This window comes from Natrinema sp. CGMCC1.2065 (genome assembly GCF_051225675.1).
In the GTDB taxonomy this organism is placed as follows: Archaea; Halobacteriota; Halobacteria; order Halobacteriales; family Natrialbaceae; genus Natrinema; species Natrinema thermotolerans.
In genome coordinates, this window is sequence record NZ_JBPJSJ010000009.1 from 113,063 (window position 1) to 161,280 (window position 48,218).

The window sequence follows — 48,218 nt, forward strand, 5'->3', positions numbered from 1 at the left end:
ATGGGTGGCACGGTCACGCTCGAACTCGCGGACTGGCACCCCGAGCGGTTCCGGGCGCTGATCGGCCTCGAGGCGGGGCTGGTCACACCTGGGTTCTACATCCAGTGGCTCGATCACCCACACGTCAACGCGAACGACGTCAACTCCCACGCGACGTGGGGGCTGATGGCGCCACACGCCCCCGAGTGGGCGCGCCGTGAGACGCTCTATCTGTACGAACAGGGTGCCAACGGCGTCCTCAAAGGCGACCTCCACTACTACTCGATGGACCACGACTACAGCGAGTCCGTCGACGAGATCGACGCCACGCAGGTCCGAATGTACCTCATGAACGGAGAGTACGATTACCTGACCAACCCCGACGACGCCCGCGAGGCCGCCGACGCCATCGGCGAGGGAGCGACCGCCCACGAGATGAAAGCGACCGGTCACTTCCCGATGAGCGAGCGCCCGGTGCTGTTCCGGGCCTATCTCAAGCCCGTTCTCGACGACATCCGCGGCGTCAGAGACGAACCGGTTCCCGAGGTCTTCGCACCCGACGACGTCGGCGTCGACGCCAACAGGTGATCATTCATGACTGACCACGACTTCCCCGCCGATCCCCTCGAGGGAACGACCGTGTCGCCGCCACAGCTCATCAAGAACGCGCGGATGCTCATCGTCGGCTACGAGGCCGACCCCGAGGTGCTCGAAGCGGCGCTGCCGCCCGGCCTCGAGCCGCACCCGAACGGCCTCGTCCAGATGAACATGTATCGAGTGCCGTCGGCCGAGCAGACGGCCCATCTCGATCCGTACACCCTGACCTATCTGACGGTGGAAGTCGCCGATCACGACAGTCGCGCGGTCAGTGACGCGCAGGGCGAACTGCCGGTTCCCGGCCGGTTCTGGGTGGGCTACTGGACCGATTCGCCCCAGATGCAGGCGTACACCCGCGAGAACGACGGAATACCGAGTCTTCCCGGCTCGTGTGCGTGGGCGGAAGACGACGGCAAACTCGTCTCGACGCTCTCGGTCGACGGCGAGCAAGTTATTGAAGCCGAAGCGAGCGTCGGTGACGATCAAATCGACACGCTCACCGGCCATCTCCACTACTACGCCCATCGGAAGCTTCCGGACCCGACGGGGAGCCGCGCACAGATCAGCGAGCTCCTCGAGTTCCCGATCCCATTTGTCAGCGAACTGTACGAGGCCGACGTCGACCGCATCGACTTCGATTTCCCCGCGGAGTCGGGGTTCCAGCGGTTCGCTCCCGTCGACCCCCTCTCGACGCCGTCGGTCCTCCACGGGACGGTCACGTTCACCTACCCGCAGGGCCGCCGGCTCCGCGACTACCTCGCCGAAGAGCCGTAGGCCCACCGTTCGACCGCTTCGAGCGGAGAACAGCGGTTCGACCACGGCCGCAATGGCGGCTCGCGGCCGGGATTCGAACCACGGTCGGAACGATGCTTCCGCTGTCGAGCGCTCTCCGTGCGATACCCGTCACTCGCGGCTTCGGTCACTACAGAATACCAGGGGAGAGATTTGAACCGGCACTCGCACTTCGCTCGAGCGCTGTCCGGTTCAAATCTCCCACTGTGCCATACTCGACGCTCACGAACTTGCTCGCGTCAGAAGTATAGCGGGAGGTAGATTTGAACTACCGATCTGCGGGTTATGAGCCCGCCGGAATCTCCTGGCTATCCCATCCCGCTACCAGTTCATACCCGAGTGTGCTAGTTAAGGGTTGTGATTCGGTCGCCGTATGCGGGTTTCTACCGTTAGTCCTGATGGACCTGCCACGTGTAGAGACTCTCACAGGTGTAGTTGACGAAGAAGCCGATGCCGATGCCGACCATGTTGGCCAGGACGAGCCAGACACCGAACTGCTCGACGAGTACCCGTAACACTGCCAGCGTCACCGCTAGCCCGCCCAGCCGAACGATGTTCGAGCGAAGGAACCGCCAGACCACCGCTCGCGTCCCGACAGCACCGTGGCTCGCGAACGTCCACCGCTCGTTGATCGCAAAGATGACGATGATACCGAGTTCCCAGGATATGAGTTTTGCAATGATCCAGACAAGGGACGTAACGCTGCTTAGCGCGGCGAAAACGAGAATATCGACGGTCGCACCGACGAAGCCAACCCCGGCGAATTGGCCGAACCGGGTCGGTGAGAACAACGCTCGAACCCGCGTCCGGACGGCCTCTGTGAGGGAATCACTCATCGTGGATGCTCGAGCGTATTCCCCAGTGTCGGCGGCAACGATTTCCCTTTTGCGATCGATCCGTGAAGTTGACAGTCACCGAAAATAACTGATCGCCGCTCGGTTCCGTTGGCCGGACCGGCAGGACTGCGACGATGTTCCAGAGACGACTCGCGGCCGCTCGCTCGGTCCGATCAGATCGCTAGGTCGCTTTTCGCCCGGACGACCTCGACATCGTCGGCGTCGACCCGATCGACGTCGAGGAAATGTGGCGTGAAGTTTCGCTTCTCGTAGTCCTCGTACTCGTCCTCGTCGCCGACGGTACACCAGAGCTGGACCCGATCGGGACCGTGGTACTCGCCGTTGCGGTTGATCCCGAAACAGACCACCTCGGCCTCCCCCTCGTCCCCCTCGTACCGAACGATGGCCCCGTTGCGGATGCCGGGATCGCCGTGGATGATGAGCTGTTTCATACGCGAGCGTTCACAGGAGAGACGATTAAACGCTTCGGAGCGGTAGTGTCGATCCGTTCGGGGCCGGCTCGACGACCAATTGTGGAACCGACGGCCGGCGGCGACGGGGACGAACCAAACGGGTTTTAAACAGCGGTGTCTTAGCCCACGCCAAGTGAGATAACCATGCAGATGCCACGCCGCTTCAATACGTACTGCCCGCACTGCAACGAACACCACGAACACGAAGTCGAGAAGTCCCGAACCGGCCGTTCCTCGGGACTGAAATGGGACGCTCGCCGCACCCGGCGAAACTCCTCGTCGATCGGGAACTCCGGTCGCTTCTCGAAGGTGCCCGCCGGCGAAAAGCCCACGAAAAAGACCGACCTCAAATACCGCTGCAGCGAGTGCGGCAAGGCCCACCTCCGCGAGGGATGGCGCGCCGGCCGACTCGAGTTCCAGGAGTGATACCAATGGCAGGAAATTTCTACAGCGTCCGATGCAGTGACTGCGAGAACGAACAGACCGTCTTCGGCAAGGCCTCCACGGAGGTCGCCTGTGCCGTCTGTGGCACGACGCTCGCCCGACCGACCGGCGGAAACGCCGAGATCGACCACGAGATCGTCGAGACAGTCGAGTCACGATGAAATACAGCGGCTGGCCCGACCCCGGCGAACTCGTCGTCGGCAAGATCGACGAGATCGAGGACTTCGGCGTCTTCGTCGATCTCGAGGAGTACGAGGAGAAACGCGGACTGATCCATATCTCCGAGGTCGCCAGCGGCTGGATCAAGAACGTCCGCGACCACGTCCGCGAGGGACAGATCGTCGTCTGTAAGGTCCTCGATGTCGACGAGGGCTCCCAGCAGATCGACCTCTCGCTGAAAGACGTCAACGATCACCAACGCTCCGATAAGATCCAGGAGTGGAAAAACGAGCAGAAGGCCGACAACTGGATGGAACTGGCCTTCGGCGAGGAGATCGACGACGAGGTCTACACCGCGATCGCGAACGAACTGATCGCGGCCCACGGCGGCCTCTACGACGGCTTCAAACAGGCCGCCATCCACGGCGAAGAGGCCCTCGCGGACACCGACCTCGACGACGACGAGATCGAGTCGATCGTCGACACCGCACGCGAGAACGTCTCGGTGCCGTACGTCAACGTCACCGGCTACGTCGACCTCGAGAACCCATCGCCAAGCGGCGTCGACGGGATCCGCGAGGCGCTGGAAGCCGCCGAGGGCAACGGCGAAGTGCCCGAGGAGGTCGACCTCGAAGTAAGCTACGTCGGCGCGCCCGAGTACCGCATCGAGGTGCAGGCACCGAACTACAAGACCGCCGAATCCGAACTCGAGGAAAGCGCCGATCGAGCGATCGCCGCGATCGAGGGCCACGGCGGTGCGGGCGAGTACCACCGCGAGCGACGCACCGACGACGAATGAAATCGGACATCCGGGTGTGTTCGGCGTGGCAGGACGTCCACGACCGCCCGGTGTATACGCTTTCTGCGACCTGTCCGGAGTGTGGTGCCGACGCCGAAAACAGCGCGCCGGCACCGCTCGACCCCGCGGACCCCCATGGCGAGTACCGACGCTCTCTTAAACGTCGCAACCGCTGATAGGGGTATGGACGAACTCGAGATCGACGCGGTTGCCGAGGTCGAACTGGACGACCCCGTTCTCGTCGAGGGGTTGCCCGGGGTCGGACACGTCGGCACGCTGGCCGTCGAACATCTGCTCGAGGAACTCGAGGGCGAGAGTACGCTCGTCCGGCGGCTCTACTCCCGCGAGTTCCCGCCGCAGGTCAGCGTTGAGGACGGCGTCTCTGAGCTGACCTGCGCCGAGATCCACGCCGTCGAGGTCCCCGACGGTCGTGACCTCCTGTTGCTGACCGGCGATCACCAGGCCCAGAGCAACGCGGGCCACTACACGCTGACCGATGCCTTCCTCGACGTCGCCGAGGAGTTCGGTGCGACCGAGGTGTACGCGTTAGGCGGCGTCCCGACGGGCGAACTCATCGAGGAGTACGCCGTCGTCGGGGCCGTCAGCGACGAGTCGCTGCTCGAGGCACTCGAGGACGCGGGCGTCGAGTTCCGCGAAGACGAGCCGGCGGGCGGCATCGTCGGCGTCTCGGGACTCCTGCTCGGACTGGGCGAACGTCGCGGCTTCGAGGCGACCTGCCTGATGGGCGAGACCAGCGGCTACCTCGTCGATCCCAAAAGCGCCCGGGCGGTACTGGAGGTCCTCGAAGCCGTACTCGGCTTCGAACTCGACTACGAGTCCCTGGACGAACGGGCCGACGAAATGGAGGAGGTCATCGGCAAGATCCAGGAAATGGAACAGCAACAGGGGATGGACGTGCCGACCGACGACGACCTGCGTTACATCGGCTAGGCGGGGCTGGGACGCGTACCGGTCGATTTCTACGGCTGTTGTGCGAGACGAGGTTCTACCGGGCAGTCGTCTAATTCCGTGTCCGCCGCGAGGACCCGCTCGAGCGCCCGTTCTCGGGGTGTACGACCGTCGCGTTGCTCGACGAACCGCTCGCGTAACCAATCGATTCTATAGTAGCCGCTGAAACGATTCACACACTGATCGCAACGCCGTCGTTCGATCAGGTGTGCAATGACTTTCAGTGGCTACTATAGTCGGACGAAGCGGCTTCGTGGAACCAGCCGGTGCCAACAGTCGGTGGTGAGAACGGCGTTCGCGATCGGGAACGCCTGTAAGACGGCGACTAGCCCTCGAGGACTTCGTAGGAGACGTCGGCGTCGCGAAGCGCGTCGGTGACTCGGCCGACCTCGTTGGTCGTGGCGACGGCCGCCACATCGAGCCCGCGCTTGGCCCCGTCGGCGGCGACGGAGCCCGCGGCGAACGTGACCGTCGGATCGGTCCCGGCCTCTCGACAGGCGACGATCGCTTCGACGCCGGCAGCGACGACGAGGTCGGCGTCGGTACAGCGGTCGGCGACGGTGTCGGACTCGATCGCGCGGCTCCCGCCGGCCCGGACGCCGGGGACTTGCAGGACGGTCACCGAGCCGGGCTCTAAGTCCATGACGCCCTCGAAGCTGGTGACGCCGACATCGGTGCCGGCCGCGGCGTCCGTGGTCGCGACGCCGGTCGCCGGCCCCTCCTCGCCGGGCGTCGCGTGGAGGAGCCCGTTTTTCACCGACAGCGAGACGGTATCACCCTCCTCGATGTCGTCGGTCGCGATGTAGGCGGCCTCGCTCATCGCCCCGAGGATGTCGCCGGTTACGTGGTCCGCGAACCGGCGGATGTCGTCGGCGGTCCGGAACAGCCAGTCGACGCCTTCGTTGGTGACGTGATACCGCGACCGGCCCTCCTTCTCGACGAGACCGTCATCGACGAGTTCCCGGATGTACTCGCTGACCGCCTGACTCGTCACGCCGACTTCCCCGGCGATCTCCCCCTGGCTGACCGCGGGCTGGCGTTCCGCGATCTGGACGAGGATCCGAAACCGCGTCGCGGTGCGCTTGTTGTCGAGGACGTCGACCATGTGTCGATGGTTAGCGGGAGCGATGCAAAAAGGTACGCGGTCGCGCCGTCGGTCGGCCGCCGCGTCTCGCCGGACTGGAGCGCGGTCACGACCGCGAGGCGTCAAGTTGATAGCGCGAGAGTCCCTCGGGATTACGTGACTATGTCGCCCCTCCCAGTGACGACCGCGGCCCCCGGTACGGTTGTCGACCCCGTGGCGGGACCCGCGACGGTACTCTCGATGAGTATCGGCTCCGTTCCCCTGTCGGACGCCCTCGCCTGGACCGCGATCGGCGCGTTCGTCGTCGCGGCCGTCATCCAATGGTACGGGGCTACCGATCCCGCGCGATACCTCGCAGCGGGCGCGTGGGTCGTCTTCGGCGTCTTTTGGCTGACGCTTGCTCCCCACTACTACCTCGAGGTCAAGAGCCCGATCGAGACGCTGCTGACGGTGGCAGCGCTGCCGCTGTGTGCCTACACCGGCTATCTGCTTGCCACCGGCCGGGAGTCGCTGCTCCTGCTTTCGAAGGCCGTCGCGTTCATGGGGCTGATCTACCTGCCCGTCGAGACGATTCCGGTCGTCCGCACGTGGTTGATCGAGACGACCGCCGCCCAGACCCACTTCGGGATGGAGCTGCTCGGCCACAGCCCCGGCCTCGAGGAGGGGGCAAACGGCTATCAGAGCCGCTTTGCCTTCGATCCCGACGAGACGGTGACCGGCCGGACGACCTACATCATCACGGCCTGTACGGGTATCGGGAGCATGGCCATCTTCGGCGGCCTCATCGCCGCCGTCAAAGCGCCGCTCAAGCGGAAAGCGGTTGCCTTCCCGCTCGCGGTCGGCGTCATCTGGTTCCTGAATCTCGTCCGGAACGTCTTCATCGGGCTGGCTTCGCCGTGGGGCTGGTTCCAGCAGGATATCTTCGTCACCATCGCGACGGAGTTCATGGGCGCGCCGGCCGACCGGACCTCCTACATCGTCGCCCACAACTTCATCGCCCAGTCGCTGTCGATCGTCGCCCTGCTGGGTATCACCTACCTCGTCCTCCGCATCCTCCCCGAGATCCTCGAGCCCCTGGAGGACGTCCTCTACATCCTGACCGGCACGGAGTACGACCTCGCGGACGCCTTGGGCCAGGAGATGCGGACCGACGGCGGTGCGCGAACCGACGCGGGCGCGTCCGCCGACCACGATAGCGGACCGTCCGTGGACGGCGACGACGACGCGGATCGATGACCGACGGCGTCGGGGTCGACGTTCCGTTCGCCGTCCACGACCGGTCGATCTTCCTCCCGACGACCGAGACGCTCGTTCTCGCGGACGTCCATCTCGGCAAGGCCGCCGACTCGAGCGTCGACGCGCCGATCGACGACGGTGCCGACGTTCGCGACCGGCTCGCGGCGGTACTCGAGGCGACCGCGCCGGCGACGGTCGTCGTCGCGGGCGACCTCCTCCACTCGTTTTCGCGGCTGCCACGGGGCCTCGAGCGCGACCTCGAGGCGGTCGTCGCGACCGTCGCGGACGCCGGTGCGGAGTTGGTCGTTACGCCGGGCAACCACGACGCGATGCTCGGGGAGGTCTTCTCGGGGCAGACCGTTCCCGAGTACCGGCCGGACGGTGGCGAGACGGTGATCTGTCACGGTCACGAGCGCCCCGTGGAAAGCGCCGAGCGGTACGTCGTCGGCCACGACCACCCCGCGCTGTCGGTCGAGGGCCGCAAGCTCCCCTGTCTCCTCTACGGGCCGGACTGCTACGAGGGCGCGGACGTGATCGTCCTGCCGGCGTTTACCCGCCTCGCGGCCGGCGCGACCGTCAACGGAATGCGCGGTCGGGACTTCCAGTCGCCGCTGGTCCGTGACCCCGACGCCTTCCATCCCGCCGTCAGGGACGCCGCGACGGACGAGGTGCTGTGGTTCCCGCCGCTCGGACGGTGCCGACGGCTCCTGTAGTCACTCCACTCGTTCCGAGACAGCCGCTCGAGTCCGTCGGGCCGCGGGGGCGACGACGGCCACCTGAACGGTGACCACGAGGTTCCGGAAGAAGTCGCTGAACGTGATCAACAGCACGGCGGCCAGCACGATCAAGAGGAGAAAGCTAAAGAAGATGATCGCCGCCTGTCGCCCGGTGAGGTCCGCCCCCTCGAGGAGTTCGTCGATGGCCATGGATGCCTGTCGACGGAACGACGCCGAGCGCCGTAGTCGTTTGGCCGTCGAGTGACTGTCCAGTACGACACACGCCGGATGTCGGGCCGGATGTCTGCGGTCGCTCGACTGCGGTAGCGTCGCCGGCGCTCGGGTCGACCGTCGGCTGGCCGCTACCGCTCGAGTCGACCGACGGATCAGCCCGACAGATCGTCGATGACCGCTTCGGCCGCCCGCCGCCCGCTCTCCATCGCGCCCTGTATCGAGGACCACTGTGTGTAGTCGCCGGCCAGATAGACCGAGCCCGCGGGGTCGCGAGCGTCGGGGAGCCGGTCGTGGATCCCCGGCGGCTGGTCGAACTGCGCGAACGGGATCCGCTCGGTATGCAGCGTCTCGAGGTCGTCGAACTCCCGGTTGGGAGACCACGACTCGAGTGAGCGGCGGGTCCGCTCGGCCAGGTCTTCGTCGCTCGCCGGCTGCTCTCCGAGATAGGTCGCGCTGATCAACGTCGCGTCGGCCGGCGCGTACTCGGGAGCGACCGCGCTGTGGGGCACCACGTGGTTCGGCCCCCATCCGGTCGCGTTCAACAGGAGCCGACGGCCGGTCCCCAGATCGGTTCCCGCCGGCAGTGCGTAGTACTGAGTGACACAGCTTCGCGCCTCGGTCGGAATCGACTCGACCCCCGTCAGGTCCCGCGCCGTCGGCGGGTCGGTCGCGACGACGACCGCGTCGGCCTCGAGGGGTTCCGCGTCGGTTTCGACCGTAACCGAGCCCGTGGAATCGCTAGCGTCCCCGCCGTCGGCCGCGACCGACTCGACCGTAGTGCCCGTTCGGATCGTTCCGCCGACCTCGCGGACGCGATCGGCGAGTTGCGCCGGGATCGCTTCCATGCCGGCGGCCGGGACCACCGTCTCGCCCGCCGCGAGGGTCCGGAAGGTGTACTCGAAGACCCGTCGCGAGGTCGCCAGCGACCGATCGAGCGTGATCCCGCCGTAGAACGGCGCGACGAAACCCTCGATGAACCGATCGGAGAACCCCCGAGTACGGAGGAAGTCGTCGATCCGTTCGTCGTCCCCGGCGAAGATGTCGCCGGGATCGGTTCGCCGGAGCCGGTACCAGAGCCGGGCCACCCGGAGTGCGTCGCCCGCCGAAACGTACGGGTTCGACAGCGTCGCCGGAATCGTCCCCGGTTCCCTGAGCGGGTCCGCGAGCGTCGACAGCCCGTCGGGGCCGGCGACGGTCGCTCCCGGCGCGAACCGGCGGAGGTGCAGCGCCGTGAGGTCGAGTTCGCGCCGAACGGCGGGATAGGCGGTAAAGCAGACCTGAAAGCCCCGGTCGAATCGGAAGCCGTCCCGCTCGAGGGTGCGGACCCGACCCCCGGTCGTCTCGCGGCGTTCGAACAACGTCACGTCTGTACCGGCGGCGGCGAGGTGCCGGGCAGCGACGAGCCCGGCCAGCCCACCGCCGGCGACAACTACCTGCGGCGTCGAGTGCATAGCCGTTGATCGATCGCCGACCAATAAAAGAGTCGACCCAACAGTGCAGGACCGGGAGCGCCGGCCACCCGCTCCGCGGCCGCCGTGGCGAGACGCCGATTCGCCGTCGCGTTCCCGCCGCGTCTCACACGTCCGTCAGCAATCGAAGCGCGAGCCCGATGACGATGACGGCGACCCCGCCGAGGGCGCTGGCGATCGGCGGAATCGGGAAGACGAGCATCACCACGCCGGCGAGGACGACGAGCGTCGAGAGCTTGACCATGTGTCCGATACGTCGCCGCGACGGATAGGCCATCGGCACGCATTCACAGCGGGGCGCGAGCGACCGTCGAACCGGGCCGTCGTCCGACCGAGGCCGCGACGCGCGGATCGGCCGTGGCCACGCGGCCGCGGACCGCGAGGCGACGGGGAGGCGTTACGGGGTCGCGGTTGCCCGACTGTGGTTGCTTGCCGTGGCCGGTACGGTTTTGCCCGTCGCGGCGGCGTTGTCGGTATGGGAGCAAACGACACGGAGACCGAAGAGCGAGCGGCGGACGGCCCCGCGTTCCAGCCGGTCTTCGAGAACCGCGTTCGGTTCGCCGAGACCGACCAGCAGGGAATCGTCTTCTACGGGGAGTACTTCACCTTTCAGGACGAGGCCGTCTCCGCGTTCTTCCGCGCGATCGACTACGGCTACGACCGGATGCGCGCGGACGGCTGGCAGATCCACGTCGTCAACACCGAGTTGAACTACCGAACCGGCGCGGAGTTCGAGGACGTGATCGTCAACGAACTCCGGGTCGCGGACATCGGCACCTCGAGTCTCGAGTACGAGTACCGGGCGAAACGGAAGGCCGACGACGCGGTCCTGGCGGACGGCACCGTCACGCAGGTCGCCGTCGATACCGAGAACGAGGAGCCGACCCGGATTCCCGACGCGTTCCGCGAGGCCGTCGCGGCGTTTCAGGGCGGCCTCGAGACCGACGGCTAGCGCCGCTGATTTCGGTCGACCGATCAAAAAACGAGCCCGAACCGCGGATCAGTGGACGCCGACGTACGCCTCGCGGACGTAGTCGTTGTCCGTGAACTCGTCGTGCGGGCCGGAGAGTTCGATCTCGCCGGTCTCGATCAGCGAGAGCCGGTCCGCGTGGTTCAGCGCGAACGTCGAGTTCTGCTCGGCCAGCAGGATCGTCAGCCCCTCCTCTTTCTGGAGTTTCTCGAGCGCTTCGCCGATGTCCTCGATGATGACCGGCGCGAGCCCGAGCGTCGGCTCGTCCAACATGAGCATGTCGGGGTCGCTCATCAGCGCGCGGCCGACGGCGAGCATCTGCTGTTCGCCGCCGCTCATGGTCTCGGCCTCCTGCTCGCGGCGTTCGTCCAGCCGCGGGAACAGGTCGTAGACCATGTCGAGATCGTCCTGTACTGCCGCCTTGTCGTCGCGGAACTGCGCGCCCATCAGCAGGTTCTCGTGGACCGAGAAGTACGGGAACAGGTCCCGGTCCTCGGTGCAGTAGATGAGCCCTGACTCGACGATCTCCTGGGACGGCTGTCCCGCGAGATCGCGACCGGCGTAGCTGATCGATCCCTCGTAGTCGAGGAAGCCGGCGACGGCGTTCAGCATCGTCGTCTTCCCGGCCCCGTTGGGGCCGATGACGCCGTAGATTTCGCCTTCCTGGATCGACAGCGAGACGCCCTTCAGCGCGTGTGACTTGCCGTAGTAGACGTTGAGGTCGTTGATATCGAGTATCGCGGACATTAGAGTCCCTCCCCAGCGAGGTAGGCCTCCTGGACTTGCTCGTTCTCGGCGATTTCCTCCGGCGTCCCCTCCGCGAGGAAGTCGCCGTTGTTGAGGACGACGATCCGATCGACCAGGTCCATCAGACCGCCCATGTTGTGGTCGACGACGACCATCGACATCCCTTGCTCGCGGAACCGCTCGATCTGGTCGGCCAGTTCGGTGATCTCGGCCTGGTTCATCCCCGCGAACGGCTCGTCGAGCAGCATCATCTCGGGCTCGGTCGCCAGCGACTTGGCGATCTCGAGCCGGCGGACGTCCGCGTGGGGCAACTCGCCGGGCATTTCGTGGAGATGCTCCTCGATGTCGATGCGAGCGGCGTAGTCGTAGATTTCCTCCTCGCTGGCACCGCCGTGGAGGGAACGGATGCTGTTCGGGAGCGTGAACAGTTTGATGTTCCCGGCGACGGAGTACTGGTCGATCGGATTCGACTCTTGGGAGACCCTTGAGAGCCCCTTGTTGACGACCTGATGGGTCGAGTGCGACGTGATGTCGTCGCCGTTAAACCGGATTTCGCCAGCTGTCACGTCGTAGATCCCCATGATACAGTTGAATACCGTCGACTTCCCCGATCCGTTCGGACCGATTAGACCGACGATCTCGCCCTTGCCGACCTCGAACGAGAAGTCGTCGACGGCGACGAGTCCACCGAACTTCTTCGTGAGTCCGTTGACCTCGAGAACGCTCATTCGGAATCACCTCGGACGGAACCGAGCCGGTGCCAGATCGCTCTGAACAGCCCGTCGCGTGCGAACACGAGGACGAACAGGACGATTATCCACAGGAAGAGATACCTGACCGGCGTCGAAAAGCCGTGGAGTATCTGGTGGTTGAGGATCTCGAAGAGGAACGCGCCGCCCAACGGCCCGAGGATCGAACTCATGCCGCCGATGACGGCGATCGCGATCATTTCGATGCTGTTGTCGACGATGACGAAGGTATTCGGATCGACGTTCCCGGTGAAGCCGACCAAGAGGACGCCACCGATCCCCATCGGGATCGAACTGAGGACGAACGACCAGATCTTGAACTTCGTCGGATTGATCCCGGCGGCGGACACTGCCGATTCGTTCTCCCGGATCGCGATCAGGATCATCCCGAGGTTCGATCGGGCCATGAACGTCAACGCGAGCGCGACGAGCAGCATCGGGATCACCATATAGTAGTATCGCATCATCGGATCCCAGGTGAAGACGTCCGGTTCCCCGAATCCGGGAATTCCGCCGAGCGAATCGAACGCCGTTGTCAGCCGATAGAACAGGAGTACGGCGACGAACGTGATCAGCGAGAAGTACGGCCCCTGTAGCCGAAGCGAGGGCAATGCGATCACCAGTCCGACTACGAGCGCGGCCAACACCGACGCCGACGCGGTCATCCAGAACGAGAGCGTCGGGTCGACGTGAACGATCAGGAGGGCCGTCGTGTAACCGGCCGCTCCGGACAGTGCAGAGTGGCCGAAGCTGATGTATCCGGTGTATCCGCTCTGGATGTCCCATCCCATCGCGAAGATCGCCCAGATGCTGGCAAGCGCCAGCGTCCGCAGGAGGCCGCCCCCGAGGAGCGGTCCGACCATCGGGGCCCAGACGCCCGCAGTGAGCAGTGCGACGAGGCTAACGGCGATCGCACCGAATTGCAGTCCGGACATCTCTCCGAAGTACGGTCCCAACAGTCGATTGTAGACGTTCGCGACGGGGTCGAGTACCCGGTCGATCGGCGCTAGCAGCCCGTCGAATAGGCGGCCGACCGGCGTGAGGAGTTGCCGACGTACCGTTTCGGCGGCATTACCGATTTGGCCCGTTACCGTCGAGAGTACCGTCCCGAGGAGTAGAATCGTACTAATCATGTGCGAACTCCCTCCCGTACAGTCCCTGCGGCATGAACAGTAGGAACGCTACGAGTACAAGCAGCGAGAGGATCCCTCTGAGACCGTGCCCAAAGAACACGACCGTGAACTGCTCGAGGAATCCGATCACGTACGCCGCGACCACGGACCCTTTGATCGATCCGATACCACCGATGACGACGATCATAAACGCCAGTGCGAGCGGATTGAGCCACATGAGCGGCGTCGCACCGCCCGTCGAACCGAGAATGACGCCGGCCGCTCCGGCGAGCGCCCCAGCGATGAGCCACGTCTTCGATCGCACCGACTGTAGGTCGACGCCGGTTAACTGTGCCCCGCGCTCGCTCATCGAGGCCGCAAGGATCGATCGGCCGTCGTCGGTCCTCGTAATGTAGAACCACAGGAGTCCGATCGCGGCCCACGAGATGACGAAGCCGAGGAATTGGACGTTTCGTGGCCGCGCGTTGATCCCGTAGCTCTCGAGGTTCACGGCACCACTGACGAGCGTCATACCCAGCGGTGAGGTTCCGAACTGAATGAGGATGACCTCCGTCGCCGCGACCGCAACGATGACAGTCGCTAAGAACGTGATGACGACGTTTTCTTCGACCCAGCGAACGAGGATCTGGTAGAGTCCCCACGACAAGAGGGCGACTACGACGATCGTAACCGGGAACGCGACGGCCGCATGGACGCTCTGTGCGAGGACACCGAAGACGTAGGCTCCGGACATGATCAATGCACCGTGAGCGAGGTTCAGAGTCCCCCCGACGCCGAAGATCATAGTGAAGCCGATCGCGATCAGCGCGTAGACGGCGCTGATCAGCGTCCCTTGCACCACCAGCGTGGCGATATCTCCGAGCATTTCTTAGTTCATCCACGGCGGCATCTGATGCTCGGCGGTCCGTTGCTTTTCGGGGTAGACACACTCGATCTCTTCCGTTCCGACCCACTGGGTCATGGGATAGTTGGTGATTTTTCCGTCTTCGCCACGCTCGTCTTCGACGTCGTGGGGGTAGTCGGAATCCTTCCCGAAGAAACTGACCTGACCGGCGACGCCGGTGAAGTCGATATCGAGCATCTCGCTGACGAAGTCGTCGAGGTTGTCCCGCGTACTCGTCGTCTCGAGGGAGTCGACGACCTCCTTGAAGATATGAATGCCGTCGTACGTGTTGAACCCCATGTACATCGGCGCGCGGATCGGAGACTTCTCGGCGTCCTGATAGCGGCTGGCGTAGTCCTCGACGAAGGGTTGTGTCCGCTCCGTAATCGGTGCGACGCCAGCGGCACCGGACTGGGCAGTCGTCTCGTAGGTCGCGGCACCGTTGTACGCCGCCGGACCGTTGTATGACGGGAGCATCCCGGGAACGTGAACGCCTTCGATCCCAAACTCGTACTCGCCTTCGTGCCATCGTGTGAGCATGTCGCCACCATCAATGTGGGCGAAGAACCGCAAGAGGAAGTCGGCGTTCGAATCGTCGATGTCGCTCATCACGGGTCCGAAGTCGACTCCTCCGATCGAGAGGGCGTCCTCATAGACGATTTCTAAGCCCCGCTCGGACAGCAGATCGGGGATTTGGTTACCGAATGGCTCGGTCCACGCGGCCTGGTCGCGAAGGAACGCGACCCGTTCCCAGCCGTGTCGATCGTTGAGGTACGCACAGTAGTCGGCGATCGACTCGGCCTGGAAATCGGAATTAATCGGGCCGATGCGGAAGATGTTCTTGTACTTCTCGTAATCGGAACCGGTGTAGTCCGTGATGAGGCCCGGATCGGCCGACCCGGTAATCATAAAGGGAACGTCGAACTCCGCGGTGAGGTCCAGAATCGACTGCGTCGTCTCGGAGTTGAACGTTCCGACGAGGGCGTCAACGTTCTCCTGCTGGATGAGTTCCTCAGTCACGCTCTGTGCTTCGCTCGGATCAGTTCGCGTATCCTTCGTGATGAGTTCGGCGTCCTCGCCGTTGAAGCCCCCATCGCTGTTGAGTTCCTCAACGGCCATGTCCGCGGTCCGCTTGGAGCCGATTCCGAGCGGATTACTCATCGGCGCAAGGTGACCGATCGTGAGGCCGTCAGTACTGCTGCCGCCGAGACAGCCGGCCAGCGCCGTCGTCACCGCACCGGCACCTGCAGCCCCCAAAAACGTCCGCCGCCCGACACTACCGTTACCAATCTCACCTGAATCGATCGTATCGTTATCTTCGTTAACCATTGTGTGTCACTGAGTTACCGATTCTCACCCACCAGTTTCGAGTCACCCGTAATAAAGGTGAGGGAAGTTAGCAAGGATCTTGTGAACAATACACTAATGTGGAGTTTCTTACTACGGTACCGACAATACTTCGGTTCAGACGCTCTCGAGCGGCTCTTGAGAACAGTGAATACGTGTGGTGTTTGTGACTTCGGACGCCGTCAGTCAGCGGCTCAAACGATCCGTTCCGTGGTGTTCGGTTCCCGCTCGAGGCGATACGTGCCGCCATCGGCCGTGACGAAGCCCTCGTGGCGGAGGTGATCGAGGTGGGCGTAGGCCTCGCCGGGACCGTGGACGATGTGGATTCCCTCGAGGTCGCCGAACAGGTGGGCACTGATCGTCCAGGCATCGGCCGGCCCGTGGTCGGCCAGCAACTCGACGATCGTTGCCGCCCGCTCGCGGTGATGCTCGAGGATCGTCTCGGCGCGGGCAGTCGGGTCGTCGATGGGGTCGCGGTGGCCGGGCCAGGCCCGGTCGTAGTCGCGGTCGGCGAGTCGTTCCAGCGTGTCGACGTACTTTGCGAGGGGGCGCTCGACCCGGACGTCCGCGCCGCCGACGTTCGGGGTGTACACCGGTAGCAAGGCGTCGCCGACGAACGCCTCGTCCCCGCCGTCGATCTCGAAACAGCACAGGCCCGCCGCGTGGCCCGGCGCGTGGATCGTCTCGAGGCGGTGGCCGCCGACCTCGAGGACCTCGCCGTCCTCGATGGGCGTCGGCTCGGCCGGCGGCCCCTCGATCTCGGCTGACTCGAAGAAGGTACGCAGTTCCCGCCGGGCGTCCTCGGGGACGCCCCACTCCTCGAGCAGTTCGCGACGGTGGTCCTCGACGGCCGCGACGGCGTCTTCCGCCCCGGCGACGAGCGGAGCGTCGGCCTCGTGGACGTAGACGGTGGCCCCGCTTTCGGCCTGAATCTCGCCGGCCAGTCCGGCGTGGTCGGCGTGGAAGTGTGTGAGGACGATGTCGTCGATGTCGGCGATCTCGTAGCCGCGGTCGGCCAGCCCGTCGCGGAGGTCCGTTCGGACCGGATCGACCGCGATCCCCGTATCGACGAGCGCGAGTTCGCTCGCGGCGTCGTCGGCGAGAACGTAGGCGTTGTTCCGACCCTCGAACTCGTCGTTGCCGAGCGAAATTCGATCCATGTCGGCTACCCACATGTCCCCAGTTAATAATTGGCGCGGTAACGGATCGGGGGACCGCGACGGCGAGACGACCGGCCGGCTGACTCGAGCCGGAATCGGGATTCGGTCCGGCCGACCATCCCGACTACGAAGTTCGTGACCTGTCCTCACCGGCGAACGACGCGCTCGGTTCCGGTCGTGGCATCGCCCGGCGTCTCGCACTCGGCGGAGACTGTCATGCCCACCGACCGCTGCTGAGCGTTTTCCGTGTCGGTCCAGTAACTGACCCGATGACCGACTCACGCCCACTCGACCGCGTCCTCGTCGCCGGTGCCAGCGGGGCCACCGGCGAGGAACTGCTATCCGTCCTCCGACCGACCGATCTCACGGTCCGCGCGACGACGCGCTCCTACGGGAACGTCGACACGCTCGAGCGCCACGGGGCCGACGAGGTGGTCGTCGCCGACTTCTTCGACTCGGGCGACGCCGTCGCGGCCGTCGAGGACTGTGACCTCGTCTGCTGTGCGCTCGGCTCGCCGCCGTGTCTGCGTCACCTGACCGGCGGCAAACTCGTCGACCGGACCGGCGCGATCAATCTCACGACCGCGGCCGTCGCCGAGGGCGTCTCGTACGTCGTCCTCGAGAGCGCCATCGGCGTGGGTGACTCGAAGGCGGGGCTGTCGCTCCCGGCGCGGCTCGCACTCCGGGGTGTACGACGAGCCAAGCGGGACGCCGAAGCAGCGCTACGACGCTCCGGACTGGGGTACACGATCGTGCGTCCGGGACGACTCACGGACGATCCGCCAAGCGGCGACGTCGTCGTCGGCCAGGGCGGGGACTCCGTCACCGGCTCGATCCCCCGGGCGGACGTCGCACGGATCATGGCGGCCGCACCGTTTACCCCCGACGCACGGAACCGGACGTTCGAGATCGTCAGCCGCGACGGACTCTCGGGAACACCACACCACCGCGTCGACGTCGACTGGGCCGACGACATCCTCACGGCCCGACACGGTCACCGACACGCCTGATCCCCGTCGAGCCCGAACGGCGGCGTTCGCAGCAGATCCACCGCCCCCGACGCCGGCTCGTTGCATCGCCCCGGTCCGGCCCGGGAAACGCTCTTTTGGGGCCGCGGTGTAGCCGCCGTGAGGATGCCTCCGAACGAGATCGACGACGGGACCGCTCGGGACGCTCGCGGCCGACTCGCGGAGAAGGAGCTGTTTCTCCTTTTGCTGGTCGGCATCGCCGTCCTGATGGCGATCACCGGGTTCGTGTTGGTGATCAACTGAGTCAGGTGTCGCTCGTGTCGTGGCGGGTCCGATCGTCGGTTTCGATCACCCGCGCGGCCAGATAGGTCGCGACCGCGAGCATCCCCATCGTCGCGAACAGGATCGAAAACTGGAGCGCCGACTGGAGCGGATCGAACCCCCACGGGTTGAAGACGGCAAAGACGCCGACGAAAAACGCCATGATCAGGAACGGCAGCAGGTTGACCGCGAGGTCGAGCGTGACTTCGGCGTCGAAGGCGCGTCTGCTCATTGTCTTGGTCCTTGAGTGGGTTGTGTGGTTATCGGTCTGGACGTTCGTCCGCCGGTCGCCGCGTCAACAGCAGCCCCGCACCGCCGATCGTCACGAATCCGGCGACGACCATCGCCGCGCCGCGACTCGCGAGCCCGGAGAGTGGCTCGAGGGGTGTGATCGGCACCGTTCCGGTTCCGTGGGCGGCAAGTACCGCGCCGACGGCCACGAACGCCGCGCCCGTTTTGGCCGCGAACGGAAGCGGCCGAGCGACGTAGCCGGCATCGGCCAGGATCCCGGCGATGCTGGCGGCGAACACGACGAGACCGGCGACGGCGACGGGACCGAGGCCGACGACGATGCCGACCTCGGAGCCGGCGAGGCCGAGGGCCACGAGGACCGGCCATGGCCTCGTCCTGTCGGCCCGCTCGGGCTTGACGCGCTGCGTGTGGTCGCTCACAGGCGACCGTCCACGTCGAGGGAGTAGTATCTGGCCCTACCCCTCAGCGACCGTGACTGTCGTGAGAACGGATCCGAGAGGACTCGAGCGACTGTCCGGAACTCGTTCGTCGCCGCGAGTGGCACAAGAGTGCCTGCGGTGGGACGGTACCGACTGACATCGAGGGCCGGTCGCCTACAGCGCCGAGAAGACGAGCCACGGGACGATGAACATGGCCAGCGTCAGTACTGCGAGGATCAGCGCGTACCCGAGGCCGGTTCCTGCCACGGTAAGCCACGACGGATGATCGAATTGGCCGAGATCGACTGCCATACCGTTGGCATCCGGTGACGAACGCATAAACGTACCGGAACGCGCAACTCGAGCGGTGCGGTTCCGCCGCGGGATCGGCTCAGCGGTAGACGTTTTGATACCGTTCGCGGTACTCTCGGAGGGCGAGTCGGGCCCTGCGCCGGGAGGTAAAGCCGAAGCCGACCGCCGCGCAGTGGTCGGCATCGCACTCCCAGCGGAAGGTGTCGGAGTCGGGATCTCTCCGAACCGAGACGTCCGTCTCGCAGCGGGGACAGGTCCAGCCCCATCGCACGTCGCCTGCGTGTGTTCGCCGTCGGCTCATGCTGTCTTCGAAACACGTGGTGGCGGCGTTCGGAAACGCGTTCACCTCCACCCGTGGCCGCTTTATAAGATCCAGTCTGTCGGCGCGAGGACTCGCGAGAGCGCGTTCCGGACCGCTTTTATCGGGCCGTCCGCTACGGACACCCAATGACGAAGATCGTCGTGGTGGACAACCACGGACAGTTCACCCACCTCGAGGGCCGGGCGCTTCGCGACCTCGGCGTCGACACGGAAATCGTAGACAACGACACGCCTCCCGAGGACGTCGACGCCGACGGCGTCGTCCTCTCGGGCGGTCCGGACATGGACCGGGTCGGGAAGTCCGCTGACTACCTCGAGGCGGACGTGCCGGTACTCGGCATCTGTCTGGGGATGCAACTGATCGCCGCGGAACTGGGCGGCAGCGTCGGAAGCGGGGAGTACGGCGGCTACGCGGACGTGACCGTCGACATCGTCGACGACGACGACCCGCTGACGGGCTCGCTACACCCCGAGACCCGCGTCTGGGCGAGCCACGCCGACGAGGTCACGGAACTGCCCGAAGGGTTCGAGCTGACCGGCCAAAGCGACGTCTGTGACGTCGAGGCGATGAGCGACACCGACCGCGACCTCTACGGCGTCCAGTGGCACCCGGAGGTCGCCCACACCGAGGAGGGCGAGGAGATCTTCGAGAACTTTCTGGCGATCTGCGAGTCGCGGTAGGCGTCGTCGGCCCTGCTCGAGCGCCGCCCGTCGGGCTGGATCGCAGCGCTTGCGAAGACCGCTGTAAACGTCGCCAGCCGACCGACCGGCTTCGAACGGCATCTCACCGTCTCGTAAAGGGGAAAATTTATGATATCTATATGAGTTATTTCACGCGATGGGCGTCCGGAGCCGACGCGATCTCCTCTGTGCGACGACCGCGCTGCTCGCGAGCAGTGCCGGCTGTACGACCGAATCGGAAGTGGCGCAGTTCCTCGAGGATCGGAGCCCAACGTGTGAGACGAACTGCGAGGACCGCGACCCCGAAACGACGGTCGTCCGAGGACCGACACGACCGGTCGAATTCGACAAGACGAATGGGGTGGGCTACTGGTCCGCCGATCTAAGTATCCTCTCGTCCCAGCCGGCACGGTATCTCGTCTGGGGCGAGCAGTTCGTCGACGACCTCACGTTCGCCGACGACGGTGCCGGCGACGACGTGGCGGCATTCCTTCGGGAGACGGCCTACGACGAAGCGTCAGTCGCCATAGTGCAGTTGGAGATCGGGACTTGTCGCCGCGTGGAACCGCGTGCCGTCTCGTGGAGCGACGACCGCCTTACCATATCCCTCTGTCTCCCGCTCTACAAGTATGACGTCGACTGTGACGCCGACGGGAAGGAGTGGGTTGCGGCGCTCGTCCGCGTGCCGGACACGTTGAATCCGATCGATATCGGTGACCAGTTCGACGTGACCGTTCCGGACGACTGCGGCTCGTTGGCCGACGCAGCCGAGGAGTCGAACGATACCGACGGGACGACCCCCGGCAACGAAACGGCCGCGGAGGGCGGCGAGACATGACGTTCGGCAGCGATCGATCCAGTATCGTCACGTCACGACGCGCGCTTCTCGGGACGGTGGGATCCCTCGCGGTCTCGCTCGCCGGCTGTAGCGTGCTCCCCGGATTCTCCGCCTCGCTCGACGGCGACCGCCTCGCCGCGCTCGTCGACGATACCGCCCGCCCGACCGTCAGTCACGGGCTTGGCCTGTCGGTGACCGACGAGTACCGCCGGGCCAGCGCGCGACGAGTCGAGATGTTACTCGAGCCGATCCCGGAACCGGTCGGTGCCGAAACGGTTCCCAACGGGGTGATCCGACGGCGGCTCGAGTCCGCGCGAGAAACCGCACGTGAACACGCCGAAGCGGTAGCCGACGAACCGACGATCGGGGCTCGTCTCGAGCGCCTTCGGCTGGCCCGACGGAGCGCTGCCGACGCGGCCGGCATCTGGGCAGCGATCGATGAGGGACGCACCCGATCGGAGATCCTCGAGGCGACGGACGCACAACGAACGAGCCTCGAGTCGTTCGACGAGGAGCGGGTGTTTCTCGTCGGTTCGGACCCGATCGCGGCGGTATGGACCCACGCCGATGTCGCTTCGCTGCTTGATACTGCGGCCGACGAACTGGCGTCGGTATCGGACGTCGACGAGCCGGCTCCGTCGCTCGCTGTCGGCGCGATGGCCGCTCGTCTTGAGGCCAGCCGTGCGGCATTCGAGGACGCGTCACATGTCTACGAGACGCTCGTCGACTCGCTCGAGGACGCCGAGCGAGCGGCGCTTTCCGAGGCTGCGGCGTCGCTCGCCGATCGTCGGTCTGACAGACGGGAGGTGTTGCCCGACCCGGTGTCGGCCGACCCCCACGAGTACGTCGACCGGGATATCGAACCGGAATCGACATCCGCAACGGTACTGGAGTTCGCATTATACGAGAGCCGAAACGTGGGGGATGGCACCCCCATCGGGGAACCGGCCCGTTACGTCCGGGACGCCGCCCGAAATCTCGTCGCTATCGAGGGGTTCGAGCGCCTCCGGTCGCGGATCGAAACGGGAGACCCGATCGTGATCGAGACGGTCGACGACGTGGCCGACCGGCGAAACGACGCGATCACCGCGATCGAATCGCTGCTCGAGGCAGGAGCGCTCGAGCGCTGGGTAGCGTCGAACCTGTGTGAGCGACTCGAGCGTGCCGATCAGCTCCTGCGGGAAGCCACCGGGCAGTCGGTCGAGTTGAACGCCGTTCGGACGCCGGTTGCCCTGTACTGCCTGACGGCCGGCATGGCCCGCGCGACACCCGACATCGTCGCTGTCCTCCGTGAGGTCCTCTCGTAACGCTCGAGGGCGCGATTGAGGACGGGGAGAAACCGCGAGTCGAGTTGGCCTGCCAGGCGATCGGGAGCATCCGCCGTCGATCCAACCGAGACGCTATCCCGTTGGGTGGTGGTCGCCGGCGGGTGTCGGCCCGACCGTCACGCTCTTGCCGGTCCGCCCGAACATGAGAGACGATGACAGTCGACACTGTCGGCCGATTCGAACGCGCGCTCGAGGGACTCGAGGTGGGCCTCGAGCGCGTGTCGGCCGCCGACGCGAGCGAGCGGATCGAACGGATCGTCGAAGTGCCGGCAGTCGGCGCGTCACTGCCGTTCGAGGGCGTCTCGCTCCCCGCGAGCGTGACGACCGAGCCGACGGCGGGAGAACTCGAGGCGGCCCGGACCGGCGTCACTCCGGTCGGGTTCGCCGTCGCGGAGTACGGCACCGTCGCGGTCGAGTCGACGGCCGACGGGGCGGAGCCGATCAGCCTCTACCCGGACCGCCACGTCGCCGTCGTCGCCGAGAGCGACGTCGTCCCCGATCTGAGTGCTGGCTTCGAGCGGCTGGCCGAGGGCTTCGACGCGGGCCGGGACAGCGTCGTCTTCGCGACCGGCCGGAGCGCGACCGCCGACATGGGCGACCTCGTCCACGGGGTCCACGGCCCCGGCGATGTCGACGTGATCGTCCTGGAGGACCGATAAGATGGCACAACGATCGCGCGCCGGGACGGCCGATCGCATCCGCCACCTGCTCGAGACCGAGGGCGAAGCTATCCACGCACAGGCCAGTCACTCGAACGAGCGCCGCAATGTGACCTACGAGGCGACCGACGACATCGAGGAACTGCGAACCGAGGCCAGGGCGATCAAGGAAGACGCCATCGATCGGCTGCCGGACCTGATCGAGACGGTCCGCGAGGCCGTCGAGGCGAACGGCGGCACGGTCTACGTCGCCGACGACGCCGCGGACGCGAACGCCTACGTGGCCGACGTGGTCGAGAACCGGACCGAGGAGAACGGGGTGGCCGGGGAGACCGACACGCCGTCGGTCGTCAAATCGAAGTCAATGACGACCGAGGAGATCGACCTCAACGACGCGCTCGCGGCCGAGGGGATCGACGTCACGGAGACCGACCTCGGCGAGTGGGTTCTCCAAGTCGCGGACGATACGCCCTCCCACATCGTCGGCCCGGCGATGCACATCTCCCGCGCGGAGATCGCCGAACTGTTCAACGAGCGATTCGACCCCGACGAGCCGTTCGAGACCGCCGAAGAACTCACGCGGTTCGCCCGGGACCACCTCGGCGAGATCATTACCGACGCCGATGTCGGGATCACCGGCGCGAACTTCGTTGTCGCCGACAGCGGGACGATCACCCTCGTGACCAACGAGGGCAACGCCCGCAAGTGTGCGGTCACGCCCGACACCCACGTCGCGGTCGCCGGCGTCGAGAAACTGATCCCGACGCTGTCGGACCTCGAGCCGTTCGTCGACATCATCGCCAAGAGCGCGACCGGCCAGCCGATCTCCCAGTACGTGACGATGCTGTCGCCGCCGACGGACTCGCCGACGCTCGATTTCGACTCGCCGGACGAGCCGATTACGGGCGGCGACGCGGCGGACGACACGGGCGCGCCCGACGGAACCGGCGACCCGGACCGCGACTTCCACCTCGTCCTGCTGGACAACGGCCGCACGGACATGCGCGAGGACGACCAGCTCCGGGAGACGCTGTACTGCATTCGCTGCGGGGCCTGCTCGAACTCGTGTGCCAACTTCCAGTCCGTCGGCGGCCACGGCTTCGGCGGGGAGACCTACTCGGGCGGGATCGCCACCGGCTGGGAGGCCGGCGTCCACGGGCAGGACTCCGCGGCCGAGTTCAACGACCTCTGTACCGGCTGTACGAACTGCGTCGACGCCTGCCCGGTGAAGATCGACATCCCGTGGATCAACACCGTCGTCCGGGACCGCGTGAACCGCAGCAGCGAGCCCGAGTCCTACGACTTCCTCGTCGACGGCCTCACCCCCGACGCGGAGTCGGGCGGGCTCGATCCCGGCAAGCGCTTCTTCGGCAACATCGGTACCGTCGCGAAGGCCGCCAGCGCGACCGCACCCGTCTCGAACTGGCTCGCCGACGCCGGTCCCGTCCGCGCGGCCCTCGAGCGAACCCTCGGGATCGACCGCCGGCGCGACCTGCCGACCTTCCGGCGGGAGTCGCTCGTCGACTGGTTCGAGGACCGAGGTGGCGAAGCCGCCTCGAGCCGACGGGCGGACCAAGCCGCCGCTCGGAGCGGCAGGACCGACCTCGAGCGCGAGGTCGTCCTCTACCCCGACGTCTACACGAACTACGTCGATGTCGAGCGCGGGAAGGCCGCGGTCGAAACCCTCGAGGCGCTGGGGGTCCCGGTCCGCGTGCCGGACCTACCCGAGAGCGGGCGCGCTGCCCTCTCCCAGGGGATGATCGCGACGGCGGACGAGCAGGCCAGCCGGCTCTACGCCGCCGTGGCCGAGGACCTCGATGCCGGTCGGGACGTGGTCGTCGTCGAGCCGTCGGATCTGGCGGCCATGCACCGCGAGTACGAACGCCTGCTCCCCGAGACTTCCTTCGAGCGGCTCCGCGAGAACAGCTACGAGATCTGCGAGTACGTCTACGGCCTGCTCGAGAACGGCGCGGATCCCTCGGCGCTGTCGACCGGCGACGGGGCCGAGCCGATCGCCTACCACTCCCACTGCCAGCAGCGGACCCTCGCCCTCGAGGCACCCACCGTGGCCGTCCTCGAACAGTGCGGGTACGCGCCCACAACCTCCGACGCCGAGTGCTGCGGAATGGCCGGCTCCTTCGGCTACAAGCGGGAGTACTACGAACTCAGCGTGGACGTCGGCGAACGGCTGGCGACGCAGGTCGAGGACGCCGAGACCGTCGTCGCATCCGGCACGTCGTGTGGCGACCAGCTCGAGGCGCTGCTCGAGCGGTCGGTTCCGCATCCGATCGAGTTGCTCGCTCCCGACGGCCGGCGGACGTAGCGGGCGCTCGGCCTCGGTGACGACCGTGTCTCCGCTCGCGGTCGAGCCTCCAGTATTACGTAGTTCCGGCGACGCCGTACCGGTATGCAGTCGCGTTCCATTCGCGATCACGTCCGGCCGACCGACGGCGACTACCCGGGCGGAATCTACCGCGTCGTCGGGACGGGCGACGCCGGGACCCTGCTCCGGGTCGGCGACGCCGACGGCCGGCGGGTCAACACCGGCGAAATCGTCACCGTCGAGGACAGCGATCTCGAGGCGTTCGAACCGGCCGAAAACCCCGACGGGAACCGGCCGCTCGGGGCGACCGTCGCCTCGAGCCTCGAGATGGTGTACTGGCGGCTCAGAGCCTTCGAACAGCAACTGGTGGCACATCCGATCCCCGCCACTCTCGTAGCGGCACTCGTTGCGGTCGGGTACGTCGGTGACTCCATCGGTCCCCTCCCGGAGTCCGTCGCGAGCGTGGTGCTGTTGGTCGGTGCCGTCGGACTCGCGTTCGTCGGCGGCGGCTATCTGGACCGATGAGTCGAGAGAAGGGGCGATCCCGACCGCCGAACCGGGCCGCTACGCTTCGAACAGGTCGTCGACGGCCTGTCGCGCGGTGAGCGCGGCGTCGTCGGCGACCTGCTCGGGGTCGGGTTCGTCCTCGCCCTCCGGCGCGTTGAGGTAGACGTCGACTTCCAAGACGCCGTCCTCGAAGACGACGGTGACGTCGTAATCGCGCACGTCGGACTGTTTGTACTGTGAAAAGATGACGCCCTCCGCGGCGTCGGCGGCCGTCCGAACGACGGTCTCGTCGGACGGCTCGTCAGGTGACATTTACGCGCCGCCAGCGCCCGGGCCGCCGGGGCCGGCCGGTCCGCCGCCCATGCCGCCGAGCATGTCCTCGAGTTCCTCCTGCAGGCTCTCGAACTGGTCCTGGACGCGCTCTTCTTGCTTCTCTAAGGTCTCGAGGCGGATCTCGAGCGAGTCGACCTTCTCGTCGAGGTCCTCCTCGGCCTGCTCGTAGTCGGTCTCGACGAGGAGTTCGCCGACGTTTCGGTACATCGTCGTCCCTTCGTCGATGTTCTCGAGTTCGTCGAGGGCGTTCTTGGCTTCGGTGAGGTTCGATTCGGCTTCCTGCTTCTGGACGGCGACTTCCTGTGCCGTCTCCTGCAGGTCCTGGAGCTGCTCGATTTTCTCCTGGGCTTCAGGAGGCAGATTTCCTTGCATGTCTCGACCGTCGCCCTCCGGACTGATAAAGACCAGCTTTGTCTTCCGGTCCGATCGCAACCGGTCGACGCCCGCCCGAGCCGCGTTACTCAGGGCCACGCCCGTCGGCTGCGACGGCGTCGTCGCCGGCCGTCGGCGCGGCCACACTGTCGGTTCGGATCACGAGGTAGCCGCCACCCAGAAAGAGTAGCCCCCACAGCAGGAAGAGCATGTCCCACAGCAAGAGTGGGCCGGGGCCGGCGGGCCAGACGTGGTGGAGTCCGAGTAGCTGGTGGTCGACGAGCCCCTCGACGAGGTTGAACACGCCCCAGCCCATGATCGATGCACCGAGCAGCGTTCGTCCGGACCCGGGTACCGACGGCAGCCGCCACGCGCGAAACAGGAGGACCACGCCCATGATCGTGAAGGTGTAGGTCGCGAGGTGGAAGATCCCGTCGGCCATCACGTTGAGTTCCAGATCAGTCGCGACGCTCGCGTCCGGATACGACGAGAGCATGTTGTGGATCTGGAGGATCTGGTGAAAGACGATGCCGTCGAAAAACCCGCCCAGCCCGATGCCGAGTGCGAGCCCGGCGATCACCAGCGGCTTGGCGGCGGCGTCGAGCCCGAGCCACGTTCCGTTCCGGTCGGCCATAGGGCGGGTTCGGTGACGGGAACGAAGACCCCGTTGCCTGCCGGTACAGGGGACGTAGAGCTATCGGGACTCGAGTGCCGTCTCGCCGACGTCGGCTGTCCGTTCCGCGACGTCGATCAGCGAGAACCAGGTGTTCAACGCCGCACGAAGGGCGATGACGTCGTCCGCGTTGATCTCGACGAGAACGCGCGAGTCCGTCCGTTCGAGGGTCGTCCGCGAGCGGTCGTCGTCGATCTCGCCGATCTCGCGGGCGACCGATTCGGCGACGAGCGCGGCCCGCGACGGCCGGTCGTAGTCGAACTCGAGGGTCGCCTCGTGGGCGGCCACGTTACTGAACGTCGACTTCCTTGACGTCGCGGCTGCGTTCCTTCAGGAGGACGCGGTGGCCGCAGTAAGGACAGCGGACGCCGCCGTACTCGTCGAGTTGGACGTCGCGTTTACAGCGGGAGCATTTGTAACTCATACTGAGTACCGAAGGGAGTTATTCGTCGTCGTCCTCTGCGAGGGCAGCGCGGATCGAGCGCTGGGCGGTGCGGCCGGCGGGGGTCTCGGGGCGGTAGGCACCGCCGGTAAAGACCTTGCCGGTCTCTTCGTTCTTCCAGATACCGGTCCCGACGCGGGTGACGTCGTCGCCGTCGACCTCGGCGTTTTCCATGTCGTCTTCGATCTCGCTGACGCGGCGTCGCGCGACGCGACCGTAGCGGGCACCGAAGCGGCCGGCGCTACCGACGCTTCCTTTCTTGGCCATAGTGACCGTCACTATCGGCAGCGGATTCTTAAACCTGTTGAGTCGCACCGATCCCTGCACTCCCCGTGTCGGCGATCACGAGCCGCCGACCCGTTCGGCGACCGGCCACGCGAGCAGTTCCAGAAAGACGACGGCGAGCGCGGCGAGGTAGCCGGCCACGGCAAGCGGTGCAGTGACCAGCCCCGTCCCGACGGTCGGGGCCGCAAGTAGCGTCCGAATCCCGAGGCCGCTGACTGCCAGCAGGGGGATCAGCGTCAGTACCGCGTCCGGTCGCTCGAGCATGCTAATTATATCTAATTACGACCGCCCCATTAAGACTCCGACAACCAGCAGGAACTGACTCCTCCATCGATTCGGTACAATACTTGCCTCGAGAGAGTCACGGCCGGACGACCGGCGGCGGAGTCGGTCCGTCGCGGTCACTGAAACTCCGCGTCCGAGAGGACGTCGTTCAAGTCCTCGCGGATGCGCTCGCCCATCTCGCGGTCGCGGGCGGTCGTGACGACGCGGTTCTCCTGGACGCTCGAACCGTCTCGGAGCAGCATGCGAACGTTGCCGCCGTCGTCGGCGCGGGTCACCTTCGCGCGCATGCCGGACTGGGAGCCCTTGCCGCCGGCGTCGATGGGACCGGGAATCACCTTCTTGACGTGTGGATGGCCGGCGACGGTCTGGATGGCGCTCATCCCCGTTCGGCCCCCGATCAGCGTCGAGTGGCTGCCGCCGATCTTCTCGGCCGGCGGGGTCTCGACGACGTCGAGCGCGCGATTGCCCCGGCGCTCGAGGACCGCCTGCACGGGATCGTCGTCGTCGACCCGGTAGAACGGGTGGTGGACGTCTTCGCGGACGGCGCGGATCACCGCCCGCGTCCCGCCGGCGTAGACCTCCTCGGGGCGCTTGCGACGGATCTCGTCGCCGATCAGCCCCGCGAAGTTCCGGAGTTCGATCGGCTCGTTCTCGCCGTCTTCCGGCGTCGTCGTGATCGTCGTCTCCCCGAGGACCAGTTCCTCGGGGTCGGTTGCGTCCGGATCGCGCTCGTCGGGCTCGCCGGCGAGCATCGTAATCGTCGCCCTGTCGCGTGCCGCCTCGAGGACGATCGCTTCCGTGTTCGCCTCCCGGCAGACCAGACAGAAGTCCCCGGGTTTCTCGAGGGGCGATGCGCAGTGACGACACTCCATACTCGCCGTTGAGGGGACGGACCTAAAACAGACTTGCGTTCGAACGGGCACGGTGGCGGTCGCCCGTTGCCGCGGCTGGCGTCAGCCGCTGACGATCCGCTCGTCACTCGCGACGTTGCCGGCCCCGTCGGTGACGGTCGCGACGATCCGGTAGCTTCTGCGGCGGTCGGTCCCGCGTGCCGTTAGTCTCGCGCTCGCGGTGTCGGCGTCGCCGCGCAGGCTTCGTTCGACCCGGTCGATGAGCGTTCCGGTGTCAGGATCCCGCAGTTCGAACGTGGCCCCTGCGAGGTCCCCGTTGACGTCGGTCGCGTTGAGCGTGACGTCGTAGCGGTCGTTCCCGCCGGTATTCGCGACTACGTCGGTGATCGTCGCACTGGGCGCGACGGACGACGCGTCGCCGTTGCCGCGGTCCATCACCCGAACGTCGAAGGGCACGGTCCGTGCGGATCCGTCGCCGAACCGCAGGGTCGCCTCGACGTCGCGGGTCCCGTCCACGTCGGCCGGGGCCTCGTAGACGAACGTCGCCCGACCCTCGGCGTCGGTGACCGGCTCGACCGGCCGAACCGTTCCGTCACCGGCGAGGCTGCCGGTTACCGTCACGCCGCTGACGGGGTTGTCGAACCGGTCGCGGGCCTCGACAACCAGTCGCTGGCGGCCGCTTTCGGGGATCGCCGTCGCCGTCCCTTCGATGTCGGTGAGATACGCGGTCCCCTCGGGGCTCGCTCCGCTGCCGACCGCGACCGCCCCGAGCCGGAGTTCGTAGGTCGCACCTCCCTCGAGCGTCAGGGTCACCTGTCCGCAGGGCTCGGGCGGCGCTTGCTGACAGTCCACGCTCGTGACGTACCGGTCGTCATCGGAATCGCCCGCGGGATCGAGTTCGGCCGCGAGGAGGTCCCGCCACTCGTCCTCGGAGAGCCGGCTCGGCAGCGTCAGCGTGATCGGCTCGCCTCGGTCGCTGACCGTCACCGTCCGGGCCGGTGCGCTGGTCGGCTCGATGTCGACCGAAACGTCGTCCGCCCGCGAGACCGACCGCTCGCCCTCGAGCGCGACGAGATCGAGCCGGCGACCGTCGACGAGGTCCTGCTCGGACCGCGTAACGGCTCGCTCGTCGAACCGGTCGTAGCGGACCCACGGCTCCACGACGGTCGTCGGTGCGCCCCCGTACTCGTTGTAGTCGGGGACGTACTCGAGCGCGCGAGTGTCGAACGTCCGCGGCGTGCCGTTCCAGTAGTCGCCGGTCTCGCCGGCCGCCGCGGCGTTGTCGATCGCGACGGTCCCGGCGTCGGTCGTCCGCACGGTCCCGGACGCCGGCGGCGGGTTGACGAAGAACAGCCGCGGCGGATAACGGAGTCCGGCCCCGATCGCGACTGTCTCCCCGTTGCCGGACGCGGCCACCCGATCGACGGCTCCGTCGACCTCGCCCAGATCGCTCCGGACCCGGTCGTTGTGCTGGAACTCGAGGTTCTCGTTCAGTGCGGGGATCGCCGTCGTCTGGAGGAGCGCGAGCAAGGCGAGCGCGAGCGCGAACATCAGGATCGCGCCGATGACCGGCGAGACGGCCCGATCGGCATCTGAGCCCGATCCGGGGCCGCCGAACCGCCCGATCGGTCGCGAGTCGGTGCCGTGCCGGTCGTCGGAGTGAGGTCCCATCATGGTTACACCAGGAGGTAGAACGCGACGACGGTGAGGACGACCAGTCCCAGCCCATACTTGAGGCCGCTGACGACGTCGTTGTCGGCTAATTTCCCCGCGATGAGTCCGCTCCCGAACCCCTGAATGAGCGCCGAGTGGAGGAAGAGGGCCTCGTAGGCATCGACGGGAATGTCACCCAGCGAAACCGGACTCTCCGCCGTGGCCGCCGTCGCGTCCGACTCGGCGGCCAACTCCGCGATCGGCGTCAGGTAGCTCGCGCTGACCATGACGATCACCAGCAGGTAGACCAGAAACCCGATCACGACGATCGCCACGTAGGAACCGACCTCGCGACGGCGCTCCCGGGCGATCTTCGCCTGTGCCCGGGTGTTTTTCGCCGCGATCTCGAGCAGGCCGTGGAGGTCGCCGCTCGAGCGGCTTCCCTCGGCGACCAGCGTCATCGTCCGGGTAAGCTGGGGGACGTTCAGCCGGTCGGCGAAGGAAAGCAGGGCACCGGTCAGGTCGTGGTTCCACGCGACGTCGTTGCGGACACGACGGAGTTCGACCGCGAGCGTCCCGCTGGCCCACCGCGTGACCAGTTCGAAGGCGTCGACGACGTCGACCCCCATCTGGTTCGCGCTGGCGAGGATGCCCAACACGTCGGGGAACCGCTCGGTGATCGTCTCGGTCCGCCGGCGTTCGCGTTCGTGAAGGACTGCAAGCGGTGCGGTCGCGGTCACCAGCGGCGCGACGGCCAGCCCGACGGTCGACTGCAGCGGGGCCGCGAGGACCCCGGCGACGGTCGGTTCGGCCATCCCGGACCGGATCGCGAGGCCGGCGACGGCGAGACCCGCGGGCACCGTCACCGCCAGCGAGAGCCGCGGCTGGCGTCGGATCGCCCGGAACGGGTCCGACAGGAACGCCCGGACGCCGGTATCGCGCTTGGCCCGTTCGTAGGCCGCGAACCGCGGGTCATCGGCGACGTCCTCGGGATCGATCGTCCGGTCGTCCGCATCCGCGAGCGCGGCTGTCGGCACCTCGAACGGCCGCGAGAGCAGGTCGACCAGCAGTAAGAAGCCGACCATCGCCAGCGGGAAGCCGACGTAGACGAGGACGGCTATCGCGCCGACCGTCTCCGCGCCGAGGAAGCTCACGACCATCAGGACGACGATCAGAAACAGCGGCGCGGCGACGAACGCGACGACGAACACCTCGCTGAGCATCCCCAGCGTCTCGATGAACGACGATTGGGCCTCGAGTGCGTCGTCGATGGCTTCCTCGGATTCCGCCTCGAGGAACGTCTCGAGATCGCCGCCGGACTCGATGACGCCCAGCAGGTCGTCGAGGAACCGGCGGAACTCGTCGCTGGGGGTCAACGTCCGGACGTTGTCGAGCGCCCCCAACAGGTCGTTGCCGAACAGGTCGATCTCGCGGACGACGAGGTCGAACTCGTTTGCCACCTCGCCGTAGACCGCCTCGCTGTCGCCCAGTCGGCGACAGACTTCGATGACGTTCATCCCGCCGCTGGTCAGCGCGTACATGAACGTGATCGCGTACGGGAGGTTCAACGCGATGCTGCGGCGTCGCGCCGCGACGACGGTGCGCGGGTAGTAGTAGTTCCGACCGATCCAGACGGCGCTTGCGGCGACGGTCGAACAGACGACCGGCACTACCAGCCCCGCCACGAGCAGCGGGGCCGTCAGGAAGACACCGCGAGTGATACCGGCGAGGCCGAACACCGGCCCCAGTACGTCGGCCAGCGTCCCGGTAAGCGCCAACCCGAGGAGCCCGAGGAACGCGACGACCCCCGCGCCGATCGCCGCGATCGCGGCAAGTCCGACGCTGTCGGTCAGATACGTGTCGTAGGTGGCCCGGATCCGGGCCTGCTTGAGCCGCCGTTGTAGCCCGCGATATCGCTCCGGCCGCGTCTTGAAGAACGCTCGGACCCGCCCGTAGGCCTCGCGCAACTCGAGTCGCTCCTCCGCGCCGAGCTGGCGCTCCTCGAGGAGGGGTTGGCTGAGCGCCTCCTCCGGTTCCGGCTCGGCCTCGCGGCGGTCGCCTCGCCCGTCTCCCTCGAGCGCGTCGAACAACGCGGCCGCCTCCGACTCGTCGCGTTCCGCATCGCCGTCGTCGCCGGTGGTCCGATCACCGTCCCCCGCTTCGAGCGGGTCCGGGCCATCGTCGAATGCGTCCTCGAGGACGGCCGCCGCCGTTTCCTCGTCGACGGCCGGCTCGCGAAAAGCGGGGTCGTCGGCCGCGGGTGCGGAATCGCGGTCGGGAGCGTCTTCGGTTCGGTCGCGGTCGGTCACGGCTCAGTCGTCGGCCTCCGTTACCGCGATGGTCTCGGGGTCGAGATCGCCGGCGCGGACCTCCTCCAGAACGTACTCCGGGTCCCGGATGAACCCCTGAATCACGCGGGCGACGCGCTCGTAGTCGGTGATCTCCTCGTCGAGGAGGTACTCGAGGACGGCCTCCCGACGCTCGAGTTCGCGCTCGATGCGGCCGTGGGACCAGCCCCGCTGGTCAGCGATCCGCTCGAGGACTCGCGAGTCGGCGCTCCGCTCGAACCCGTCGGATGCGGGCTCGTATCGGAACACCTCGTGGGGGTCGACCCCATCGCCATCGTCCTCGTGGTGGCCGAACTCGACGAGCCGACGGTTTCGCCTGACGCGTTTCCCCTCCTGTGTCGTCTGGCGCTGGATGGAGACGATGTCTAAGTTACCGATCATCCCCGTGGGGACGTTCAGTGGCTCGTTTTGCAAGCGGCTCAGCAGGCCGCGCACCGAGTCGGCGTGGAAGGTCGTGTAGGCCGTGTGGCCGGTGGCGATCGACTGGAAGAAGGTCAGGGCGACGTCGGTCTCGGTCCGGATCTCCCCGATGACGAGGTACTCCGGTCGCTGGCGCAGGGCGGCCTGCAGGAGGTCGAACATCGAGACGGAGCCGCGGCCGCCGGCGGTGACCCCCTCGCGGGTGACGCTTTGAATCCAGTTGTCGTGAGGCAGGGTCAGCTCCGGCGTGTCCTCGATCGAGACGACCTTGCTCTCGGGCGGGACGAACATCGAGACGGCGTTGAGACTCGTCGTCTTGCCCGAGCCGGTGCCGCCGGCGAACAGCACGGAGGCGTTGTTCTCGACGGCCAGCCAGAGGTAGGCCATCCCCTCGAGGCTGAAGGTGCCCCAGTTGACGAGATCGACCGGTGTGAAGGGCACTTCGGCGAACTTCCGGACGGTGAAGTTCGGCCCGCCGGTGGTCACCTCGCCGCCCAGCGTCAGCTGGACGCGGGAGCCGTCGGGCAGGGCGGCGTCGACGAGCGGATCGGCCACCGAGAGGTGTTTACCGGCCCGCTGGGCGAGCCGGACGACGTAGGCGCTCAGACGCTCGTCACTAAAGGAGAGGTTCGTCCGCAGGTCCCGGTAGCCGTGATGGTAGACGAAGACCGGCCGGTCCGCGCCGTCACAGGAGACGTCCTCGACGCCCCGGTCGCGCATGATCGGGTCGATCTTCCCGTAGCTCACGAAGTCCCGGCGCAGGTAGTACAGCAGCTGGTGGAGCGAGCCGTCGCCGACGGTAGCCGCGTGTTCGCGCATGACGCGAGGGACCTCCTCGTCGAAGGTTGCCGCCCGGTCGATCTCGCCGTCGAACTCCTTGTACAGCAGGTCGCTGCGCAGCGATCGGATGAGGTCCTCGCGGACGTACTCCTCGAACTCGTCCAAGTCGGGTTCGACGACGTGATACCGGTTGGTGTTGGTCGCCTCGTCGTAGAGGACCGTCACGTAGGCGTAGGGACGGTTCACCCAGTAGCGCTCGACCTCCTCGTAGTCCTCGAGATAGCCGAAATCGAAGAACTCCTCGTCGATGAACGCATCGGAGGGGCGCCCCGGAAACGCGTCCGCGGGCCGGTCGTCGAAGGACGCGCGAACGTCGTCGAGGACGGCCTCCCTGATCGCGTCCGCAGACCGGGAGTCGTCCGGGGCGATGGCCGAGGTCGGATCCGGGCCAGTCCCCGTCTCGAGCGCGTCGTCAGCGCCGGCGTCGCCATCGTCCTCGAGGCTCGAAGCCGGGCCGATGTCGCTGGGCGGGTTCGAGGGAACGCGGCTTGGGGTCCCGTCTCCTGTCGAATGGTTGCCGTCCGGCATCGATGAACTGCGTCTCCCTTGTGACCGAACCACCTAAACCGTCATGGTCGATGAAGGTCCGGCTGCCGCGACAGTCTCCAGCTACAGGATATCGGCGAGGACGTTCCGAACCGGATTCGTGTCGACGACCTCGTAGGGGACCCGTAGCGGCGAGACCGACACCTCGTTCTCGAGGACGGCGTGGCGGTCGGTATCCTCGCCGTCGGGGATGTCCCGGTTTGCCATCTGTTGCCAGAGGCGGTTGGTCAGCTGGAACCGGCCGTTCTCGAAGGCGGCATCCATCTCGTAGACCTCGGTCGGCCGGGTCAGCGCGTGACCGTTGGGCTCCCGATCGGGACGCGGGACGTTGACGTTCAGGTAATCCACGCGATCGAAGAGGCCGGTTCCGGGTGCGCCGGCCACGAGGTCGGCGGTGATCTTGCCCGCCCGCTCGAAGGCCGCCGGCTCGAGGTCGTCGTCGTAGCCCAGCGTGTCCAGCGAGACGGCGATCGACGGCGTCCCGAGGAACGCCGCCTCCATGGCGGCGCTGACGGTCCCCGACCGGGAGAAGACGTACGCGCCGAGGTTCGCCCCTTCGTTACAGCCCGAGACGACGATATCGGGATTCGGCTCGAGTCCTTTCGCACCGACGATAGCGCAGTCACAGGGGGTGCCGTCGACCGCGTAACCGAGTTCGTGATCGGTGTGGGGGACCGGCGCGGTAAAGGAGTCGGCCTCGAGGTCCAGATCGAGGTCGCCGCCGCTCGAGGAGTCCGTTCGGCCGTAGGACAGCGACCGGCCGACGGCGCTCCGGTTCCGGTCCGGCGCGACGACGGTCACCTCGCCGACCGCCGAGAGCGCGTCGTGAAGCGCCCGGATGCCGGGCGCGTCGATCCCGTCGTCGTTCGTCAGGAGGATGTGCGGGTCCGAGTCCAGTTCCATTGGCTGGTGGATTGGGGGCGAGCTACGTAGCTGTTCGGTTCAGCGAAGCCGATCCCCGCGGGGCGGCCGCGAGCGAACGAACAGGTTGTCGGCGGCTCGGGTCAGTGCCAAGGCGACACGACCGTTTATATTCCAACCGGACGTTCCGGCAATATGATCGGATTCGATTGGTCGACCCTCGCAGTCGCGGTGATCACGCAGGTCGATCCCGGGATCGACATCGACGTCGGGACGACCGACGGCCTCCTCGGGGGTGCGATCGGGGCCGCCCTGACGACGCTCGTCGTCGGCGCGATCCTCGTCGCGATCGCGCCCGACTACACGGAGCGGATGATGGACGACGTCCTCGAAGACCCGTTCGGGACCTTCCTCTACGGCATCGTGTCGCTGCTCGGGATCGGCCTGCTGATACTGGTCCTTCTCGTCACGATCGTCGGGATCGTCGTGGCGATTCCGCTGTTCCTGCTGGCGTATCTCGTCTGGGCGGTCGGCGGCGCGATCGCGTATCTCGCCATCGCCGATCGGCTGGTCGGGCGCAACGACGAGTGGCTCAAACGGCTGCTCGTCGCCGCGGCGATCAGCGGCGCGCTCGCGGTCACCGGCGTCGGTGGTCTCCTCGCGATCTGTATCGGTGCCGCCGGCTTCGGCGCGGTGCTTCGGAGCTACCTCGAGTGAGGCGTCGGCTCCCGCTCAGTGCAGGCGCGTCCACGCCCGCTCGAGGATGGGGCTCCCCGAGACGCCGATCGATCGGTACAGCCAGCCCTGCACGAGGATCGAGGCGAGGAGCCCGACCGACAGAATCGTCGGATACCACGCCGTCGGGAGGCCGTTCAGCCGCACCCACGACGCGCTGGCAACGCCGGCGACGAGGAACGCAATCGAACTGCCGAGGTGCACGCTCGCGGCCGGCCGGGCGCGCGATCGCTGGTCGTCGGTGAGGACGCGCTGATCGGCCAGTCCCAGCAGGCCCTGCACGACGTACAGCGCCGAGGTAAGCAGGGAGAACGGCTCGAACATACGAACGACTTCTCGTGACAGTCGGGTAACTGTTTCGCCGATCGGTACTGCCGCAGTTCGAACGCGACCGAAACGGGAGACTCGTCACCACGGTAGGTAGCGCCGGAGCCGATCGATCACCGACCGCTCGCGGCGGACCCGTAGCGTCGTGCCGTCGGCGTCGAAGGCGGCCTCGTTCGCGGAGATCCGTTCGCCGTCGGGCATCTCGAAGGACTGCTCGCCGGCCGGGACCGTCCCGCCGCTGCCCGCGCCGAACAGCGTCTTCGACCGGCCCGTCGGCTCCGGGACGGGCTCGCTGTACTCGATGACGTACACCGTGCGCCCGTCCTCCGTCGTCTTCTCCCAGTCGACGATCTCGCGGTCCTCGGTCGTACCGATCATACGCGAGGGCCACCCCGGTTCAGCGGCCGATTGTGTGCGGAGCCCATGATTGTCGTCCACTTCTCATGACGCCGTGCTAAAAGCTTCGCCGCGGTGGTTCGGACGGCAACGCCCGACTCGAGTCCCGCCTTACCCGAGGTCGATCGGATCGACCTTCAGGAACTCCCGGGAGACGACGGTCGCGTACGACCCCTTCGGCAGCGCGAACTCGAGGGTCAGCGGGTCGGTCTCGAGGCCGAGATCGGTCCGCAGGAGGATCGCCCGCCGGGTGCCGGTCGAGCCGAACTCGCCGGGCAGGTCGAAGTCCGCCGGCTCGAGGCCGAGGTCGTCGAGGACGGCGCGTTCGATCTCGCCCTGCTCGCCGTCGGCCAGTTCCGTCTCGGTGCCGACCAGCGGCGCGGTGACGAACGCCCGGCCGCGCTCGCAGTGACGGGTCACCGAGTCGACCCGGCGCTCGTCGACCCGCTGGAGCCGGTCGGTGTCGGGCAGTGCGAGCCCGTCGGGCGCGTCGGTGTCCGAAAAGCAGACCACGTCGCCCTCGACGGGCCGGTCGAACGGCAGCCCGCGCTCGAGCCGTTTCGAGAGCATCAGGTTGAACGCGTAGGACTGGGCCGCGTGGACGAACAGCCGCTGGAGATTTGAAGGGACTCGCTCGAGGGCCTCCCTGAAGTCCTCGGGACCGGGGTCGCCGTCGCACTCGGCGAGCGCGTGAATCATCGACCGCTCGTAGCGCAGGCGATGGGGAACGCGCTCGAGGGCCTCCTGCCAGTCGCGGGTCTCCTCGACGAACGCTCGAGCCTCCTGGGTCCCCTCCGGCTCCGCGTCGGTCGGATTCCCGAGGTAGGCCATCACCGCGCCCTCCCAGTCGTCGCGGGCGATCGCGAGGCCCACCTCGTGGGTGACCGGCCGGCGGCTGCCGAAGCGCTGCTGGCCGAAGAAGTTGGGGACGCCGATCGAGGTCGCGTCCCCGCTCGAGCCGTCCGCACTGCCGCCGCTCCGGTGTGAGTCCTCGAGTCCGCCGAAGGCCCGCAACTCGTCGGTGATCGCGCCGGCGTTGTCGGGCCGGTCGGGATCGGTGACGCGGAGTTCGAAGGCGTTGCCCGCCAGATCGCCGAACTCGAGGTTTCGGCCCGCCCGTCCCAGCACCTCGATCTCGACGCCGTCGATTTCCGGCAGCTCCTCGGGATCGGCGCCGTAGACCGAGAACAGCTGCGTCGTCACGGCGTATTTGTCCTTCGTGCCGGCCCAGTTGACCCGCTCGCGGGAGATGCCGAGCGCGTCCGAGACCCGCGCGGCGAAGTCGTTGGTGTCCCAGCCACGCAGCGTCGCCCGGAAGACGAGATGCGGGTAGGCGTCGGTCGGTGCGTCAACGGGTTCGGTGTCGAACCGCTCGAGTTCGCGCACCCGGAAGTCGGCGTCGTCCGCGCGGAGGCGGCCGCCGACGCCGTCCGCGTCGCTGACGTAGTACTCCATCCCGACGGTCGCCTCCCTGGGGTGACTCGAGCGCATGTCGGCCGGCGATTCGAGCGCCGCGCGTAAATCGGTTCGTTCTCGCGGCGAACGGCGGGCAACGGACGCCGCCGGTCCGGAGCCGCTTCATACGGTCTACTGTACGTCATTGCCGGTGGGACCTCGTCCTGCGGTCCCACCGGTAAATCGGTACAGCAAACCGTATCAGTCCGTCTGCGGGATCGACCGTGCGCCCAGGGCGAACGCGAGGACGGCGAGGACGGCGAGGATCCCGAGGTTCGCGAGCGCGGGATCGACGCCGGCGACGGCCGTCGTCTCAGCCCCCGAGTAGGTCGCCGCCCGCACACCCCGCGCGAAGTAGGTGAGCGGCGAGAGGTTCACCAGCGGCCCGAACCAGCCGGGGAGGAGTTCGGGCGAGACGAACGTCTCCGAGAGAAAGAGCAGGGGCAGTCCGATCCCGTTGCTGGCGGCGACCGCGCCGTCCTGGGAGTCGGTGTAGCTGCCCAACATTGCGCCGATCCCGCAGAAGCAGACGACGCCGATGAGAACGTAGGGAACGAGCAGCGGCGAGAACGCGATGTTAGCGCCGGTCAGGAGGATGACCAGCCCGAGGATGAGCAGGCTCGCCAGCCCGATGATCGCGGCGTTGACCGCGGTCTGGGCGAGCAGCCATTCAGCGCGCGTCAGCGGGGTCGTCGCGAGCTTCTCGAAGCGACTCCCCTCGCGGTGGCGAGCGACCTCGCTGCCCATCCGTGACAGCGGGGTAAAGAGGACGACGACGGCCAGATAGCCGGGGACGTAGTAGGCCGGCGGCTCCGTGAACAGCCCGCCGCCCGCGGGATCGGTGCGGACGAGTGCCCCGAAGATGACGATCAGGATCACCGGGAAGAAAAAGGTGAAAAAGACCGCCGTCCGCCGGCGGACGAACGACCGCCAGCCGGCGCTGGTCTCGGCCCTGACCCGTCCCAGCCGGCTCATGCGGTCTCACCCGTTCGTGCGAGGTCGGACTCGTCGGCCGCACCGTCCCCGCGCTCGCCCTCGAGCCGTGCCGTCCGCTCGCGTTCGGCCGGCTCGGCCAGCGCGAGATAGACGTCCTCGAGGTCGGGTTCGGCCCACGAGAGGCCGGTGTACTCGATCCCGCGAGCCTCGAGGTAGTCGACCACGCTCCCGATCGCGGCGGGATCGATCTCCCGGACGACGACCGTCGCCTCGGGCGTTCGGTCGCGGCCCCGTGCCGGCCGTTCGACGGGGTACTCGAGGTCGGCGAACGCGTCGGGGTCGGCGGTCGTCTCGACGGTCAGCCGGCTCGAGCCGCCGTACTCGCGGACGAGGTCGTCGGGCGGGCCCTGCGCGACGAGCGAGCCGTCGGCGAGCAGGCCGACGCGGTCGGCGAGGTGTTCGGCTTCGGCCATGTCGTGGGTGGTCAGGACGACGGTCGTCCCGCTGGCCGCGAGGTCCTCGATCAGCCGCCAGACGGTGCGGCGGCCGGCGGGGTCGATGCCGGTCGTCGGCTCGTCGAGAAAGAGCAGGTCGGGGTCGTTGACCAGCGCGGAGCCGACACAGACCCGCCGTTGCTGGCCGCCCGAGAGGTTCTCGTACCAGGTGTCGCCCGCGTCGGCGAGGCCGACGTCGGCGAGGACGTCAGCGGGGTCGCGCGGGTCCTCGTAGAGCCCGGCGTAGTACGCGAGCAGTTCGCGAGCGCTGAGTCGGGCCGGCGGCGAGAACTCCTGCGGGAGGACGCCGAGCCGGTCGCGGTCGACGGCCGCCGGCGACGCGCCGAGGATCGCCGCCGTTCCGCCCTCGGGCTCGACCGTTCCCGTCAGCGCCCGGACGAGCGTCGTTTTGCCGGCCCCGTTCGGGCCGATCAGCGCGAACACCTCCCCCTGTGCGACCGATAGCGAGGCCCCCGACAGGGCGACGGTCTCGCCGTAGGTCTTCTCGAGGTCCGTCGCGTCGACTACGGCTTCCATACGGGCCGGTTCCGGCCCGTCGTGGGTAAGGAGTTCGGTTCGGGGCTCGAGCGGACGTCTGGTCGGTGATTGTCTCGGGGACTGGATAGGGATTCGACGGACGGAAAGCGTCCCGCTATCGTGGCAACACGGAGTGGCCACGCCCTCCCCAGCCGATTTCTGCTCACGGGCGCTGCGCGCCCGTTCGCATGGTTCGCGGAACCGCTGGTTCCGCGCTAACGCTCAGTCGCGTTGCTCCCTCCCTCATCCCTCGCACAGCGTCGTCGACCGCCCTCGCTCCCACTCGGCCGGTCGACAGTGCGCGCCACCGCAGATCGGAAACTCGATCCGCAGTAATCGATGCCGGGTGTCACGTCGTCGAAACAGACTGCGCACGCGCTCTTGCCCTCGCAGGTGCAACCGTTACCCGCCGGTCCGTGGTAGCGGGCCGGGAATGACGCAACTCGGGTACACCCTCTCGAGCGAGGAGTTCGGGCCGACGGAACTGGTCGACATCGCGCGTCGGGCGGAGGAAGCCGGCTTCGACTTTCTCTCCATATCGGACCACTTCCACCCGTGGGTGTCGGCACAGGGCGAATCGCCGTTCGTCTGGTCGACGCTGGGGGCGATCGCGGAAGCGACCGACGAGATCGAGGTCGGCGTCGGCGTCACCTGTCCGACGATCCGAATCCATCCGGTCAACGTCGCCCACGCCGTCGCGACGGTCGACGAGCTGCTCGGCGACCGCTTCACGTTCGGCGTCGGCACCGGCGAGAACCTGAACGAACACGTCACCGGACAGCGCTGGCCCGAACACGACGTTCGCCTCGAGATGTTAGACGAGGCGATGGACGTGATGCGCTCGTTGTGGACCGGCGAGACGACGAGCCATCACGGCGAGTACTACACGGTCGAAAACGCGCGGCTCTACACCTGTCCCGACGAGCAGCCGACGACGATCGGAAGCGCGTTCGGCCCGCAGACGGCCGAATGGGTGGCCGAGAACGCGGACGGGCTCTGGTGTTCCGGGCCGAAATCCGAGCCGGTCGCAGCCTACGAGGACGCCGGCGGCGACGGGCCCAAATACACGCAACTGCACGGCTGCTACGCCGATAGCGAAGCGGAGGCGATCGAGACGATCCTCGAGCAGTGGCCGAACGGCTCGCTTCCGGGCGAACTCGGACAGGAACTCCCGACGCCGGCCCACTTCGAGCAGGCTGCGAGGATGGTCGAGGGGGAAGACATCGCCGAGGCCGGAACGACCACTGAACCCGACCCGCAGGCACACATCGACAGCATCGAGCAAGCGATCGACGCCGGTTACGATCACGTCTATTTCCATCAGATCGGCGACGAACAGGAGCAAGCGATCGAGTTCTACGAGGGCGAGGTGCTGCCGTCGTTCGAGTGAGTCGGGTGAGCGCTGCTCGAGGCGGGGAGACAACTGCTCTCGAGCCGACCGCCGGACGTCTCAACACGCCAGCGAGACGAACCGGTTGACCGCCTCGTCACTTCCCGCAACGATCAGCATGTCGTCCTCGCGGACGACGAACTCCGGCCCGAGGTCGGTCAGCAGGTCCTCGCCGCGTTCGACCGCGACGACGGTACACCCGGTCCGCGCCCGCAGGTCCACGTCGCCGAGGCTCCGCCCGGCGAGCTGTGGGGCGGTCGTCCTGACGAGTTCGAACTGGGTCTCCGGCGTGAGGATCTCTTCGTCCTCGATCAGGATGGACCCGAGCATCCGGCCGGTAACCGTCGACAGCGAGAGGACGTACTCCGCGCCCGCCCGGTAGAACTTCGGGATGTTCTCGGTCTCGTTCGCCCGGACGATGATCTCGACGTCGGGGGCGACCTGCTCGAGGACCAGCGTCGCGTAGATCGACGTCGAGTCGTCGTCGAGGGTCAGAATGACCGCCCGGGCGTCGTCGACGTCCGCGGTCTCGAGGACCGCCTCGTCGGTGACGCTTCCGACGATGTCGACACCGGGTTGTTCCTCGAGGTCGACCACGGCCGTCGAGACGCCCCCGGACGCCAGCGTCTCGACGGCAGTCCGGCCGACGACGCCGTAGCCGCCGACGACGATCCGGTCCGGGTTGTACCGCAGCGCCGACACTGTCCGCGATTTCAGCTCCGTGAGATCGTCGCGACGGCCCGCGACGAGCAGGATCGTGTTGCCGTCGATCACGTTTTCCGTCCCCGGAACGGGGACGAACTCGCCGTTGAACCACGCCCCGATGACGGTGATCCCCATCCGGTCACGAATGCCCGATTCGGGGATCGTCTGCCCGACCAGATCGCTGTGGTCTTGAACGAGCAGTTCGGTTACCGCGAGGTCCTCGCTGAGTTCGATCGTGTCCCGGAGATCGGCCGAGACGGTCGTCGTCGCCTTCGTCGCGAGGCTCTGGCCCAACACCCGACGCGGCCGGACGATCTCGTCGGCTCCGGCGTAGCGGTGATAGCTCGCGACTTCGTCGTCTTCGACCACGCTGACGATGGTGAGGTCGCTCGAGAGTTCCCGCGCCGTGAGGATCACCATCGCGTTGGTCTCGTCGTCGATGTCGGTGACGAGCGCGTCGGCCCGCTCGGCGTTTGCAGCCCGTAGCGTCTCCTCCTGGTCGAGTGCGCCGTAGATAGCGTTGGTGCCCTCGTTGTTGAGGTCGACGACGAGTTCGGCATCGTCGTCGACGAAGACGTATGGGACGCCCGCCGCCTCGAGTTCACCCGCGAGGACGTCCGAGCGCGGCGTGTACGAACAGATGACGACGTGGTCGGTGAGGTCGGTCGACTCCGGCGGCCGGTCCTCGAGGGCCTGCTGGAAAAGCGGGACGACGATCAGCGGCAGGGCCAGAAAGACCAGCAGGACGCCCGTGAGGTTCATCCCGATCACGAAGAGGTTCATCGCGGTACTCTCCCAGGGGGCGTCGCCACCGAACCCGGCCGTCGTCAGCGACTCGATGACGGCCTGGATCGACTGCGCGTACGTCTTCGTCTCTCCCTCGAAGGCGGCCATCCCCAACTGATAGAGCCCGGCGTAGACGAGAACGAGTACGAGGACGGCGACCAGCGAGAGAACGATCCGTCGCCACCAGTGATTCATCACCGGGTAGTGACTGTCGAGCGGTTTGTAGCTTCGGAAACCGGGAGCGACTTCCGGGCAGTAAACGCGTCGGTCGACCGGTCATCGGGAACGCGTTCGTCGGATCGCCGACGCGCTCGAGCGACCGCCGTTCGCCGCTTCCCCATGCGTTTTGCACTCGGCGGGCGAACCCACGTCCATGGAGTACACTCGGCTCGGCAATACCGGAACGACCGTTTCGAAGCTCTGCTTTGGCACCTGGCGCTTCGGGAAGGAAAGCGACGGCACCGTGGAGACTGACCGCGAGGAGGCCCACGACCTGCTCGATGCCTGTTGGGACCACGGGATCAACTTCATCGATACGGCCAACGTCTACGGCGATCCCAACGGGAAAAGCGAGCGCTGGATCGGCGAGTGGCTCGCGGACCGCGAGGACGTCGACCGCGAGGACCTCGTGATCGCCTCGAAGGTCTACTTCCCCTTCGACGGCCGGGGCGAGCCGGGGCCGAACGATTCCGGCCTCGGGCGCAAGCACATCCGGGCCCAGATCGAGGGCACGCTCGAGCGACTCGACACCGACTACCTCGACCTGTACTACATCCACCGCTGGGACGAGGAGACGCCGATCGAGGAGACGATGCGGACGCTGACCGAACTCGTCCGCGAGGGGAAAGTCCACTATCTGGGGGCCTCGAGCATGGCCGCCTGGAAGCTCACCAAGGCGCTGTGGAAAAGCGACGCGGAAGGGCTCGAGCGCTTCGACGTGACCCAGCCGATGTTCAACGCTGCCGACACGGACGACGTGAGCGACTACCTCGACGTCTGTGCGGATCAGGACATCGCGGTCTGTCCGTACTCGCCGCTGGCCGGCGGCTTCCTCACCGGGAAGTACGAGCGAGCCGACGACGGGACCGTGATCGCGCCCGACGGCGCTCGCGGGAGTCTGACGGACCTGTTCGAGGACCGCTACACGAGCGATACCGCGTGGGAGGTCCTCGAGGCCGTCGAGGGCGTCGCCGACGAGATCGACGCCACGCCGGCACAGGTATCGCTGCGGTGGCTGATGGAGCAGGACCGCTTCACCTGCGTCCCGATCGTCGGTGCGCGGACGCCCGCCCAACTCGAGGAGAACGTCGGCGCGGTCGACCTCGAGTTGAGCGACGAGCAGTTCGAGCGGATCGACGCGGCTCGCGGGCCGGACGACGACGGCTATCGCTGAGTTCGGGCGTCGTCCGGGGCGACGTTCTCATTCGTCCGGAATCATCATGCCAGTTATTCCCACTCGATCCAAGGCGAACATGATGACACGAGATGGGGCAGTGTCCCGACGGCGGATGCTCGAGCTGACAGGTGCCGCAGCATCGACGGCGTTTATCGCCGGCTGTGGTGGCAACGGCAACGGTAACGGCAACGGCGACGGTGGTGGCGGCATCGAGATCGATCCTGAGACCCAGATCGAGTTCGACGGACAGACGGCCGGCTGGGTCGGCATCGCGCCCGACGCGATCGCTGACGAGGAGAACCCGACGCTTATCCTCCAAGAGGGGGAAACCTACGAGATCGGCTGGACGACCGGCGATGGCGCCGAACACAACATCGCGATCTACGACGAGAACGACGAGGTCGTCGACGACCTCGCGACCGAGCGGGTCACCGAACCCGAAGATCAGTGGCTCGAGTTCGAGGCCAGCAGCGAGATGGTCACGTACATCTGTGAGATCCACCCGACGACGATGGTCGCCGACATTCAGGTCGAATAGCAGTAACGGCGACGACACGGGCGAATCCCGCCCGCAATTCGAAGTCACTCATTTTCCCGGAGAAGGCGCCTGCGTACTCGCCGATGTTCGTCGATCACTGACCGCCGGTCCCGCGCTCTCGCTCGCGACTGCTGGTCTCCGTGGTTGGTGCCGGACGGCCGGCGGACTCGCGACCGTCCGTGTGAGGTCACTCTCGAGCGTCGGTCGTCGGCTCGAGCCCGATCCGATACTCGGTGAGGTTCTCGTAGCCGTCCTCGGTGACGGCGACGAGATCCTCGATGCGGACGCCGCCGACCGCGGGGTCGTAGATGCCAGGTTCGATCGAGATCACGTGGCCGGGCTCGAGGTCGCCGCCGGAGGGGGAGACGCTTGGCTGCTCGTGGATGTCCAGTCCGACCCCGTGGCCGGTGCTGTGGATGAAGCCGGTCTCGGTATTGGGGTCGCTTCGCAGCGTCTCGTAGCCCGCGTCCTCGATCACGTCACAGGCCGCTGCATGAACGTCGGCTCCGGTCACGCCGGCTGCGACCGTCTCGAGGGCGGCCTCGTAGGCCTCGCGGGTGACCTCGTAGCGCCGTCGGGCCTCCTCGCCGGGGTCGCCGCGGGCGAAGGTGCGGGTCATGTCCGCGAAGTAGCCCGTCTCCTTGTCTCGCGGGAAGATGTCGATCACGATCAACTCGTCGGCCTCGAGCGGCCCGCTGCCCCGGTCGTGTGGGTCCGCGCCGTCGGCCCCGCAGGCGACGATGGTCTCGTCGAGGGCACAGCCGTGGCGCAACAGGGTGACCTCGATTTCCTCCGTGACGCGTTCGCTGGTCAGGGGTTCGCCGTCGTGGACGAGCGTGCCGTCCGCGATATCGGCGGTGGCGATCAGTTCCTCGGCCCGCGCCATCGCGGCCTCGTTCGCCCGCTGGCTCGCCCGGATCCGCTCGACTTCCCACTCGGTCTTGGTCGCGCGGATATCAGTGACGATCCCTTCCGGTTCGACGGTCACCGCGAACCCCTGGTCGCGCAGGCCGTCGGCGGTCCCCGTCGGGAAGGTCCGCGGGACCGCGAGCGCGTCGACGCCGTGGTCCTCGAGGAAGGCCGCGAGCGTCCGCAGTTTGCCCTCGTACTGGCCGTGTTCGGCCACCAGCCGCTGATAGTCGTAGGCGGCGCGGCGGCTGACCGAGTCCGCACTCGCCTCGGCGGCGGCGCGTCCGTACTCGAGGCCGGAGACGAGCAGGTGGACGCCATCGGCGGTAACGAGCGTCTGGTAGGGATCCGGTGCGGTAAAGCCCGAGACGTACCGCTGGTCCGCATCCGATGCGTCGTCGTCTATCAGGTAGCCGTCGGCTCCTTCGGCGGCGAGATACTCGCGCAGCGGGGCGAGATTCACGTCGACGTTCATATTCGGATCGATGACAGCTGGCCACATAATCCCGCGGATCGAGGTTGGATAACGTTTCGAACCCGCAAACTTATGACTAAACGTGGCAATCCCCCGCGTATGAACCGGCGTCGGATTTTGGCGGCAGGAACCGGGGTTGTACTCGCCGGCTGTATCAGCTATCCGAGCAGCGACGAGTCCCCCTCCGGCGCGGAGATCGTTCGGGACGCGGTCGACGCGCGTCGCCACATGTCGGCGCTCCGAGCTCGTCGGTCAGTGACGATCGAAACGCCGGCCGAAACCGATACGCGGACGGAACGGATCGCCCGCGAGCCGCCGGCCAAACAGCGCATCGAAGTCCTCGAGTCGACCGACGACGACGTGCCCGTCGGCTCGGTCAGCGTGACGAACCGGGCGCAGACGTGGGAGTACAACCCGTCGACGGGGATCGTCGAACTCCAGTTCCACGGGACCAAGACCGACACGGATCGGACACTGCGGGTACTCGAGGCCCTGCTCGAGGAGTATCGACTCGGCTACGCCGGGACGGAACCGGTCGACGGGCGGGAGGCACACGTCATCGAGACGCGGCCGCCGCTCGAGGACGAGGGGACCTCCATCGACCTCGTCGTCGGGGACACGACCTACAGCGTTCCGGTGAGCGCCGCCAAACTCGAGGAGTTGGACGTTTCCCGGACGATCTGGATCGACGACGAGACCCGCTACCCGATCAAGGAACGAAACGCGGTCAGCGACGACGGCGAGACGCTGTACGCGCAGACGGTCACGTACGAGGAGTTCGCGATCGACGACGGCATCGACCCGGAGACGTTTACTTACCAACCCCCGGCCGACGCAGAGGTCGTCAGCGACGGCTCGAAACCGGCGGGAATCTTCCGCTCCCGCGACGCGGCCGCGGACACCGTTCCCTACGATCTACCCGATCCCGATCTCCCGGGGTCGTACGTACTGGACCGGATCACGGTCGTCGAGCGAAAGGAACGGTACGGCGGCGTGACGACGACGCTGTGGTACGACGATCCGAACGTCGTCGCCCGGGAACTCTTCGTCGTCGTCCGCGAGGAGGGGCGGTTCGATCCGTCGCTCGACAGCCTCGAGCGAACCGAGGTCGACGGGCAGACAACGTACTTCCGTGACGGCGGCGTCAAGAGCTTCTTCTGGGACTGCGAGGACGTGAGCTACGAAGTCTCGAGTCTGGTCACGGACGACCCACTGCGCGAAATTACGGCGTCGATCGGCTGTTCGTGAGATCGGTATCGGTAAGACGGGGCCACGCCACAGGGTGACCATGAACGTCACCATCTCCCCCTCGAGCGTCGCCGGCACGGCGCGGGCACCGCCCTCGAAGAGCTACACCCACCGGGCGATCCTCGCGGCGGGCTACGCCGACAGCGCGACCGTCCGCGACGCGCTCTGGAGTGCCGACACGCGAGCGACGGCCCGCGCGGTCGGCCTGTTCGGCGGCGACGTCGACCGCGGCGACGACGGCCGTCTCGAGATCGACGGTTTCGACGGCCCGCCCAAC

At 66.9% G+C, this 48,218-nt stretch carries 58 protein-coding genes, 1 tRNA gene and 1 pseudogene (1 of these 60 cut by a window edge); 24 read left to right on the forward strand and 36 right to left on the reverse strand.

Translation table 11 applies throughout. The features are described from left to right. Both ACSBP4_RS11310 and ACSBP4_RS11315 read left to right on the forward strand, forming a co-directional pair. On the forward strand, nucleotides 1-567 hold the 3' portion of the coding sequence (locus ACSBP4_RS11310) for an alpha/beta fold hydrolase (protein WP_435552260.1). It extends 801 nt beyond the left edge of the window; 567 of the gene's 1,368 nt are visible here — the last part of the coding sequence; its start codon lies beyond the left edge, outside the window; it ends in the stop codon at nucleotides 565-567. A gap of 6 nt (nucleotides 568-573) precedes the next feature. Further along, on the forward strand, nucleotides 574-1,350 hold the full coding sequence (locus ACSBP4_RS11315; protein WP_435552261.1) for an acetoacetate decarboxylase family protein: 777 nt from the start codon (nucleotides 574-576) through the stop codon (nucleotides 1,348-1,350). A 266-nt stretch (nucleotides 1,351-1,616) separates the two neighbouring features. On the opposite strand, the gene ACSBP4_RS11320 is transcribed toward ACSBP4_RS11315, so the two are convergent. From ACSBP4_RS11320 to ACSBP4_RS11330, 3 genes are all read right to left on the reverse strand, one after another. Next, a tRNA-Met gene (locus tag ACSBP4_RS11320) sits at nucleotides 1,617-1,691 on the reverse strand. Nucleotides 1,692-1,757: 66 nt separating this feature from the next. Further along, on the reverse strand, nucleotides 1,758-2,204 hold the full coding sequence (locus tag ACSBP4_RS11325) for a GtrA family protein (protein ID WP_049964782.1): 447 nt from the start codon (nucleotides 2,202-2,204) through the stop codon (nucleotides 1,758-1,760). Between the two features lie 173 nt (nucleotides 2,205-2,377). Continuing rightward, nucleotides 2,378-2,656, reverse strand: coding sequence for an HAH_0734 family protein (locus ACSBP4_RS11330; protein ID WP_006181193.1), 279 nt, complete (start codon nucleotides 2,654-2,656; stop codon nucleotides 2,378-2,380). A 165-nt stretch (nucleotides 2,657-2,821) separates the two neighbouring features. Between ACSBP4_RS11330 and ACSBP4_RS11335 the strand changes: the two genes are divergently transcribed. The 5 genes from ACSBP4_RS11335 to ACSBP4_RS11355 are packed head-to-tail and all read left to right on the forward strand — an operon-like array spanning nucleotide 2,822 to nucleotide 5,030. Further along, the gene (locus tag ACSBP4_RS11335; RefSeq protein WP_006181192.1) at nucleotides 2,822-3,103 is read left to right on the forward strand and encodes a 50S ribosomal protein L44e; all 282 of its coding nucleotides are present in this window, start codon (nucleotides 2,822-2,824) and stop codon (nucleotides 3,101-3,103) included. Between the two features lie 5 nt (nucleotides 3,104-3,108). Then, nucleotides 3,109-3,282: a 30S ribosomal protein S27e gene (locus ACSBP4_RS11340; protein WP_006181191.1), complete on the forward strand. Its 174-nt coding sequence runs from the start codon at nucleotides 3,109-3,111 to the stop codon at nucleotides 3,280-3,282. Further along, the gene (locus ACSBP4_RS11345) at nucleotides 3,279-4,079 is read left to right on the forward strand and encodes a translation initiation factor IF-2 subunit alpha (RefSeq protein WP_049964781.1); all 801 of its coding nucleotides are present in this window, start codon (nucleotides 3,279-3,281) and stop codon (nucleotides 4,077-4,079) included. The genes ACSBP4_RS11340 and ACSBP4_RS11345 overlap by 4 nt, the downstream gene beginning before the upstream one ends. Further along, entirely contained in the window at nucleotides 4,076-4,255 is a 180-nt protein-coding gene (locus ACSBP4_RS11350) for an RNA-protein complex protein Nop10 (RefSeq protein ID WP_006649430.1), read from the forward strand. Before ACSBP4_RS11345 ends, ACSBP4_RS11350 begins: the two co-directional genes overlap by 4 nt. A 7-nt stretch (nucleotides 4,256-4,262) precedes the next feature. Next, nucleotides 4,263-5,030 (forward strand): proteasome assembly chaperone family protein, encoded by a 768-nt coding sequence (locus ACSBP4_RS11355; protein ID WP_435552262.1) that lies wholly within the window; start codon nucleotides 4,263-4,265, stop codon nucleotides 5,028-5,030. 343 nt (nucleotides 5,031-5,373) lie between these two features. On the opposite strand, the gene ACSBP4_RS11360 is transcribed toward ACSBP4_RS11355, so the two are convergent. Continuing rightward, nucleotides 5,374-6,153 carry a MarR family transcriptional regulator gene (locus ACSBP4_RS11360; protein ID WP_049964779.1) on the reverse strand — a complete coding sequence of 260 codons (780 nt, stop codon included), beginning with the start codon at nucleotides 6,151-6,153 and terminating at the stop codon, nucleotides 5,374-5,376. Between the two features lie 141 nt (nucleotides 6,154-6,294). Between ACSBP4_RS11360 and artA the strand changes: the two genes are divergently transcribed. Both artA and ACSBP4_RS11370 read left to right on the forward strand, forming a co-directional pair. Further along, complete coding sequence (gene artA / locus ACSBP4_RS11365; protein ID WP_049964778.1) at nucleotides 6,295-7,368, forward strand: archaeosortase A; 1,074 nt, start codon at nucleotides 6,295-6,297, stop codon at nucleotides 7,366-7,368. Continuing rightward, the gene (locus ACSBP4_RS11370) at nucleotides 7,365-8,081 is read left to right on the forward strand and encodes a metallophosphoesterase (protein ID WP_049964777.1); all 717 of its coding nucleotides are present in this window, start codon (nucleotides 7,365-7,367) and stop codon (nucleotides 8,079-8,081) included. The genes artA and ACSBP4_RS11370 overlap by 4 nt, the downstream gene beginning before the upstream one ends. On the opposite strand, the gene ACSBP4_RS11375 is transcribed toward ACSBP4_RS11370, so the two are convergent. From ACSBP4_RS11375 to ACSBP4_RS11385, 3 genes are all read right to left on the reverse strand, one after another. Beyond that, nucleotides 8,082-8,294, reverse strand: coding sequence for a hypothetical protein (locus ACSBP4_RS11375; protein ID WP_373631174.1), 213 nt, complete (start codon nucleotides 8,292-8,294; stop codon nucleotides 8,082-8,084). It lies immediately after the preceding gene. A 176-nt stretch (nucleotides 8,295-8,470) separates the two neighbouring features. After that, nucleotides 8,471-9,769 (reverse strand): NAD(P)/FAD-dependent oxidoreductase, encoded by a 1,299-nt coding sequence (locus ACSBP4_RS11380; protein WP_435552263.1) that lies wholly within the window; start codon nucleotides 9,767-9,769, stop codon nucleotides 8,471-8,473. 124 nt (nucleotides 9,770-9,893) lie between these two features. Then, nucleotides 9,894-10,031, reverse strand: a complete 138-nt coding sequence (locus ACSBP4_RS11385; protein ID WP_049964944.1) for a hypothetical protein — start codon at nucleotides 10,029-10,031, stop codon at nucleotides 9,894-9,896. 231 nt (nucleotides 10,032-10,262) lie between these two features. Here ACSBP4_RS11385 and ACSBP4_RS11390 point away from each other — a divergent pair, with 231 nt between their 5' ends. Continuing rightward, nucleotides 10,263-10,739: an acyl-CoA thioesterase gene (locus tag ACSBP4_RS11390; RefSeq protein ID WP_049964775.1), complete on the forward strand. Its 477-nt coding sequence runs from the start codon at nucleotides 10,263-10,265 to the stop codon at nucleotides 10,737-10,739. A 48-nt stretch (nucleotides 10,740-10,787) separates the two neighbouring features. Here ACSBP4_RS11390 and ACSBP4_RS11395 read toward each other — a convergent pair whose 3' ends face one another. The 6 genes from ACSBP4_RS11395 to ACSBP4_RS11420 all read right to left on the reverse strand — a co-directional run bounded on the left by ACSBP4_RS11395 (nucleotide 10,788) and on the right by ACSBP4_RS11420 (nucleotide 16,776). Next, complete coding sequence (locus ACSBP4_RS11395; RefSeq protein WP_435552264.1) at nucleotides 10,788-11,504, reverse strand: ABC transporter ATP-binding protein; 717 nt, start codon at nucleotides 11,502-11,504, stop codon at nucleotides 10,788-10,790. After that, the gene (locus ACSBP4_RS11400; RefSeq protein ID WP_435552265.1) at nucleotides 11,504-12,232 is read right to left on the reverse strand and encodes an ABC transporter ATP-binding protein; all 729 of its coding nucleotides are present in this window, start codon (nucleotides 12,230-12,232) and stop codon (nucleotides 11,504-11,506) included. The genes ACSBP4_RS11395 and ACSBP4_RS11400 overlap by 1 nt, the downstream gene beginning before the upstream one ends. Further along, complete coding sequence (locus ACSBP4_RS11405; RefSeq protein ID WP_435552266.1) at nucleotides 12,229-13,386, reverse strand: branched-chain amino acid ABC transporter permease; 1,158 nt, start codon at nucleotides 13,384-13,386, stop codon at nucleotides 12,229-12,231. Before ACSBP4_RS11405 ends, ACSBP4_RS11400 begins: the two co-directional genes overlap by 4 nt. Beyond that, nucleotides 13,379-14,251, reverse strand: a complete 873-nt coding sequence (locus ACSBP4_RS11410) for a branched-chain amino acid ABC transporter permease (protein WP_435552267.1) — start codon at nucleotides 14,249-14,251, stop codon at nucleotides 13,379-13,381. Before ACSBP4_RS11410 ends, ACSBP4_RS11405 begins: the two co-directional genes overlap by 8 nt. Before the next feature lie 3 nt (nucleotides 14,252-14,254). Next, nucleotides 14,255-15,502 (reverse strand): ABC transporter substrate-binding protein, encoded by a 1,248-nt coding sequence (locus ACSBP4_RS11415; protein ID WP_435552291.1) that lies wholly within the window; start codon nucleotides 15,500-15,502, stop codon nucleotides 14,255-14,257. A 308-nt stretch (nucleotides 15,503-15,810) separates the two neighbouring features. Next, a complete protein-coding gene (locus ACSBP4_RS11420; RefSeq protein WP_435552268.1) occupies nucleotides 15,811-16,776 on the reverse strand; it encodes an MBL fold metallo-hydrolase in 966 nt (321 codons plus the stop codon). Nucleotides 16,777-17,045: 269 nt separating this feature from the next. On the opposite strand from ACSBP4_RS11420, the gene ACSBP4_RS11425 reads away from it, so the two are divergent. Then, entirely contained in the window at nucleotides 17,046-17,786 is a 741-nt protein-coding gene (locus ACSBP4_RS11425) for an NAD(P)H-binding protein (RefSeq protein WP_049964771.1), read from the forward strand. Between the two features lie 123 nt (nucleotides 17,787-17,909). Next, on the forward strand, nucleotides 17,910-18,047 hold the full coding sequence (locus tag ACSBP4_RS11430) for a hypothetical protein (protein ID WP_006649445.1): 138 nt from the start codon (nucleotides 17,910-17,912) through the stop codon (nucleotides 18,045-18,047). A 1-nt stretch (nucleotide 18,048) separates the two neighbouring features. On the opposite strand, the gene ACSBP4_RS11435 is transcribed toward ACSBP4_RS11430, so the two are convergent. The 4 genes from ACSBP4_RS11435 to ACSBP4_RS11450 all read right to left on the reverse strand — a co-directional run bounded on the left by ACSBP4_RS11435 (nucleotide 18,049) and on the right by ACSBP4_RS11450 (nucleotide 19,349). Further along, nucleotides 18,049-18,297, reverse strand: coding sequence for a DUF6684 family protein (locus ACSBP4_RS11435; RefSeq protein ID WP_049964770.1), 249 nt, complete (start codon nucleotides 18,295-18,297; stop codon nucleotides 18,049-18,051). Nucleotides 18,298-18,325: 28 nt separating this feature from the next. Continuing rightward, nucleotides 18,326-18,736 carry a DUF7541 family protein gene (locus ACSBP4_RS11440; protein WP_049964769.1) on the reverse strand — a complete coding sequence of 137 codons (411 nt, stop codon included), beginning with the start codon at nucleotides 18,734-18,736 and terminating at the stop codon, nucleotides 18,326-18,328. Nucleotides 18,737-18,910: 174 nt separating this feature from the next. Continuing rightward, on the reverse strand, nucleotides 18,911-19,048 hold the full coding sequence (locus ACSBP4_RS11445; RefSeq protein ID WP_006649447.1) for a hypothetical protein: 138 nt from the start codon (nucleotides 19,046-19,048) through the stop codon (nucleotides 18,911-18,913). Between the two features lie 79 nt (nucleotides 19,049-19,127). Further along, on the reverse strand, nucleotides 19,128-19,349 hold the full coding sequence (locus ACSBP4_RS11450) for a hypothetical protein (RefSeq protein ID WP_049905680.1): 222 nt from the start codon (nucleotides 19,347-19,349) through the stop codon (nucleotides 19,128-19,130). A gap of 146 nt (nucleotides 19,350-19,495) precedes the next feature. Between ACSBP4_RS11450 and ACSBP4_RS11455 the strand changes: the two genes are divergently transcribed. The 6 genes from ACSBP4_RS11455 to ACSBP4_RS11480 all read left to right on the forward strand — a co-directional run bounded on the left by ACSBP4_RS11455 (nucleotide 19,496) and on the right by ACSBP4_RS11480 (nucleotide 25,723). Beyond that, complete coding sequence (locus ACSBP4_RS11455; protein ID WP_435552269.1) at nucleotides 19,496-20,050, forward strand: GMP synthase subunit A; 555 nt, start codon at nucleotides 19,496-19,498, stop codon at nucleotides 20,048-20,050. Nucleotides 20,051-20,207: 157 nt separating this feature from the next. Next, nucleotides 20,208-20,888, forward strand: a complete 681-nt coding sequence (locus ACSBP4_RS11460; protein ID WP_435552270.1) for a hypothetical protein — start codon at nucleotides 20,208-20,210, stop codon at nucleotides 20,886-20,888. After that, the gene (locus ACSBP4_RS11465) at nucleotides 20,885-22,195 is read left to right on the forward strand and encodes a hypothetical protein (protein WP_435552271.1); all 1,311 of its coding nucleotides are present in this window, start codon (nucleotides 20,885-20,887) and stop codon (nucleotides 22,193-22,195) included. Before ACSBP4_RS11460 ends, ACSBP4_RS11465 begins: the two co-directional genes overlap by 4 nt. 173 nt (nucleotides 22,196-22,368) lie before the next feature. Beyond that, nucleotides 22,369-22,875: an LUD domain-containing protein gene (locus ACSBP4_RS11470; protein ID WP_435552272.1), complete on the forward strand. Its 507-nt coding sequence runs from the start codon at nucleotides 22,369-22,371 to the stop codon at nucleotides 22,873-22,875. A gap of 1 nt (nucleotide 22,876) precedes the next feature. Beyond that, entirely contained in the window at nucleotides 22,877-25,198 is a 2,322-nt protein-coding gene (locus ACSBP4_RS11475; protein WP_435552273.1) for an LUD domain-containing protein, read from the forward strand. An 84-nt stretch (nucleotides 25,199-25,282) separates the two neighbouring features. Beyond that, complete coding sequence (locus tag ACSBP4_RS11480; protein WP_435552274.1) at nucleotides 25,283-25,723, forward strand: hypothetical protein; 441 nt, start codon at nucleotides 25,283-25,285, stop codon at nucleotides 25,721-25,723. Nucleotides 25,724-25,762: 39 nt separating this feature from the next. Here ACSBP4_RS11480 and ACSBP4_RS11485 read toward each other — a convergent pair whose 3' ends face one another. The 12 genes from ACSBP4_RS11485 to surE all read right to left on the reverse strand — a co-directional run bounded on the left by ACSBP4_RS11485 (nucleotide 25,763) and on the right by surE (nucleotide 35,656). Continuing rightward, entirely contained in the window at nucleotides 25,763-26,017 is a 255-nt protein-coding gene (locus tag ACSBP4_RS11485; RefSeq protein WP_006181155.1) for a hypothetical protein, read from the reverse strand. Then, nucleotides 26,018-26,410 carry a prefoldin subunit beta gene (locus tag ACSBP4_RS11490; RefSeq protein WP_015299147.1) on the reverse strand — a complete coding sequence of 131 codons (393 nt, stop codon included), beginning with the start codon at nucleotides 26,408-26,410 and terminating at the stop codon, nucleotides 26,018-26,020. It abuts the gene before it with no gap. 85 nt (nucleotides 26,411-26,495) lie between these two features. After that, nucleotides 26,496-27,044: a DUF2243 domain-containing protein gene (locus ACSBP4_RS11495; protein ID WP_006649457.1), complete on the reverse strand. Its 549-nt coding sequence runs from the start codon at nucleotides 27,042-27,044 to the stop codon at nucleotides 26,496-26,498. 60 nt (nucleotides 27,045-27,104) lie between these two features. Further along, complete coding sequence (locus ACSBP4_RS11500) at nucleotides 27,105-27,371, reverse strand: KEOPS complex subunit Pcc1 (protein WP_435552275.1); 267 nt, start codon at nucleotides 27,369-27,371, stop codon at nucleotides 27,105-27,107. A 1-nt stretch (nucleotide 27,372) separates the two neighbouring features. Then, nucleotides 27,373-27,507 (reverse strand): DNA-directed RNA polymerase subunit P, encoded by a 135-nt coding sequence (locus ACSBP4_RS11505; RefSeq protein ID WP_006181151.1) that lies wholly within the window; start codon nucleotides 27,505-27,507, stop codon nucleotides 27,373-27,375. An 18-nt stretch (nucleotides 27,508-27,525) separates the two neighbouring features. Further along, complete coding sequence (locus ACSBP4_RS11510; protein ID WP_006181150.1) at nucleotides 27,526-27,792, reverse strand: hypothetical protein; 267 nt, start codon at nucleotides 27,790-27,792, stop codon at nucleotides 27,526-27,528. A gap of 75 nt (nucleotides 27,793-27,867) precedes the next feature. Next, the gene (locus ACSBP4_RS11515; RefSeq protein ID WP_006181149.1) at nucleotides 27,868-28,074 is read right to left on the reverse strand and encodes a hypothetical protein; all 207 of its coding nucleotides are present in this window, start codon (nucleotides 28,072-28,074) and stop codon (nucleotides 27,868-27,870) included. A gap of 137 nt (nucleotides 28,075-28,211) precedes the next feature. Continuing rightward, on the reverse strand, nucleotides 28,212-28,967 hold the full coding sequence (locus ACSBP4_RS11520; RefSeq protein WP_049964761.1) for a DUF2103 domain-containing protein: 756 nt from the start codon (nucleotides 28,965-28,967) through the stop codon (nucleotides 28,212-28,214). Nucleotides 28,968-29,048: 81 nt separating this feature from the next. Then, nucleotides 29,049-30,620, reverse strand: coding sequence for an Ig-like domain-containing protein (locus tag ACSBP4_RS11525; RefSeq protein ID WP_435552276.1), 1,572 nt, complete (start codon nucleotides 30,618-30,620; stop codon nucleotides 29,049-29,051). A gap of 2 nt (nucleotides 30,621-30,622) precedes the next feature. Beyond that, nucleotides 30,623-32,908, reverse strand: coding sequence for a type II secretion system F family protein (locus ACSBP4_RS11530; protein ID WP_435552277.1), 2,286 nt, complete (start codon nucleotides 32,906-32,908; stop codon nucleotides 30,623-30,625). Between the two features lie 3 nt (nucleotides 32,909-32,911). Further along, nucleotides 32,912-34,735: a type II/IV secretion system ATPase subunit gene (locus ACSBP4_RS11535; protein ID WP_435552278.1), complete on the reverse strand. Its 1,824-nt coding sequence runs from the start codon at nucleotides 34,733-34,735 to the stop codon at nucleotides 32,912-32,914. Between the two features lie 81 nt (nucleotides 34,736-34,816). After that, entirely contained in the window at nucleotides 34,817-35,656 is an 840-nt protein-coding gene (gene surE, locus ACSBP4_RS11540; protein WP_435552279.1) for a 5'/3'-nucleotidase SurE, read from the reverse strand. Nucleotides 35,657-35,809: 153 nt separating this feature from the next. On the opposite strand from surE, the gene ACSBP4_RS11545 reads away from it, so the two are divergent. After that, entirely contained in the window at nucleotides 35,810-36,331 is a 522-nt protein-coding gene (locus ACSBP4_RS11545; protein WP_435552280.1) for a hypothetical protein, read from the forward strand. A 15-nt stretch (nucleotides 36,332-36,346) separates the two neighbouring features. Here ACSBP4_RS11545 and ACSBP4_RS11550 read toward each other — a convergent pair whose 3' ends face one another. The 5 genes from ACSBP4_RS11550 to ACSBP4_RS11570 all read right to left on the reverse strand — a co-directional run bounded on the left by ACSBP4_RS11550 (nucleotide 36,347) and on the right by ACSBP4_RS11570 (nucleotide 40,494). After that, the gene (locus ACSBP4_RS11550) at nucleotides 36,347-36,673 is read right to left on the reverse strand and encodes a hypothetical protein (RefSeq protein WP_435552281.1); all 327 of its coding nucleotides are present in this window, start codon (nucleotides 36,671-36,673) and stop codon (nucleotides 36,347-36,349) included. A gap of 84 nt (nucleotides 36,674-36,757) precedes the next feature. After that, entirely contained in the window at nucleotides 36,758-37,054 is a 297-nt protein-coding gene (locus ACSBP4_RS11555) for a hypothetical protein (protein ID WP_435552282.1), read from the reverse strand. Nucleotides 37,055-37,183: 129 nt separating this feature from the next. Beyond that, nucleotides 37,184-38,563, reverse strand: coding sequence for a tRNA pseudouridine(13) synthase TruD (gene truD, locus ACSBP4_RS11560; RefSeq protein WP_435552283.1), 1,380 nt, complete (start codon nucleotides 38,561-38,563; stop codon nucleotides 37,184-37,186). Between the two features lie 165 nt (nucleotides 38,564-38,728). Continuing rightward, nucleotides 38,729-39,502, reverse strand: coding sequence for an ABC transporter permease (locus ACSBP4_RS11565; RefSeq protein ID WP_435552284.1), 774 nt, complete (start codon nucleotides 39,500-39,502; stop codon nucleotides 38,729-38,731). Beyond that, nucleotides 39,499-40,494 carry an ABC transporter ATP-binding protein gene (locus tag ACSBP4_RS11570; protein WP_435552285.1) on the reverse strand — a complete coding sequence of 332 codons (996 nt, stop codon included), beginning with the start codon at nucleotides 40,492-40,494 and terminating at the stop codon, nucleotides 39,499-39,501. The genes ACSBP4_RS11565 and ACSBP4_RS11570 overlap by 4 nt, the downstream gene beginning before the upstream one ends. Before the next feature lie 433 nt (nucleotides 40,495-40,927). Between ACSBP4_RS11570 and ACSBP4_RS11575 the strand changes: the two genes are divergently transcribed. Next, the gene (locus tag ACSBP4_RS11575) at nucleotides 40,928-41,884 is read left to right on the forward strand and encodes a TIGR03557 family F420-dependent LLM class oxidoreductase (protein WP_435552286.1); all 957 of its coding nucleotides are present in this window, start codon (nucleotides 40,928-40,930) and stop codon (nucleotides 41,882-41,884) included. A gap of 60 nt (nucleotides 41,885-41,944) precedes the next feature. Here ACSBP4_RS11575 and ACSBP4_RS11580 read toward each other — a convergent pair whose 3' ends face one another. Further along, the gene (locus tag ACSBP4_RS11580; RefSeq protein ID WP_373631138.1) at nucleotides 41,945-43,570 is read right to left on the reverse strand and encodes a potassium channel family protein; all 1,626 of its coding nucleotides are present in this window, start codon (nucleotides 43,568-43,570) and stop codon (nucleotides 41,945-41,947) included. 178 nt (nucleotides 43,571-43,748) lie between these two features. Between ACSBP4_RS11580 and ACSBP4_RS11585 the strand changes: the two genes are divergently transcribed. Together ACSBP4_RS11585 and ACSBP4_RS11590 are read left to right on the forward strand one after the other, a co-directional pair. After that, entirely contained in the window at nucleotides 43,749-44,768 is a 1,020-nt protein-coding gene (locus tag ACSBP4_RS11585; protein ID WP_435552287.1) for an aldo/keto reductase, read from the forward strand. 82 nt (nucleotides 44,769-44,850) lie between these two features. Then, entirely contained in the window at nucleotides 44,851-45,309 is a 459-nt protein-coding gene (locus tag ACSBP4_RS11590; protein WP_435552288.1) for a cupredoxin domain-containing protein, read from the forward strand. Nucleotides 45,310-45,496: 187 nt separating this feature from the next. On the opposite strand, the gene ACSBP4_RS11595 is transcribed toward ACSBP4_RS11590, so the two are convergent. After that, nucleotides 45,497-46,693 carry a M24 family metallopeptidase gene (locus ACSBP4_RS11595; RefSeq protein ID WP_435552289.1) on the reverse strand — a complete coding sequence of 399 codons (1,197 nt, stop codon included), beginning with the start codon at nucleotides 46,691-46,693 and terminating at the stop codon, nucleotides 45,497-45,499. Nucleotides 46,694-46,792: 99 nt separating this feature from the next. Here ACSBP4_RS11595 and ACSBP4_RS11600 point away from each other — a divergent pair, with 99 nt between their 5' ends. Both ACSBP4_RS11600 and ACSBP4_RS11605 read left to right on the forward strand, forming a co-directional pair. After that, nucleotides 46,793-47,941 carry a LolA family protein gene (locus ACSBP4_RS11600; protein WP_435552290.1) on the forward strand — a complete coding sequence of 383 codons (1,149 nt, stop codon included), beginning with the start codon at nucleotides 46,793-46,795 and terminating at the stop codon, nucleotides 47,939-47,941. Between the two features lie 40 nt (nucleotides 47,942-47,981). After that, nucleotides 47,982-48,218 (forward strand): annotated as a pseudogene (locus tag ACSBP4_RS11605) (3-phosphoshikimate 1-carboxyvinyltransferase); the annotation flags it as partial.

Coding starts and splice junctions, on each gene's coding strand:
- ACSBP4_RS11315 (WP_435552261.1), top strand. CDS start 574: ATGACTGACCACGACTTCCCCGCCGATCCCCTCGAGGGAACGACCGTG.
- ACSBP4_RS11325 (WP_049964782.1), bottom strand. CDS start 2,204: ATGAGTGATTCCCTCACAGAGGCCGTCCGGACGCGGGTTCGAGCGTTG.
- ACSBP4_RS11330 (WP_006181193.1), bottom strand. CDS start 2,656: ATGAAACAGCTCATCATCCACGGCGATCCCGGCATCCGCAACGGGGCC.
- ACSBP4_RS11335 (WP_006181192.1), top strand. CDS start 2,822: ATGCAGATGCCACGCCGCTTCAATACGTACTGCCCGCACTGCAACGAA.
- ACSBP4_RS11340 (WP_006181191.1), top strand. CDS start 3,109: ATGGCAGGAAATTTCTACAGCGTCCGATGCAGTGACTGCGAGAACGAA.
- ACSBP4_RS11345 (WP_049964781.1), top strand. CDS start 3,279: ATGAAATACAGCGGCTGGCCCGACCCCGGCGAACTCGTCGTCGGCAAG.
- ACSBP4_RS11350 (WP_006649430.1), top strand. CDS start 4,076: ATGAAATCGGACATCCGGGTGTGTTCGGCGTGGCAGGACGTCCACGAC.
- ACSBP4_RS11355 (WP_435552262.1), top strand. CDS start 4,263: ATGGACGAACTCGAGATCGACGCGGTTGCCGAGGTCGAACTGGACGAC.
- ACSBP4_RS11360 (WP_049964779.1), bottom strand. CDS start 6,153: ATGGTCGACGTCCTCGACAACAAGCGCACCGCGACGCGGTTTCGGATC.
- artA (WP_049964778.1), top strand. CDS start 6,295: ATGTCGCCCCTCCCAGTGACGACCGCGGCCCCCGGTACGGTTGTCGAC.
- ACSBP4_RS11370 (WP_049964777.1), top strand. CDS start 7,365: ATGACCGACGGCGTCGGGGTCGACGTTCCGTTCGCCGTCCACGACCGG.
- ACSBP4_RS11375 (WP_373631174.1), bottom strand. CDS start 8,294: ATGGCCATCGACGAACTCCTCGAGGGGGCGGACCTCACCGGGCGACAG.
- ACSBP4_RS11380 (WP_435552263.1), bottom strand. CDS start 9,769: ATGCACTCGACGCCGCAGGTAGTTGTCGCCGGCGGTGGGCTGGCCGGG.
- ACSBP4_RS11385 (WP_049964944.1), bottom strand. CDS start 10,031: ATGGTCAAGCTCTCGACGCTCGTCGTCCTCGCCGGCGTGGTGATGCTC.
- ACSBP4_RS11390 (WP_049964775.1), top strand. CDS start 10,263: ATGGGAGCAAACGACACGGAGACCGAAGAGCGAGCGGCGGACGGCCCC.
- ACSBP4_RS11395 (WP_435552264.1), bottom strand. CDS start 11,504: ATGTCCGCGATACTCGATATCAACGACCTCAACGTCTACTACGGCAAG.
- ACSBP4_RS11400 (WP_435552265.1), bottom strand. CDS start 12,232: ATGAGCGTTCTCGAGGTCAACGGACTCACGAAGAAGTTCGGTGGACTC.
- ACSBP4_RS11405 (WP_435552266.1), bottom strand. CDS start 13,386: ATGATTAGTACGATTCTACTCCTCGGGACGGTACTCTCGACGGTAACG.
- ACSBP4_RS11410 (WP_435552267.1), bottom strand. CDS start 14,251: ATGCTCGGAGATATCGCCACGCTGGTGGTGCAAGGGACGCTGATCAGC.
- ACSBP4_RS11420 (WP_435552268.1), bottom strand. CDS start 16,776: ATGGATCGAATTTCGCTCGGCAACGACGAGTTCGAGGGTCGGAACAAC.
- ACSBP4_RS11425 (WP_049964771.1), top strand. CDS start 17,046: ATGACCGACTCACGCCCACTCGACCGCGTCCTCGTCGCCGGTGCCAGC.
- ACSBP4_RS11430 (WP_006649445.1), top strand. CDS start 17,910: ATGCCTCCGAACGAGATCGACGACGGGACCGCTCGGGACGCTCGCGGC.
- ACSBP4_RS11435 (WP_049964770.1), bottom strand. CDS start 18,297: ATGAGCAGACGCGCCTTCGACGCCGAAGTCACGCTCGACCTCGCGGTC.
- ACSBP4_RS11445 (WP_006649447.1), bottom strand. CDS start 19,048: ATGGCAGTCGATCTCGGCCAATTCGATCATCCGTCGTGGCTTACCGTG.
- ACSBP4_RS11450 (WP_049905680.1), bottom strand. CDS start 19,349: ATGAGCCGACGGCGAACACACGCAGGCGACGTGCGATGGGGCTGGACC.
- ACSBP4_RS11455 (WP_435552269.1), top strand. CDS start 19,496: ATGACGAAGATCGTCGTGGTGGACAACCACGGACAGTTCACCCACCTC.
- ACSBP4_RS11460 (WP_435552270.1), top strand. CDS start 20,208: ATGGGCGTCCGGAGCCGACGCGATCTCCTCTGTGCGACGACCGCGCTG.
- ACSBP4_RS11465 (WP_435552271.1), top strand. CDS start 20,885: ATGACGTTCGGCAGCGATCGATCCAGTATCGTCACGTCACGACGCGCG.
- ACSBP4_RS11470 (WP_435552272.1), top strand. CDS start 22,369: ATGACAGTCGACACTGTCGGCCGATTCGAACGCGCGCTCGAGGGACTC.
- ACSBP4_RS11475 (WP_435552273.1), top strand. CDS start 22,877: ATGGCACAACGATCGCGCGCCGGGACGGCCGATCGCATCCGCCACCTG.
- ACSBP4_RS11480 (WP_435552274.1), top strand. CDS start 25,283: ATGCAGTCGCGTTCCATTCGCGATCACGTCCGGCCGACCGACGGCGAC.
- ACSBP4_RS11485 (WP_006181155.1), bottom strand. CDS start 26,017: ATGTCACCTGACGAGCCGTCCGACGAGACCGTCGTTCGGACGGCCGCC.
- ACSBP4_RS11490 (WP_015299147.1), bottom strand. CDS start 26,410: ATGCAAGGAAATCTGCCTCCTGAAGCCCAGGAGAAAATCGAGCAGCTC.
- ACSBP4_RS11495 (WP_006649457.1), bottom strand. CDS start 27,044: ATGGCCGACCGGAACGGAACGTGGCTCGGGCTCGACGCCGCCGCCAAG.
- ACSBP4_RS11505 (WP_006181151.1), bottom strand. CDS start 27,507: ATGAGTTACAAATGCTCCCGCTGTAAACGCGACGTCCAACTCGACGAG.
- ACSBP4_RS11510 (WP_006181150.1), bottom strand. CDS start 27,792: ATGGCCAAGAAAGGAAGCGTCGGTAGCGCCGGCCGCTTCGGTGCCCGC.
- ACSBP4_RS11515 (WP_006181149.1), bottom strand. CDS start 28,074: ATGCTCGAGCGACCGGACGCGGTACTGACGCTGATCCCCCTGCTGGCA.
- ACSBP4_RS11520 (WP_049964761.1), bottom strand. CDS start 28,967: ATGGAGTGTCGTCACTGCGCATCGCCCCTCGAGAAACCCGGGGACTTC.
- ACSBP4_RS11525 (WP_435552276.1), bottom strand. CDS start 30,620: ATGATGGGACCTCACTCCGACGACCGGCACGGCACCGACTCGCGACCG.
- ACSBP4_RS11535 (WP_435552278.1), bottom strand. CDS start 34,735: ATGCCGGACGGCAACCATTCGACAGGAGACGGGACCCCAAGCCGCGTT.
- surE (WP_435552279.1), bottom strand. CDS start 35,656: ATGGAACTGGACTCGGACCCGCACATCCTCCTGACGAACGACGACGGG.
- ACSBP4_RS11545 (WP_435552280.1), top strand. CDS start 35,810: ATGATCGGATTCGATTGGTCGACCCTCGCAGTCGCGGTGATCACGCAG.
- ACSBP4_RS11550 (WP_435552281.1), bottom strand. CDS start 36,673: ATGTTCGAGCCGTTCTCCCTGCTTACCTCGGCGCTGTACGTCGTGCAG.
- ACSBP4_RS11555 (WP_435552282.1), bottom strand. CDS start 37,054: ATGATCGGTACGACCGAGGACCGCGAGATCGTCGACTGGGAGAAGACG.
- truD (WP_435552283.1), bottom strand. CDS start 38,563: ATGCGCTCGAGTCACCCCAGGGAGGCGACCGTCGGGATGGAGTACTAC.
- ACSBP4_RS11565 (WP_435552284.1), bottom strand. CDS start 39,502: ATGAGCCGGCTGGGACGGGTCAGGGCCGAGACCAGCGCCGGCTGGCGG.
- ACSBP4_RS11570 (WP_435552285.1), bottom strand. CDS start 40,494: ATGGAAGCCGTAGTCGACGCGACGGACCTCGAGAAGACCTACGGCGAG.
- ACSBP4_RS11575 (WP_435552286.1), top strand. CDS start 40,928: ATGACGCAACTCGGGTACACCCTCTCGAGCGAGGAGTTCGGGCCGACG.
- ACSBP4_RS11580 (WP_373631138.1), bottom strand. CDS start 43,570: ATGAATCACTGGTGGCGACGGATCGTTCTCTCGCTGGTCGCCGTCCTC.
- ACSBP4_RS11585 (WP_435552287.1), top strand. CDS start 43,749: ATGGAGTACACTCGGCTCGGCAATACCGGAACGACCGTTTCGAAGCTC.
- ACSBP4_RS11590 (WP_435552288.1), top strand. CDS start 44,851: ATGACACGAGATGGGGCAGTGTCCCGACGGCGGATGCTCGAGCTGACA.
- ACSBP4_RS11595 (WP_435552289.1), bottom strand. CDS start 46,693: ATGAACGTCGACGTGAATCTCGCCCCGCTGCGCGAGTATCTCGCCGCC.
- ACSBP4_RS11600 (WP_435552290.1), top strand. CDS start 46,793: ATGAACCGGCGTCGGATTTTGGCGGCAGGAACCGGGGTTGTACTCGCC.